The sequence below is a fragment of the Parabacteroides caeci genome (assembly GCF_023656795.1).
In the GTDB taxonomy this organism is placed as follows: domain Bacteria; phylum Bacteroidota; class Bacteroidia; order Bacteroidales; family Tannerellaceae; genus Parabacteroides; species Parabacteroides segnis.
Genome location: NZ_JAMOKT010000036.1, coordinates 1 through 57,671, shown reverse-complemented (window position 1 = coordinate 57,671; position 57,671 = coordinate 1). Strand labels below are relative to the sequence as shown.

The window sequence follows — 57,671 nt, the reverse complement described above, 5'->3', positions numbered from 1 at the left end:
GAAAACGGTTCTTACCACGTCAAAGGCCTCAAACAGGGAATCGACACCATACAGATGGATATGGACCTCCATCTGAACGGCATGTATCCGGATTCATCTTTTGTCTCGCTGGAACAACTAAGATTAAAAGGACTGACAACCTCTTTGGATATGCGTGGAAAAGTAACCAACCTGCTGACTTCACCGAATGTCGACGCCAATATAAAAGGTAAAATCGATTTCACACGACTTACACAGGAGTTCCTAAATCCGGACACCCTGTTCCTCCAGGGAGTAATGGACGCCGATCTTTCCGCTTCATTTAATGTGGATGACTTACTGGACAGTCAATACGGCAAGGTTCACGCTTCAGGCCGGTTAAAAATAGATACGCTGAAGGCTTATAGCAAACCGTTAGGTATGGATGTCTTTATAACAAATGCTGGCTTCTCGGTCGACTCCACCCAACAGGGCAGTTCTTATCTGGAGACTAAAGACCTGTTAAGCATGTCATTGTCGGTAGACAGCCTGAATATCAAATACCAGGATGACATCAACACAAATATCAGCCGGCTGGCCATACAGGCAAAAACATCGCCTGTCATAGATACAACGGCCGTTATCCCTATGACTGCACAATTGAAGTTTGACTATCTGCGTACCCGCCTGCCCGATTCCGTATGGCTGGTAGCCGGACAAACCGTCATGAAAGGCGGCATCAAATCATCAGCCTCCAATAAACGGATACCCACTGCAGGCGCCACCATCTCTGTCGATACCCTGCGTTACTTCATCCTGCCGATACGTACCGGAATGATACTTTCCGGAAACACATTCAATCTAGAAGCACTCCCCTACCGGGATGCCGTACGCCAGCGCAGGCTTGCCCGGACCGATACGACATCGCAGGCCAATACAACCAGACAGGCACGTACACGCCGCAAAAGGACACCCGGTCAAATCCAAACGGATACCACCGACGTGACAACGCAATTATTACGTCGCTGGGAAGTCCGTGGCAGCCTCTCCTTCAATAAAATGAGGGGGGTCAGCCGCCTGCTGCCCATCCCCATACGAATGGACCAGACTACCATGAAATTCAATACCAACGATATTACACTTACCAATGCCCACCTGCATCTGGGAAAAAGTGATTTTATGCTGAACGGAGAAATAAACCGTATCCGCCAGGCCATGCTACGGGGAGGGAAACTACGGGGTAACTTCTCACTGACATCCGATTATATCGACTGTAACCAGCTAATGAAAGCGATGAACTCCGGCATGCAATATTCAGAACAACATCTCGCTACAGCCGGTCAATCAGTAATGGACGAGGAAAGTTTTGTTACCATGGATACCCATACTCTGCAGGATTCTATCGCAACAGCGACACTGGATACAACAGACCAGGTATTTGTCATCCCGGCTTATCTGGACATAACGCTTCACACAAACGCCCAAAAGATCGACTTCAAGGATGCCGAACTTACCAATGTACTCGGTGAAGTAATCATCCGTGATCAAAGCATCAATCTTAGCAACCTTAAGATGGATTCAAATATCGGTCGCGGAAACATGACCATGTTCTACACGGCTAAAGACAATAGCGGGGCATCCGCCGGCTTCGATCTCGATATGGAAGATGTAATGGTCGAGAAACTGATCGGACTGTATCCGGCCATCGACACACTTGTCCCGATGTTGCGTTCTTTCGAAGGAGTGGTCGACTGCCAGGTGACGGCAACCTGTAAGATGGATTCCACCATGTCGCTGGAACTCCCTTCCCTGCACTCAGCCTGCTATCTGCATGGGGAAAACATGGTGCTGCTGGACGGTGAAACTTTTACTGAAATATCCAAGACGCTTATGTTCAAGAACAAGAAGCGGAATGTTATCGACAGTATATCGGTCGATCTGGCCATCAAAGACAATAAAATAGAAGTATTCCCCTTCCTGGTGGAAATGGACAGATATAAAGTAGCCGTCGGAGGAACTCATAACCTGGATATGACCTTCAACTATCATCTGTCTGTACTCAAATCGCCGGTTCCGTTTAAACTCGGAATCGACATCACCGGTAATCTGGATGATTTCAAATATAAAATTGTAAAGTGCCGCTACAAAGACCTTTTCAAACCGGCTAAAGAAGCGGAGTTGGACAGTACGCGTACAAATGTCCGGAAAGAAATACGGGAATCGATACGTAACCAAATAAGAGAGACTGCTCCCGAACTGGTGAGCAGCCTCTCTCCTAATCATACGGTAACTCCTTCGGAAGGAGAAACCAATGCTTTATAATTCACGGCCGGAGTACATCCGGTCGTAATATTTCATATAATCGCCCCCCGTGATGTCTTCTACCCACTGTTGGTTTTCCAGATACCAGCGGATTGTTTTTACGATGCCGACTTCAAATGTCGTTTCAGGAGTCCAGCCAAGTTCTTCAGATATTTTCGTCGGGTCAATAGCATAACGCATGTCATGTCCGAGGCGGTCCTTCACAAAAGTAATCAGGCTTTCATTAATCCAGTCGACAGCAATTTCCCCGTCCGGACCGATCTCTTTCTTTTTCAGCACCTGGCGATATTCAGGCTGTTCGGTCATTAAGCGATGGATTGTGCTGATCGTCAGTTTTACAATCTCAATGTTTTGCTTTTCGTTATGACCACCTACATTATAAACTTCTCCTACCCGTCCACGATGAATAACAGCATCGATAGCCTTGCAATGATCTTCCACATACAACCAGTCTCTTACATTCTTCCCGTCACCATATACCGGCAGGGATTTTCCTTCCAGGATATTCTTTATAATAAGAGGAATCAGTTTTTCCGGAAAATGATAAGGGCCATAATTATTGGAACAACGGGTAATGCTTACCGGCATTTTATAAGTATCGAAATACGCTTTTACAAATAAATCGGCACTTGTTTTGGAGGCACTGTACGGACTTCTCGGATCCAGCGGAGTCGTTTCATGGAAATAACCTTCCGCACCCAGGCTACCGTAAACCTCATCTGTAGAGACCTGATGGAAACGTACGCCTTCACGCCACTGAGGATAACCGGCCTCGTCTTTCCCCGTCACCCAGGCTCTGCGGGCTGCATCCAGTAAATTTTGTGTTCCCAGAATATTAGTTACAAGGAATAACTGCGGATTTTCAATACTACGGTCCACATGACTTTCTGCTGCAAAATTAACTACATAATCAAAATTATACTTAGCAAAAAGTTCATCAGCCAACGTACGGTCACAGATATCGCCTTTCACAAACTCACAACGTTCGCCATCGATATCTCCTGCTATCGTACCCAGATTTCCTGCATAAGTCAGCAAGTCGAGAACTACAATCTTTATATCCTGATGCTCTGCCAGCATATATTTGATAAAGTTAGCACCAATAAAACCGGCAGCACCGGTAACCAGATAAGTCTTCATCGTCCGTATTATTTAAATGTAAAATTATATTCCGCCTCACTGAACAGAGGCGCTTTTGTATCTTTCTCTGATAAATTTACAGCATTGATATCTGTAATTCCCCAATCCACTCCTATCGCCGGATCATCAAAACGAAGTCCTTTTTCATGGCTGGGCATATAAGGGTTATCCACTTTATAAGTAAAAATCGCTTCGTCGCTCAATACGTGGAATCCATGAGCAAATCCCTGCGGAATAAAGAACTGTCGTTTATTCTCTGCCGAAAGTTCAACCGATACATATTTTCCGAATGTCGGAGATCCGGCACGCAAATCGACGGCAACATCCAGAACACGTCCTGTGATCACCCGCACCAACTTCGACTGCGAATAGGGAGCCAATTGATAATGTAATCCTCTAAGTACTCCTTTGGAAGAACAGGACTCATTATCCTGAATAAAATTCACTTTACCGATGTGTTGTTCAAACTCAGATTGTTTAAATGCTTCCATAAAATATCCCCGTGCGTCATTAAACACCTTAGGTTCAATGATCCAGACACCGGGTATTTCCGTTTCTATATAATTCATTCCTTTATATTTATACTAACAGGGGACAAAGTAACTTCTTTTTCCTTAGTTCTGCAACAATCAACGCCTGCAAAAAGTATGAAAAAGATTTGCATATCTCAAACATAATACCTTTCTTTGCACTCGCAAAAACGATAAGACGCTATTTGAAATAGATGGTTCCTTGGATGAGTGGCTTAGTCAGCGGTCTGCAAAACCGTGTACGGCGGTTCGAATCCGCCAGGAACCTCTTTATAATTGAATTTGATATCCGGTTCCTTGGATGAGTGGCTTAGTCAGTGGTCTGCAAAACCATGTACGGCGGTTCGAATCCGCCAGGAACCTCACAGAACAGAAGGGTTAGAAAGTTTTTCTAATCCTTCTGTTTTTTTATACCCATTTTCGCTTGCCACCAACTCCTCAAAAAGAAATTATGCCGTTCAACAGCACTTTAATGTCGTCTGTGAAATATATTTTGTGGTTAAATCAGGGACTTCTACATTTGTCGCCGAAAACAAATGTACCCTAACCCCAACTCACATATAATTCTCGCTTTGTAGGTGTGCCAACGTGAATTGGCACACCTTTTTTAATAATCCAAACTCCACCAGATTTTCCTGAATTTGTAATTGCAGGAACCCCGAAATGAATTAATCACTCCAATAAAATATATATATTGTCCAGTTCATAGTAAATGATTAACTTTGCAAATATCACAGCCGCATTAATTACCACCGTAATATCAGGCTGTGCTTACAAGACAAAGGAAAAGGATATCATTTGAATATTAATTATACATATAATGGATTATATAGAAATTAAAGGATATAAGTCGATAAAAGAACAAAAAGTTGATTTTAAAGACATTAATATACTCATTGGATCAAATGGTAGCGGGAAAAGTAATTTCATTTCTTTCTTTGAATTTCTAAACCGACTATATAACAGGAATTTGCAGGAATACATTTCCTTAAGGGGGGGAGAAGACAAAATCTTGTTTGAAGGCAAAGATGTAACAGATCGGATTTATTTCAATGTTGAGTTTAACGGAGGGGTAAATGGTTATTCTGCAACATTAAAAGCTGGGGAAGAAAAATTGATATTCACTGATGAAAGATTAATATACAATAGAGACAAAGGAAGCGACATCAGTGCATATTCAACAGAAGCGAGAATTAAAACAACTGATAATTTCAGGGCAAAATATGTCATTCAATATTTAAATGGTTTCAGAAAATATCACTTTCATGATACCGGAGCAAAATCTCCTTTCACATTAATGAGCCATATAGAAAATGACATTTACTTCTTATATGAGAAAGGTGAAAACCTGGCTGCATTTCTATATAATATACAAAAAGAAAATCCCAAAGTCTATCTACGGATCATTTCAACGATTCAAAGCGTTGCTCCTTATTTCTCTGATTTCTTTTTCCAGCCTAACAAGGAAAATTATATCAGATTACAATGGAAGGATAAATTCAGTAATGTCATATATGGTGTAAATGACTTATCAGACGGAACAATCAGGTTCATCGCTTTAGCTACACTTTTTATGCAACCGGAATTACCTCAGACTATTATTATCGATGAACCCGAATTAGGTCTGCATCCTGCTGCCATATCCAAATTAGCCGGTTTAATAAAGTCTGTTGCATCCAAGCAATGCCAAGTCATATTAGCAACACAATCGACCGATTTAATAAGTCACTTTGAACCTGAAGACATTATAACGGTAGACCGGATCAACGGTGAATCTGTATTCAGGAGACTGGACTCTGAATCCCTGTCTGTATGGCTTGATGAGTATACGGTAGATGATTTGTGGAAAAGGAATATAATAACGTCAGGCCAACCTAATTATTGAATACCATGGAACGAATTATAATTATATGCGAAGGTCCTACTGAAGAAGAGTTCTGCAAAAAAACATTGACTCCATACTTTCAGAAACAACAAATATATGTTCAATCCCCATTAATCAAACATAGTAATGGCGGAATTGTAAGATGGAACATACTGAAAAAACAAATAGAGAATCATCTCAAACAGGATACAACAGCATATGTTACTTTATTGATAGATTATTATGGCTTATATCAAAAATATGAATTTCCTGGCTGGGAAGAATCATTAGCGATTACAGATAAGAATTCCAGACTTGATTTTTTAGAACATAAGATGAGCGAGTCGATAGAGGAAAATCTCAGATATCGTTTCATTCCTTATATGCAATTACACGAATTTGAAGGGATTCTTTTTTATAATCTCGAAATTTTTGATTTGCTATTCAACGATGATGAGATTCTTGACAGAGAAGAATTAGAAGCTATTTTCAGAGAATTTGATAATCCGGAGATGATTAACAACTGCCCGGACACGGCTCCGTCCAAAAGACTTAAACGAATCATTAAAGGATATAACAAAATCGTATACGGCAATATTCTGGCTGAAGCAATAGGTTTAACCGGAATAAAAGCTAAGTGTCCACGCTTTAATAATTGGATTACTATACTATCCTCCATATCAAAGCCACTCCACCCCTAATGAAGTGGCTAATAATCTCATGTTTGTGATGGGTTTCCGAACCCCAGGCATGCTCCGGCTAACAGGACGAAAGCTACTATCCAAATACTCACTGACGATGACTGTTTGTACTGATTTTCGGATTGTGTCGGTTATGCTGTGATGTTTGTTTCCTTGCAATAAAGCTATCTCTGCCGGATATTGCCGGCCGGTACTGACACCACCGGCCAGACGGTTTACAGAGTCACTACGGTAACCACTCAATACTGCAATTGGCCTGCCATTGAACTGCCTCAATGGTTCCAACAGATGAATGGCCAAATAACAGAGCGACTGACGGACAGCAGAAGACGTTTCATAATCTAAACATTGAATCTCTAATTATGAATTCTCAATTATTCGATCTCCGGTCTATCGCTGCTTCCGCCATTCTCTTCTTCCTTCTCTTCGTCTTTCTTCTCGACCAGCTTCTCAAAACTAGCCTGGCTCTTGATAGTCCCCGGAGTGCCTTTCCCGGATAAAACCGAACTTTAGGTTCGCGAATCAGGTTTGTATCAAAAGTTTTCTCATCAATTACCCCGGGAGAACCGATCGTATAACGGAACGTACCCAATTCCCCCACACTCACCCGGCGGCCATGCTGCAAATGGCGCACCAGTACTACATTCAAACGGTCGAGCACCGCTTTCACCCCGGCGCTTCCCACGCCACTACTGCAAGAAGATACACAAAAGACAGATAAATAACAAAATGACATTTTGACTGCAAAGTGATAATACTCCATCTACTTAGACTTTGCAAATTTAGAAAACAATTTTTCATCCAACTTAGTATGAATAATTTTAAGTATATCACAAAATTCTTCTTCAGTGATTATTTCTGGTTCATCCTTTATTATTATTTCACAATAATTTTCTCTTCTGTTTGTATATTCATCAGAATTTTCATATTCAAATATACCATATCTAAATCCAGCATAAAAGCCTTTAAAATCAATAACGTCATACCTATCAAGATCCAAACGGTATATTTCTCTTACATAACAAATTTGTAATTCTGAAAGCCGCAAATACTTGTTATTATAGACCTCTTGCAAAAGCTTTTTTCTCTTCTTTTCACATGATTCTACTTTCTTCTTTGCATTAGCGATAGACTTCTCCATCTTCTCTATCTCTGCGTTCAACTCATCTATTTCCATTATTATAATATTTATGTTTCAACAAAAGTAAACATTTCTACATCCAAACCGTAAAAATCAAGATGTTTAACAACATGAGCAACGTGATTGGAAGTTAAATGTGACAGGAAACACCCCCCTGAGACTCAATCAGCAAAAAGTGCTTTTAATAATTAATGATTATTCGCATTACAGATTGATTTATTTGTCTATTTTTGCGCACTCATTTTAATATTCAATATGAATAATGTGCTGATTCTTTTAGACAGTCTGAATGATTGGAAACCGTATTACAAGACAAGCAGTATCTTAACTGTTTCCGATTATTTAAAAAACAAATCTCTCCAAAAAGAAAAGGGGAGTAAATTTGTCATCAACCTCAGTAATGACTACAGTTATAATTCCGAAGGATATTACTGTTCATTACTGGCTCAAACCCGAGGACACAAGGTGATTCCCGGAGTAGATATCATCAATAAGCTGGAAGCCGGGGCGGGTGTCCGCATGGACCGGAACTTACAGAAGCTCTGTTATCAATGGATACAGAAAAACAATATTACCGATAATATCTGGTATCTGAACCTCTATTTCGGAACTTGCCAGGAAAAAGGGCTGGAGAAAATTGCCCGGTTCATCTTCGAAAACTATCCTGCTCCCCTCCTTAGGATCAGTTTTAATACCCGGGTTAAGAACCAGATCGAATCCATTCAACTCTTGTCATTGGAACAACTGAACGATGAAGAACAAAGTTTCTTCGCTGAAGCGCTCGACCGTTTCAACAAAAAGGTATGGCGTGCGCCTCAAACCGTTAAATCCGCCCGGTATAGCCTGGCTGTATTATACGATCCGGAGGAAAAGTTCCCGCCCAGCAACAAACAGGCCATAAACAAACTGTTGGAAGTAGCCAAAAAGATGGATATACATGCCGAACTGATCACGGAAGAAGATGCCACCCGCCTGATGGAGTTCGATGCATTATTTATACGTACGACGACATCACTGAACCATTACACCTTCCGGCTTTCGCAATTGGCAAGGCAGAACGGAATGGTCGTGATAGACGATCCGTTATCCATCATACGGTGCACAAATAAAGTATTCCTGAATGAATTATTTGAAAAGGAAAAGATACCGGCTCCCCTCTCGATGCTGATATTCAAGTCAAACGAAAATACATTCGAACAGATCAGCAGTCAGTTAGGATCACCGTTCATCCTGAAAATTCCGGATGGTTCTTTCTCTTTCGGGATGAAGAAGGTAACCAACGAAGCGGAACTGGAAGCAGCACTCGACCTGCTGTTTGAAAAGTCGTCCATCCTCCTCGCCCAGGAATTTACTCCGACTGAGTTCGACTGGCGGATCGGCATCCTGAACGGTGAGCCGTTGTTTGCCTGCAAATATTATATGGCCAAAGGACACTGGCAAATCTACTGTCATTATGATTCGGGAAGAAGCCGGTGCGGACTGGTCGATACCATTCCTATTTATCAGGTTCCCCGTAAAGTACTCGACACGGCGGTCAAAGCGACTTCATTTATCGGAAAAGGATTATACGGAGTCGATATGAAAATGGTCAACGACCGCGCCATGGTTATCGAGATCAACGATAATCCGAGTATCGACCACGGTATCGAAGACGCTGTACTGGGCGATGACCTGTATTACAGGATACTGAATCACTTCGGACGTATGTTAGATATGAAACACTTCTAAAAGATGGAACAGGAGATTATAACCAGGCAGGCAACCCGGGCAGACCTGGACGGGATTATGAGAATAGAGACATCTTGTTTCGGTCCGGACAGTTTCTCCAAAAAACAATTCGTCTATCTGATCACAAAAGCTAAAGGAATGTTTTATATCGTTGAATACCAAGAGAGAATAGTAGCCTATGTTTCTCTCTTGCAAAACGATCATACCCCCAATCTGCGCATCTATTCTTTAGCCGTACATCCCGGTTTCAGAAGACAGAAGCTGGGGCAGCACCTGATAGACAAAACGATCGAATTTGCCAGACAGCATAATCATCCAAAGATTACGCTCGAAGTAAACGTCTCAAATCCGGCAGCGCTCCGTCTTTACCAAAAAAACAAATTCGAACCGGTCCGCACAATAAACAATTATTATGCGGACGGTTCGAACGCTTATTCCATGCACCGGGAAGTCGGTTATTTATAGATCTTTGCAGCATATCCGCCGCCCGGAGCCATTTTGATCTTCAGTTTACGGTCGGCGGGAACCGGGATGATTTCTTTTTTATAATCACAGGCGGCACGGTCGGCATTGATACCGTCTTTGAAAAGTTCCAGTTTGTAATTGCCGTCGCCCAGGAAAGAAAGATCCAGTTCCATCTCACGCGGTTCCCAATTAGTCAGGGTACCCAGATACCAGATATCGTCGTGCTGGCGGGCTATAGCGATATATTCGGATACTTTTGCATCGAGCACCTGTGTTTCGTTCCAAACGGTCGGGATGTTTGCGATAAACTCGGTACATTCTTTTTCACGCATATAATTGGTCGGATTATCACAAAGCATATTCAGAGGCGATTCGAAAATCACATAAGTAGCCAGCTGGCGGCAACGGGTACCCTGGCTCATCGGTTCGGAGTTGACCGGACGATAGTTGGCACGGGTTGCATTCCGCATAGCCCCCTGTGTATAATCCACCGGACCGGCAACCATACGGATGAACGGGAATGTTACGTCGTAAGTAACCATATCGTAAGAGGCAGGCGACCATTTCAATTGTTCCAAACCATTCACCCCTTCATAATTGATTACGTTCGGATAAGTACGCTGCAAACCGGTCGGTTTACATACGCCATGGAAATCAACCAACATCTTATATCTGGCACAAGTTTCTGCCGAGCGATACAAAAAATTAATCACCTCCTGATCATCACGATCCATAAAGTCGACCTTGAAACCTTTGACACCCATATCCGCATAATGCTTCACCACATTCTCCATATCACGGTCGAAAGCATAAAAGCCTGCCCAAAGGATAATATCCACATTCTTCGATTTGGCATACGATACGATTTCTTCCATATTAATTTCCGGGATGACTTTCAGCAAATCTGCTTCCAGGTTAACAGCCCAGCCCTCATCCAGAATTACATATTCGATGCCATGTTCGGAAGCGAAGTCAATATAATACTTATAAGTATCGTTATTGATGCCGGCACGGAAGTCCACTCCGTAAATGTTCCAGTCGTTCCACCAGTCCCAGGCAACCTTACCCGGTTTGATCCAGGAAACATCACTTACACGGGAAGGAGAAGCCAGGCGATACACCATATCGCAATCGACCAGTTGCTTGTCATTTTCAGAAACGACAAATACGCGCCACGGGAACGAACGGTTTCCTTTAGTTTTAGCTATAAAATTTTCACGTTCCTTGACCAGCATCTGAAGGCGGTTATGTCCCCCCTGCTGTTTTACCTTCGGATAAGGGGCATGCACAGATTTCAGAGAGGGCTTATCTGTTGCATTGTTCAGGAACATACCCGGATAGTCTTCCAAATCGGCTTCGGTGATACATAGTTTCTTTCCGTTACCCAGATCCACCAGATAAGGGAGGATCATCAAACGCTTGTCGTTCAGTTTGGTGATAACTTCATTCACATAAGGTTGTTCAAACGAGTTGGAGAACTGTTCTTCGAATGTCGGCTTCGTACTGTTCACATAAGCAGAAAATGTCTTATGGTCTGTCGAGAAGTTATAGGTTGCCGCTTCGTCTGCAACGACAATTTCCCCTTTCTTACGGGTAATGAAACGATAAGCCAGTCCATCGTTATATAAGCGGAAGGCAATACTGTAATCTCCACGGAAAGAAATCGTCATTTCATTATAGATATCGCTTACTTCCGTCTTCTTATAGAAAGGAGAAGGGATCACTTTGTCTACCGACCCTTTGGTTACTTTCGATACTTTCGGTTTTACTCCCAAAACTTCTCCATTCTGTAAAGTCATGGAGATTGCAGATGGTACCAGGACCTCTGTCCCGTCATGAGTCAGGGAAAATTCTACATTATCACCTACGGTAACTACCGTTTGCAGTTTTCTGTCCGGCGATTGTAACTGATAACTCTTCTGAGCCATCAACGACATGCTTCCGGCTAGAAGGAATACGAGCAGTGCTTGTACTTTCATGGTATTTTTACTTTTTGTTTAACTCTGGCAAATATACATGAATAAATAAAAATAGAATTCCTGAAATTGTTTTATCTTTGTCAATATCGTATCAAAAAGTAACATAAACACATAATAACGACCATGAAAAGACTCTTTTGTCTACTATTTTTCTGTATGGCATGCCTTTCTGCCGGGGCACAATGGAAATGGCAGAATCCGATGGATGCAGGTTTTCCTGTAGTACAAAACCAGGGCTGGCCTGATGAAATAGGTTACAAATATGTCCGCCTGCCTGACCGGGCAGAGAAGGAAATAAGACCTGCCGTATGGAACCTCTCCCGCAACTCGGCCGGGTTAGCGATCCACTTTTATAGTAATGCCCCACAGATCACCGTCCGCTACAAAGTGAGTGGCGGATTGAATATGCCGCACATGCAAAGTACCGGTGTATCCGGCGTTGACCTGTACAGTATTGACAGCGACGGGAAATGGGGCTTTTGTTTCGGAAACTATTCTTTCGGAGATACCATAACATACAGTTACAGGAATTTAGGTCAGGACAGCTATCATAACCGTGGGTTTGAATACCGTCTTTACTTACCTTTATATAATACGGTAGAATGGATGGAGATCGGCACTCCCGAAGACAGCGAACTGACCTTTATCCCGCAATCGCCGGAAAAGCCGGTCGTACTCTATGGTACCTCCATCGCACAAGGAGCCTGTTCCTCCCGTCCGGCTATGGCCTGGGCCAATATCCTGCAACGTTCGCTGGGCTATCCGCTTATCAACCTGGGATTTTCCGGAAACGGGAAACTGGAAAAGGAAGTGCTGAACTACATCATAGAGCAGGATGCACGTATATATATCCTGGATTGCCTGCCTAACCTGACACCAAACACCGAACAGGAAGTTACAGACCTGGTCGTTGCCGCCGTAAAACAAATCAGGGCGACCCGCAACGCTCCCATCCTGCTTGTCGAACACGCCGGATATAGCAATGCACCGACCGACAAGGGACAATATGAACTATATACCCGCCTCAACAGAGGTTCGCAAAAAGGGTTCGAAATACTACAATCGGAAGGTGTGAAAGACCTCTACTACCTGACACACGACGAGCTCGATTACTCGCCGGACGCCTGGGTAGATTACGTACACCCCTCCGACCTGGGCGCACAGGCTCAGGCAACAGCCGTAGAAAAGAAAGTACGTGAAATACTCCGTATCCCGGAAGGTAACCGCCCTACCTGCCAACCGGTAACCCAACGCCGCGAACCGAACAATTACGAATGGCAAAAACGCCATCGCGAAATAATAAGCCATATCAAGCAGCACCCTCCCAAAGCCGTTATCATAGGCAATTCAATTACGCATTTCTGGGGAGGCGAACCAGCCGGTCCGATAAGCAGAGGTCCGGAAAGTTGGAAGAAATACATGGCAGCCGCCGATTTCCAGAACCTGGGATATGGTTACGACCGCATCGAAAACGCACTCTGGCGTATCTACCACGATGAACTGGACGGTTACGAAGCAGAGAAGGTCGTCCTGATGATCGGAACAAACAACATGAGTTCCAGTACGGACGAAGACATTGTAGAAGGTCTACGATTCCTTATCACAGCCGTTCGTAACCGCCAGCCGAAAGCAACGATCCAGGTAATGGGTATCCTTCCCCGTCGCGAACATGAGGACTGGGTGAAAAACATCAACCGGAATATCCGGACGATGGCCGAGGAGGAAAACTGCCTGTTCGGCGATGCAGGGCCAGCCTTGCTCCTACCCAACGGAAAGATAGACGAATCCCTCTTCTCCGACGGATTGCATCCGAATGAAAAAGGATACCGGCTAATTGCTCCGATTATTAAATAACGACCTACGTACCAGCCAGAAAGAAACGGACAAGGTACATATCTCAGCGATCGGTACATCATACCAGATGGCATCGATACCGAACACAGCAGGGAGGACAAGTATGCCGATTCCCACAAATACGAGTCCTCTCAAAGCTGAGATAATAATAGATATCTTAGCATTCCCTATCGCCGTAAAATAGCTGGAAGCCAATATATTCAGTCCACACAACAAGAAAGCGAAACAATAAATCGAAACACCCCTCGAAGCAATCTCAAAAGCCTCGCTCCCATGATCCTTGAAAAAGAGTCCGATCACCTGCTCGCCAAACAGCAACAACAGCAAAAACAAACCGATCCCGATCAGCGAATTAGTCTGCGCCGCCAATTTCAGGATCGATTTGATACGTTCCTGTTGTCCGGCCCCGTAATTATACCCGATAATAGGAATGATCCCATCCGATATACCAAGGAATACGGTCGTTCCGATAAACAATATATAATTGATTGCCGTAAATGCAGCCACCCCACTCTCTCCCAGATACCTCATCATGGTAATATTGAAAAGAAATACCGTAATCGCCACCGACAACTCCGACATACCTTCGGACGAACCGTTATAGAAGGCATTCCATACCAGCCGCTGGTCATAGCGTCCACGCTGCACGGCAACCACTTCATGACGTGAAAACAAACGGGGCACGTTAAAACAGGCTCCCATCGTAAAAGCAATACCGGTAGCCAGTCCGGCTCCCATAACGCCCCACCCCAGAACGGCAACAAACACGAGGTCCAGAACAATATTCAGAACCACAGTCATCCCCATAACAGAGGTCGCATACAACGGATGCCCCATCGCCTTGATTATGTAGTCACCGAAAAACATCGCACACAGCAGCGGGAAGAAAGGAACGAGCACCCGTATATAATGTACCGCATCGGGTAACAACACTTCGTTCGCCCCCAAAAAAGAAGCAATCTTTCCTGCTGACAGAAAAATAACCAGGCTCACCACCACGGACATCCCCAGCAAAAACACGAATACTGAGCGCAAAGCGTTATTAGCCTCCTGCTTATCCCCTCTTCCGAGGCTGATACTGACGAGGGTTTGCCCCCCGATACCCATCACGATTGCAAATGCCGAAATCAAACTGTAACACGGCAAAACCAGATTCACACTGGCAAGCGCATTGGCTCCTACGAAACGTCCCAACACAATCCCGTCGATCACAGATTGTATACCCAAGAACAACAATCCCGCAACACCGGGAAGTGCATACTTCATAAATAAGCGGGGAATCTCACCTGTCAACAATAATTTCTCCCTTTCCTGGCGGAAGAGAGCTTTGTCTTTATTCATAAATCAACTCACTTTTGGTTTCCGGCTGCAAAGGTAGGGAGGTCTTTTCAGAGAAAAATTACCATAGGATAATTTCGGTCCGCTCTTTTTATTTAGAAGAAGAACGAATACGGCTCAACGATTGAGGAGTGATCTGGAGATAAGAAGCAATATGCTTGAGAGGTACTCGCTGGAAAAGTTCGGGATTGCTGCGCAACAAGGCTTCGTATTGCTCGCGGGCATCACTCCAACTATCATTAATAAAATAATTTTCATACTCCCGAAGATAATAATCAAGCAGTTTGAGTCCCCAGACAGCTATGTCGTGCGACTGCTCGAAAAGTTCTTCCAGCCTGCGGGCAGGGATACGGAGCAAGTCCGAATCTTCCACCATCTCGATATTATAAGCGGCAATATCCCGGTAAACGAAATTTATCATTTCGCCATCCGAAGCGAACCATAATGTGATGTCTTTCGTTTCCCTTTCGACATATGAACGGATCAATCCCTTCCTGACGAACCACACAAACGGATCACGGTCGCCCTCCCTGATAAGAAGATCGCCCTTCGGGAAAGAAACCTCGTCCATCTCATCGATCAGAAGCCGGATGGCTTCGTCCGACATCGGATAGATCAATCGCTGTTGTTCTATGAATTTATCCATCGGACTTCTGTAAAAGTTCCAGTAACATTGTCAAAGCGGCATCGGCTGCCGACTGTATGTTTTCGGCCCGCACCGTACCGAAATGATAACAATGCGAAACGGCCTGTTCCTTCAAAGCGGCAGCGATCCAGACCGTTCCTACGGGTTTTTCGGGACTTCCCCCGCCTGGTCCGGCAACTCCCGACGTCGCCACCGAGCAATCGCATCCCAATGTACGGATAGCTCCCTGCGCCATCTGTTCCACCACTTCACGGCTCACAGCACCGTAAAGACGCAAACTGTCTTCCGAAACTCCAAGCACATTATGTTTCACCTCGTTGCTATAAGAAACAACGCCTCCGACAAAATAATCGGAACTACCAGCCACCAGGGTAACCATATTGGCAATACGTCCGCCCGTACAGCTTTCCGCCGTACCCATTACCAAACCTTTCGAACGCAAAAGTTCGCCAAGTTGTTTGCTGAGCGAATTATTATTATTCATATCGTTTTATTATCAGGTTTAAATGTTTTAATAATTATCAGAAACGAGTCTGTTTATAGTAGCTGGTTGTAACTGATTCCCCTCTCGAGAGGGGGAAGGGGGTGTGTCATATCCCCACCTATCAACTATCATAATCAGAGTTACTTGACTATTACAGGTCCATTTGCCGTCTGCTTCAGCTGACGGTTTAAAAGTTGTTTCTCATTTTTGGCTTCAGCCACATTTCTCTTAGATAGAAACTTGTAAGAAATGTGACTAAAGTCCGGAGAAATAGATAATTTACCAATCCGTCAGCTGAAGCAGACGGCAAATAAACCTGTAACAAGGTCTGTTTTTATTGACTGGCTTTAACACACCCCCTACCCCCTCTCAAGAGGGGAAGCAGTTACAACCAGTCATTATAAATAGACAACTCAATTCTTTCTAAAATAGAATTATCCCTCTCAACGCAAGAGGTTTTCACGGAATATACTATCATACTGTCATTACGACATATAAATAACTATATAGCAATCATTTAAACTATGACAGTACGTTTTTATACTATCATTTATCTATCATGTAACCATCATTTTAACTCTATTTTAACCAACGGACAGTCTTTTTAACCCGACAAAGGCGTTTGTTACAACCGCCTATGGCATCTTATAATTCGTCAGATTACTACCTTTTTATCCCAAAACTATGACTTAATTTCACTCGAACACAGACTTTTTGTTGCCGGGATGCCCATTTCCCCCCTTTTTACACCCCCATCTCGACGATGCCTACACCCGGGTGTCAAAGGTTTCAAGACCCGGGTGTCGAACAACTTTTGTCACTATCTGTCTGTCTTTTAGCTATATACTTAGTGAAAACAGCATACTGTCTATCCCATTTTTTAAGCAGGAAATGATAGTAGTATGATAGATAAATGATAGTTGAAAACAGCTACTATCATACTATAACAAACATGTATACAACTACTTATATCGAAATATGATAGTATGATAGTATATTTCTTCCAACCTTTGTATTCTTCTTTAAATAACAACCCTTGAGAAAGGAACTGCATCCATCGGGCAGAAATCCTTATCGAGGTATTTATAATAACCTGTAATGGCGACCATCGCCGCGTTGTCTGTTGTAAACGCAAACTTCGGGATATGTACCTTCCAACCATACCGCTTGGCATGATCCAGGAAAGCATCACGCAAACCGGAGTTTGCCGATACACCTCCGGCCACCGCCACCTCTTTTATATTCAGGTCTTTCGCTGCCTTGCGCAACTTATCCATCAGGATATCGATCACTGTAGACTGTAAGGAAGCACAGAGGTCTTGTTTGTTCTTTTCGATAAAATCGGGATCTTCCTGCAACCGATCCCTCAACGTATAAAGGAAAGAGGTTTTCAACCCGCTGAAGCTGTAATCGTATCCCGGAATATGCGGTTTACTGAAAGCGAAGGCTTTCGGATTTCCTTCGTTGGCCAGACGGTTCACCACCGGACCACCGGGATAACCCAATCCCATCACCTTGGCACATTTGTCGAAGGCTTCGCCGGCCGCGTCGTCTATTGTCTGGCCTATCACCTCCATGTCGTTATATGCGTTCACCTTGATGATTTGCGAATTGCCACCCGACACCAGCAAACAAAGGAAAGGGAAAGAAGGCGCATGATCATCTTCCGGCGTTTCCTTGATGAAATGGGCAAGCACATGGGCCTGCAAATGGTTAATCTCGATCATCGGGATATCCAGAGAGGCGGCAAATCCTTTGGCAAAAGAGGTCCCGACCAACAGGGAACCCATCAATCCCGGCCCTCGTGTAAAAGCGACAGCGCTCAGTTCCGATTTATCGATACCGGCCCGTTTGATGGCTTCGGCAACCACCGGAATAATATTCTGCTGGTGTGCCCGCGAAGCCAGTTCAGGAACGACACCGCCATAAGCCTCGTGAACGGCCTGGCTGGCTATCACGTTCGACAGCATCACGCCGTCGCGTATTACGGAAGAGGAAGTATCATCACAGGATGATTCTATCCCCAATATTGTTACACTCATACTCTTCTCTCGTTTTTTTGTGCAAATTTAATGAAATCTATCGCGATATTGTTGTAGATTTGCGTTTAAAATATAGTAAAGATATCAGAGGACTAAAATACATAATCATTACCCTACTTGTTTTGTTCTGGATATTCTATGCAATGCCTTTCATTTTATTGAAGATACCTTATATCCAATCTCAGGTTTCCGGCATTGCATCGACAGAATTATCCAGCCATCTCGGTGTGCCCGTAAAGATAGGAAATGTAAATATCGAGTGGTTCAACCGCGTGGTACTCGACAACTTATACCTGGAAGACAAGGCAGGTAAGACCTTATTCGAGGCAAATCATGTGGCTGTCGGTTTCGAAGTCCTCCCATTGCTCAAAGGTAAATTTGTATTCTCTACGGTCCGGTTATTCGGCTTTTCGGTCAATCTCAATAAAAAGACTCCCGACAGTCCGTTGAACCTCCAGTTCGTTATCGACGCTTTCGCCAGCAAAGATACGATGAAGAAGAATCCGAATATCGACCTGCGCTTCAACTCCATCCTGATACGCCGCGGGAATTTCCGGTTCGATGTGGAGAGCGAGGCGCAAACGCCCGGTAAGTTCAACGCCAAACATGTGGACATCAAGAACCTGAGTGCCAAGATTTCCATGAAAGCGTTCAATAAGGACAGTCTCAACGCGAACATCAAAAAGATGAGTTTCGATGAGGCATCCGGCTTTACGTTGAACAAACTCTCGATGAATATCATCGGCAACCGCGACAGCACGTTTATCAATAACTTCGAAATCAAGTTGCCGGAAACCGATTTGAAAATAAGCAAGGCCAGGATAGACATGCGCGAAATCAGCAATGCTTCCGAGCTGCTGAACCATGCGCCGCTGGCACTGAACATATCTCCGTCGCAAATCTGCCTGAAAGACCTTTCGTCTTTCGTTCCGGCCTTTAGTAATTTCACCGAAACCATCGAACTTTCGGCCGAAGCCTCCGGAGCCATCAACAATATCAACCTGAAACAGTTGACATTACGATACAGCGACAAGATGCTGTTTATCGGGAAAATGGACCTGAAAGGAATCAGCCACCCGGAAGATGCCTATATCTTCGGACAGGTGAACAAAATGTATATTACCACCGACGGACTGAGCGGACTGATAAACAATTTCAATAAAAAACCGGTCGTCCTGCCCGATCCGGTTATCAGACTGGGCACAATCAACTTTACCGGAGAGATATCCGGCTTCTTCGATAACCTGGTGGCTTTCGGAAAGTTCTCTTCGGCTATCGGCTCCGTACAAACCGATATGATATTCGGTAGTGATAAAGAAAATAATATCACAGCCTACCTGAAAGGACATGTTTCCACCTCCGGACTGCTTCTGAACGAACTTTTCGACGAAGGCAACCCTTACGGTAACGCCAAGCTGAACATATCGGTCGATGCCAAACGGCATAAAAACAGCAGTTTCTTTGGTAATATCAAAGCAAATATCGACGAATTCGAATACAAGAAATACAAATACGAAGATATTCAGTTATCCGGAAATTTCAAGAAAAACAGCTTTGACGGGATGGTACAGGTGAACGATCCGAACGGTAAGTTATATGCAGAGGGTATGTTCCGCCACGAAGGAAAGAACTCCATGTTCAACTTCACCGCCAATCTGGAACATTTCCGCCCGGACAGCCTCCACCTGATCGATAAATACGAATCGCCGGACATCTCGTTATCCCTGAACGCCGACTTCACCGGTAACAATATAGATAACCTGGAGGGGAACATCACGATAGACAGTCTTTCCTTCATCACAGCGCCCAGCAGCTTTTTCCTGAAAAAGTTTCAGGTAACGGCCTCCGGTCATTCGCTGGATCGCCATCTGACGATCTCGTCCGACATTCTGAACGGGGAAGTGACGGGTGCTTACTCGTTCAAAACGATCATCCCGAGTTTCATGAATACCTTCAAAGGATATATTCCGGCGCTTATCAATGCCACGCAGAAAAAGCAGCAGGTAGAAGAAAACAATTTCTCGCTGTTGCTGACTGTGGAAAATACGGAGAAGATATCCGAAACACTCAAATTGCCGGTAACAGTAGTAAACCAGGCACGTATCACGGGACATTACAACAACCTGTATAACAAATTCCGCATCGAAGCCTTCCTCCCCAAGTTCAGACTGGGAAAGTCCATGTTCGAATCCGGCTATCTGACATGCGACAACCCGCAGGAAAACATCAATCTGCTATTAAAAGCGATCAACTACAACCAGAAAGGACTTCGCAACTACCTCGATCTGAAAGTGGATGCCAAGGATAACCGGATCAATACGCTGATCGGATGGGCAAACAACAAGGAAAAAGAATTTCGTGCCGAACTTTCGGCTTCCGCCCTCTTTACGGAAGAGGAACAGGAGAAGAAGCCTGCCATGCTACGGACCGATATTGCCGTGAAAGAGAGCCAGCTGGTGCTGAACGATTCTCTATGGATCATCCATCCGTCGGATATCAGAATATCCGACGGTAAAATAGATATCCATAAATTCAGGGTAGGCAACGAAAAACAATCGTTGTTGCTGGACGGGAGTATCTCCAAAAATCCGGCAGATACCCTTTTAATGGCTCTGAAACAGGTTGAACTCAGTTATATATTCGATATACTGAACATTCCGGTATTACAGTTTGCCGGGAAAGCAACGGGTACATTCAATATCTGCGACCTTTACGGAAGTCGCATGCTGAACACCGACCTTGAAATAAATGACTTTTCATTTAACCAGACTCCCCTCGGCCGGCTAAATCTGTTCAGCGAGTGGGACGATGCCCAGAAAGGTATCCTAATGCTGGGTAGCATCTATAAAAACGATACGACATGGACCGACGTAAGCGGCTATATCTTCCCCGTCGGACAAAATGCCGGACTCTCCCTGTTCTTTGATGCCAACGATATCAACCTGGGATTCCTCCATCCTTTTGTGGAAAAGGTTGCCAAAAACATGAAAGGACGGGGATTCGGAAACGTCCACCTGCACGGCCCGTTCAAAGCGCTGACCGTAGAGGGCGACGCATACGTGCTGGACGGTGGCCTGGGTATCGAATATACCAATACGTATTATACATTCTCCGACTCCATCTACATGGATGCCGGTTCCATAAATATGCGCGACCTGACGGTTCACGACGAGTTCGGTAATCCGGGTACCGTCAACATGAGCGTCTATCATAACCACTTCAAAGATGTCAGCTTCGACGTGAATGTCAAGACAAAGAATATGCTGGTATTCAACGCTACCCGCAAACTGAATCCACTGATCTACGGTACCGTTTTCGGTAGTGGTTCGGCTTCCATCAAAGGAAATGACAAGCTAATCAACTTCGATATCAATATGCGGAGCGATCCTAAGACGTCCATTACCCTCGACTTCATCAACAACACTACTGCTGCCGACTATGACTTTATCACTTTTGTAGATAAAAAACAATTGAAAGATCTGGCCAACGGAACATTATCGCGGGATTCCCTGAAGATTGTAAACAATGAAGAAGAGGAAGGGGCCGAAATGCGCATGAACTTCCTGCTCGATATCACCCCCGATGCCAAAATCGAACTGATTATGGACCCGATTGCCGGCGACAAAATAACCGGTAATTGCAGCGGAAGCATGCAGATAGAATACGGGACAAAAACGGACTTACGCATGTATGGCAACATGGGAATCGTCAGCGGTAACTATAATTTCAGCTTACAACAGATTATCCATAAAGACTTTAAGATACGTGAAGGCAGTGCAATCGACTTCCGTGGCGATCCTTTCGATGCGACGATGCATATAAATGCTATTTATAACCTGACAGCCAACTTGCGTGATCTGGATGAAGGGCTTGCCAGGGAAAGTCCCCGAACCAACGTCCCCGTCAACTGCGTGCTTAACCTGGATGGTATGTTGCGCAGTCCGGCAATCTCATTCGACCTGGAACTGCCCGGCACCAACGAAGAGATAGAACGACAGATGAAGGCATTGGTCGATACCGAAGATATGATGACGCGTCAGATCATCTATTTGCTGGTATTGAATAAGTTCTACACACCCGACTATTCTCAGAATGCTTACCGTTCGAGCGAGTTCAGTGCAGTAGCTTCTTCTGCCATCTCATCCCAGATTTCAAGTATTCTGAACAGCCTGACCGACAAGGTACAGATCGGAACGAATATCCGTACCAGCGAAGACGGCATACAGGATACGGAAGTGGAAATGTTACTTTCCAGCCAATTGCTCGACAACCGCCTGCTGTTCAACGGCAGTTTCGGATACAGGAACAATACGTATCAGCAAAAGAATGATTTTGTCGGTGAGTTCGACCTGGAATACAAGTTAACTCCCAGCGGAGAAATCCGCCTGAAAGCATACAATCATGCAAATGATATGTACAAATACCTCAACGGAGCGTTAACAACTCAGGGCGTAGGTGTCATGTTCAAGAAAGACTTCTCCCATCTCTCCGAGTTTTTCCGCCGGAGAAGGAAGTTATTACCGATTATCCCGCTTGCCCCTGCCGATACAATCGCGCCGGCGAAGGCTGATTCAACTATTGTAACAACTCCTTCACGGCCTGGAGATAAGTAGGCAGTTGGTTGCTTTTCAGTATCTTCTTCCGCAGACGTTTCTCAGCCTCCGGCAACAGGTAATCCCAAAGGGTTTTCATTTTGGCCAGTATCTGATGGTCGCCTCCTTCAAGCGCACTGCTGTATTTTTCAAACAACAACGTGTGGAAATGAAGCAGTTTAGCTTTCTTTTCTTCATCCGTAAAACTGTTGCCTGCTGCATATTCCGCAGCCAGCCAGGGAGAGGATAACAGGCCACGCCCCGACATCACACCTGCCAGACGGGGAAACCGGCAGAGAATCCGGTCTATATCTTCCAGGCTGTTCAAATCTCCGTTATAAAAAAGCGGATGCCTGCATACCTCATAGAAACGGGCGAAACTGTCTGTATCCACATTCCCTTTGTATTGTTGCGTGCCTATCCGGGGATGCAAAGTAACATGAGCCAGAGGCAGGGAGTTCATAACCGGAAGCAAGGCAAAGACCTCATCCGGGGCATTCCAGCCCAACCGGAGTTTAACCGAAAAGCTCATCTCCGGGAACTCCCGGATCGTCTGCAACAAAGCCTCCGCCTCTTCTACAAAAGGAAGAATCCCCGCCCCCCGGTGCAAACGCGCCTGCATAGGGAAAGGACACCCCATATTGATATCCGCCTGCCGGTATCCCTTTTCCCGGAACAATGCAGCCAAACGGCGGAATTCACCGGGAGTAGCAGCAATCAGTTGGGGAATCACCGGTGTTTCCGAATTTCTTTCCGGAGCGATATCACGGATATCTTTGTTACGGAAACCGTCTTTCTCCACACGCACAAAAGGGGTGTAATAATTCTCCACCCCACCGAATATACGGTGATGGACTTCCCGGTACACGGCATCGGTATATCCTTGCAAAGGAGCGAAATGTATTTTATAATCCATCAGGGAAACAGTTCTGAGAATAATGAATGAAGTTGTGTTTTAGCTAGTTCGAAATCCTGCTTTTCGCCTAATTCCTTTTCCAGCGAAGTGACGCCTTTATCTGTGAAGCCACAAGGATTAATCAGGGAGAAATAGCTTAAATCCGTATTGATGTTCAGCGCAAAACCGTGCATAGTGACATACCGGCTGCTCTTCACCCCGATGGCACATATCTTACGGGCACGGCCTTTTACCAGCGGGTCGATCCAGACCCCGGTCGCCCCTTCCAGCCGTTCTCCTTTTATCCCGTAGAGAGACAGGAAGTGGATAATGACTTCTTCCAAAGTATGGATATACTGTTTCAGTCCCAGTTGCCAGTGTTCGAGGTCGAATACCGGATAACCGGTGATCTGTCCGGGACCATGATAGGTGATATCCCCGCCCCGATTCGTATGAAAGAAGGAAATGCCCCGCAGCTGCAGCAGTTCGGCAGGGATCAGCAAGTTTGTGTCTTTCCCGCTCTTACCGATTGTCAGCACCGGCTCATGTTCGCAGAAAAACAGTTTATTCTCTCCTTGTCCGCCCCACACTTTGGCATGCAGCAGTGTCTCAAACGCTTCCGTCTGAACCTTTAAAGCGTCGGTATAAGCGATACGTCCGAGGTCGTGAAAAGTGAAGCTCTCCATTTTTTTCTCTTTTTTATCTTTTTGTTTGTGTTTTCTATTTCACCGGCTCCGTAACCCATTTGTATCTTTAGCAGCTTACCCATCAAGGAAAGAATCTGCCCTTGCCGCTTCAACATATAAGGGGAAGGTTTGCCGGAATTAAACTTACGGGGATTCGGCAGGGACGCAGCGACCAAAGCCGCTTCTTCACGGGTCAGCTGATAGGCCTGCTTCTTAAAATGGACTTTGGCTACCGCCTCCGCTCCGTAGATGCCGTCTCCCATCTCAATCGAATTGAGATAGACTTCCATAATCCTTTCTTTACCCCATATCCATTCTATCAACAGGGTGAAATAGACTTCGATACCTTTTCGTATATAACTTTTCGTTGGAAGCAGGAAGACATTCTTGGCTGTCTGCTGGGATATGGTGCTGGCGCCACGCACACGCTTTCCTTTCTCCGCCTCATCACGTGCCTTCTGTATCTGTTCGATATCAAAGCCGTTGTGGTCGAGAAACAGATTATCCTCGGAAGCGACCACGGCCTGCACCAACGGTTGGGCTATCTTCGACAGCGGAACCCACGTATGTTCGAGTTTGAAAGGCTTCCCCGATTTATACTGGTCGTACAGCCGTGTCAGCATCAACGGCGTATAATAAACAGGAATGAATTTATAGGCCACCACCGCCAGGATGCTGGATATAAACAGGAATAGAAGGATATTCCTGCACCAGATCAGGATCCGTTTTATAATAGGCATACTAAAAGTCTTTTTTAACGCAGACAAATGTACAAAAAAGCGGTAAAACAGATGATAAGATTATGCAAGAGAAAACAAAAAGAGGCCGCCAAAAGATATGACAGCCCCTCTATTCATATGGAAAATAAATTATCTCTTCCAGTACTGTTCCATCTGTTCCAATGTCTTACCTTTCGTTTCGGGAACGAATTTCCAGATAAAGGCAGCGGCAAGGATACCCATCAGGCCGTAAATCCAGTAAGCGACACCGTGATTAAACGTTTCCGTCAGGTACTGGTTCTTGTCAAGCATCGGGAAAGTCCACGATACGAGGAAGTTGGCAATCCACTGTCCGGCAACGGCAATACTCATCACCGTCGAACGGATCGAGTTCGGGAAGATTTCCGCCAGCAATACCCAGCAAACAGGTCCCCATGACATAGCGAAACCGGCAGTATACACCAGCATACAAACCAACGAGCCTATGCCGACAGAGTGTGTATAGAATGTTGTTCCCAGGATAATCATGGAAACAGCCATCACCAACGCACCGATAATCATCAACGGACGGCGGCCAAACTTATCGACCGTAAAGATTGCCAGCACAGTGAACGACAGGTTCACGGCCCCTACCACAATCTGCTGCAACAAAGCGGCATCGGTAGCGGCTCCCATCGTCTTAAAAATCTCCGGTGCATAATAAAGCACCACGTTGATACCGACAAACTGCTGAAATCCGGACAGCAAAATACCTACCATAATAATAAGTACCCCGTAAGAACGAATCGGGAACGCCAGCGAAACGAAGAAACTACCGATCAAGGCGATCTCCAGTGCACTTGTATTTCCCGCCAGTTCCAATGCCCCGTAAGCCAACAGGAACAAAACGAGCCATGCTCCCATAAAACGGAAGTAAGGACGCATGGAGGGTGCTTTTTCCTTGAAACTCTCTTTTATGTCACCCAGTTCTTTCACGGCTTCGTCTTTTCCCATCAGGCGGTCGAGGATGGTCAATGCCTTTTCCGTCTTTCCACGCATTACCAGGTAACGGGGCGTTTCAGGAACAAACATCAGCAGGGTAAAGAAGAATACGGCAGGAATAATTTCAGAAGCGAACATCCATCTCCATCCAACCGTGTGCAACCAGGAAGCATCGCCCTGCAACGCAATCGTGTAATTCACAAAATAAACGACCAGCATACCGAAGATGATCGCAAACTGGTTCCACGAAACCAGGTTACCACGACGGTCTGCCGGAGCAACCTCGGCAATGTACATCGGCGAAACCATCGAAGCCAGACCGACCCCGATACCGCCAAGAATACGGTAAGCCACAAATAAATACATGTAAGTATGATCTCCGCTTCCAGGTAATCCCAGACCGAATTCGGGCCAGGCCGAACCGATAGCCGAAAGCAGGAAAAGAATAGACGCCACGATCAACGTCGGCTTACGTCCGTAACGCTGGCTGACCCATCCGGCAAAAGAGGCACCCAGGATACAACCGATCAGCGCACTGCTGACAACAAACCCTTCCAGCGAATTGGCCTGGTCGAGCGGTAATCCGTAAGGTTCAATAAAAAATTTCCGTAGTGATTCTACTGTTCCGGAGATAACTGCCGTGTCATATCCGAATAATAACCCTCCGAGGGTAGCAACGAGGGTGATACCAAAAATATAACTGTTGTTGTTTTTCATGTTTACCAGATTAAGAGTAACTTTTCCCCTCTCGAGAGGGGGCAGGGGGTGTGTTAATGCCAGTTATAAGACTAAATTTAACACACCCCTTAATCCCCTCTCCAGAGGGGAAAGAGTTACTCCTTGTAACTAATTATATATATAAATTGAGAATCATCTCATATAACTCCTGCTTACCGCTGATCTGTTTCGGTTCTCCGTCGCGGAGAGCGATCGTACGCAGGTCTTCCAGGGTAAGTTTACCGTCTTCAAAGGCTTTACCGTCGCCACCATCGAAGCTGGCATAACGTTCGGCACGCATCTTGGTGTAATCAGACTGTTCTATAATAGCGGCTGCACACATCAGAGCACGGGCAAACGCATCCATACCACCGATATGAGCCAGGAAGATATCATCCAGGTCTGTCGAGTTACGACGGGTCTTTGCGTCGAAGTTTGTTCCTCCGGTTGTCAGACCGCCACCCTGAAGGATGACCAGCCATGCCTGAGTCAGTTCGTAGATATCCATCGGGAACTGGTCGGTATCCCAGCCATTCTGATAGTCGCCGCGGTTTGCATCGATACTGCACAACATGCCGGCATCCACAGCAGCCTGCAATTCGTGTTCGAATGTATGTCCGGCCAGCGTAGCGTGGTTCACCTCGATATTCAAAGCGAAATCTTTATCCAGGCCATAGTGGCGCAGGAAGCCGATAACCGTTTCCGAGTCTACGTCGTACTGATGTTTTGTCGGTTCCATCGGTTTCGGTTCGATCAGGAACGTGCCTTTGAAACCATTCTTGCGGCCATAGTCACGTGCCATGGTAAGCATCATAGCCAGATGGTCTTTTTCACGTTTCATATCTGTATTCAGCAAGGTCATATAACCTTCACGACCACCCCAGAATACATAGTTCTCGCCACCTAAGGCGATACAAGCGTCGATAGCATTCTTAATCTGTGTTCCGGCACAAGCCAGTGCAGGGAAGTAAGGATTGGTTGCAGCACCGTTCATATAACGTTTGTTACTGAATACGTTGGCGGTAGACCATAACAGTTTCTTTCCGGTTGCCTGTTGCAAGCCTTTGGCATGTTCCACCATTGTCTGCAAGTCTTTCTCAAACTGAACCAGTGTAGGAGCTTCGTCCACCACATCCACATCGTGGAAACAGTAATAAGGAATGCTACATTTAGTCATGAATTCGAAAGCTGCATCCATCTTATATTTGGCACGGCTGATCGGGTCGGAAGCTGCATTCCAGGGGAATGATTTTGTTCCTCCGCCAAACTGGTCACCACCTTCGGCACATAATGTATGCCAGTAAGCCATCGCAAAACGAAGATGGTCTTTCAATGTTTTACCCATTACCACCTTGTTTTCATCATAATAATGAAATGCCATCGGATTCTTTGAATCGCGTCCTTCAAACTGAATCTTTCCTATTCCCGGGAAGAATTCTTTTTCACCTTTATAAAAGTCCATGAAATTAATTGTTTAATGATTTATATTACATTGGTATGTTATTCTCACACATCAGCTTGTCCAGCCGTTCTTTCCATATGCTGTAAGCTGCACAATATTTGTCCGCCTTCAGTCCGTCGGGTTCAATCACATCGATTTTCTTGAGGGAGGCAAATGCTTCTTCGGCCGACTGATAAATACCGGCACCGATACCGGCTCCCTTGGCAGCACCTACAGCGCCGTTTGTATCGAACAGCTCGATCACCGTTCCGGTCACACCCGACAAAGTATCACGGAAGACCGGACTCAGGAACATATTGGCACTACCGGCACGGATTACATCTATATCGATTCCCATCTCGTTCATGATATCCATTCCGTATTTGAAAGAGAACACAATTCCTTCCTGAGCGGCACGGGCAATATGGGCCTTGCTATGAATATTAAAATTCAGCCCGTGTATCGAACAATCGATCTGCTTATTCTGCAACATACGTTCGGCACCATTACCAAACGGCAGAATGGACAGTCCTTCCGATCCGACAGGGATACCGGCAGCCAGTTCGTTCAACTCCGGATAACCGATTCCTTCGGGCGCTACATTCTTCTTCACCCAGGAATTCAGAATGCCCACCCCGTTGATACAAAGTAATACGCCCAACCTTGTCTGATCCGCAGAATGATTTACATGGGCAAAGGTATTTACCCGCGACAAGGTATCGAAATTCACTTTTCCGTTTACACCGTACACCACACCGGAAGTACCACCAGTTGCAGCAATCTCACCCGGATTCAATACGTTCAGCGACAAAGCATTGTTTGGCTGGTCGCCGGCACGGTAAGTCACAGGTGTCCCTTTCTTCAACCCCAGTTCTGTTGCAACGGAACCGAGCAGTTCCCCCTGCAAACCGAATGTCGGACGTATCTCAGGTATCAGGTCGTTGCTGAATCCGAAATAGTTCATCAGGTCTTCAGAAACCTGTTCGTTCTTAAAGTCCCAGAAGATACCTTCCGACAAACCGGACACGGTCGTTACGATATCCCCTGTCATCCGCATGGCGATAAAGTCACCCGGCAGCATGAACTTATGAACGGAACGGAATAACTCCGGTTCAAACTCTTTTACCCAGGCAAGTTTGGATGCGGTAAAATTACCCGGCGAATTCAACAGGTGGGACAAGCATTGCTTCTCCCCTATATTTTTAAACGCACGGTCTCCATAAGGTACGGCACGGCTGTCGCACCAGATGATAGAAGGACGCAGCACCTCCATCTTCTTATCGACCAGCACAAGTCCGTGCATCTGGTAAGAGATACCGATCGCTTTGATATCGGTTCCCTGAATACCGGCTTTCGCAATCGCTCCTTTAATGGCTTCCTTCAGATACTTCCACCAATCATCCGGCTCCTGTTCCGCCCAACCGGGTTTTACAGCTTTAATAGGCGCTTCCTCTTTCGGATAGAAATCCGCCCCGATAGTTAATCCCGAATTGGCATCTACAATCGAGGCCTTCACAGAAGAACTACCTATGTCACAACCTAACAAATACATATATTCACTGATTAATTCTTATTAAATTTCGAATGCAACTTATTATACTTCACTTTGTCGAAACGATAATAACGGGCGGCACGGTGAGCAACTCCTGTTTCGATCTCGTCAGTCTGTACGATATATTCCAGCGACCCCATTTTCTTATGGAAGTTACGGACATCCATTTCCTTATTATATATGATCTCGTACGTACGACGCAACTGATAGGCTGTAAATTTCAAAGGCAGGTAATCGAAAATGATGGATGGCTCCTTTTCAACCCATTCACGTATTTCCTCCACAGCGGCCTCGATGATTTCTTTATGGTCGAATGGCAAAGAAGGCAGTGCGTCGACAGAGAACCAGGCCAGTGAATTATATTTATTGGTCGGGTTCGACTTCCGTCCGATCTTACTCAATGCCAGATAAGCTACGGTTACGATCCGTTCGATCTTCAGCTTCATAGCGTTTTCCAGCCACTGCATATCATCTTTATTTTTCGTACGTGAAGGAGAGCCAAAACTGCGGAACTGTTTCAAAGGTACGCGTTTCAAACCTGTAGCTTCATTAAATACACGGTAAGCAGCCGTGTCCAGATCTTCGTTCTCAAAAATCAGGCTACCGGGTAGCTTATAATGTTTTTCGTCACTCTTGTCTATTTTCCGCTCTACGAGCAGTACGCATAATTTATCTTCGTTTACGCCCAGCAGCACGCAATCAACAGACACATGCGAGTAAAGCATCTTGTTATTTTCCATATGTGTTTCCATAATATTACGTTAAACAGTTGCAAATATAAACATTTATCCAATATACAAAACACACAGAATCATTTTTTCAATATTTATAACAGCTTATTTATCTGACAATTTACTATCTTACCTCATACAATAACATTTATCGCCCATAATGTAAACAAAACAATATTGTGATAAACCGTTGATCTTTCTCTTTTTAACATGCTTTATCTAAACTTTCTGAACTATTCTGTCCTCCAACTACTTTTATTAATACTTTTGCTGCAGATTATACTTGAAAATGGATATAAAACATATACAGTTCACATGCCGGATGTACTGGGCGAACATGAAAGGCATCCTGAATATATTCGCGGAAGGCCTCATTCTTCTGGCATCTATCGCTTCCTTATTCGTACTGATCTACCAGTTCGGGTTCCAGCAGACAAGCGAAACCATACATCATTTATATCTGAGCCGTATTTATATTTTACTGGCATTTTTTATCGGTATCACGCTCCGCTACATCGTCCGGTTCGGTGAGATCATACAGGAAAAGCTCTTATATCTGGATATCGGCATTTACTTTCTGCTGTTTGCCGTTTTGTCGGCAAAAGTATTTTTCAGAGAGGTGATTCAGCAGTCACTGCCATACCTCGATTTCCTGTCGAAGCCGTTGTTTGTCTATACGCTGATGTTATTGCTCAGTATGATCCATCTGTCACGGCAGACTTTCACGCTTATGCAAACACGTATCAAGCCGTCACTGCTGTTCCTGCTGAGTTTCATATTCGTAATCCTGATCGGAGCCGGATTGCTGATGCTGCCGAACGCAACAACCCGCCCGATCCATTTTGTCGATGCGCTGTTTACGGCAACGACTTCTGTCTGTGTAACGGGACTGACTACGGTTGACGTAGCGACTACTTTTACACATATCGGGCACGTTATCATTATGCTCCTGATACAAATCGGCGGAATCGGAGTAATGACTTTTACCAGTTTCTTTGCCCTTTCTTTCATGGGGCATTCTTCTTTCACCAGCAAACTGGTTCTGAAAGATATGCTGAACGAAGACCGTATCGGTGGGTTGTTCCGCGTTATCCTGAATATTCTGTTCGTTACTTTCTTTATCGAAGGGATCGGGGCCTACTTTATATATATGGATATCAGAGGCGTGTTGCCGGGAGCCACTACGCAGGATAACATCTTCTTTGCTATCTTTCATGCGGTTTCTGCCTTCTGTAATGCCGGTATTTCCACACTGAGCGGCAATATGTGTGATCCGATAGTGGCCCATAACTACAATCTGCACGTATGGATTTCCCTGTTAATCATCTTCGGAGGCCTGGGATTCCCGATCGTTTTCAATTATCTGAAACTGCTAAGGCATTTCATCGTTAACACTTTTATGATAGCTATCGGGCAACAGAAACATTATATCCACACACCCCGTATCATCAATATCCATACATATATAGTAGTAATAAGTACGCTGGTCCTGATCGTCGGAGGTATGTTCTTTTATTTCCTCTTTGAGATGAATAATACGTTGGCCGACCTGCCTCTGAAAGGGAAGCTGGCTGATTCGCTGCTCGGTGCCGTGACACCCCGAACGGCCGGTTTCACCGTGGCAAATATGGATGCGCTTCGTCCGGTAACGCTGATGCTGACCCTTATCCTGATGGTTATCGGGGCTGCTCCGATGTCGACCGGTGGCGGCTTAAAAGTAACGACCGTTTTTGTAGCTATTGCCACGGCATTGAATGTATCCCGTGAAAAGGAAAAGGTTGAAGTTCGCAAACGTGAGATATCTCCCGCCACTATCCGCCGGGCTTTCGCAACGATTGTCTTCTATTTCATCTTTGCCTCGCTGGCTGTCTGGATATTGTCTTATACGGAAGAAGGGACACCGGTGTTTACACTTACATTCGAAGTTGTTTCGGCTTTGAGTACGGTGGGATCGAGTCTGAACTTCACCTCTATGCTTTCCATGGCCGGAAAGTTGATTATCATCTGTACGATGTTAATCGGACGTATCGGGGTACTGACATTCATAGTCAGCTTTATGAGAGAGTACAAAAAGAGGGATTACACATATCCCCAGGAAAATATATTAATGTAATATGTAATGCCTTATGAAATTTCTGGTTATAGGATTAGGAAATCTGGGACGCGCTATCGCGGAAAATCTCACCCGTATCGGCGATGAAGTGATAGGTGTCGATCTGAACCTGCATAAAGTGGAGGCCGTAAAACAAACGATCTCCGGTTCTGTCAGCCTCGATACGACTGACAGGGATGCACTAAATACACTGCCGTTGAGCGAAATGGATGCCATCTTCGTTACTTACGGCAAGAATTTCGGAACATCGGTACAGACTGTCGCCTTATTGAAGAGCCTGGATGCAAGCAGGTTGATCGTCCGTTCGATCTCTCCCATTCATGAAACGGTGATCCGCTCGATCGGTGTATCGGAAATCATTCGTCCGGAACAGGATTATGCGGCAACCTATGCCTCCCAGAGTTTGCTGGGTGACCTGTTCCAGCGTTGGTATCAGGTAACGGAAACACATCATCTGTATAAAATAAAGACACCGGGAGCTTTAGTCGGACAGACGCTAAAGACGATCGACTTCCAAACGAACTTCGGCATCCGCCTGGTCGGAGTAGAACGAGCCAAAGAAGTACGAAACCTGATCGGATTGAAACAAACAGAATACTATGTGGTCGACCCACTGACCGATGATCTGGTGCTGGAAGCCAACGACAAGCTGATCCTCTTCGGAAAAATGGAGGTACTTCATAAGATCAAAGAATTGTGAGGAGAGAAAAACTATACTGAAGGCTTTTTCAAAGCATATATGTTTCGTCATTAAAACATATATGTTTTGAATACAAAAGTCCCTTATTTTGATTACAAAAGAAGGGTGCTTTTCAAACCTGCTTCGCATAAGTAAAGATAGAGAAAGCACCACTTTCTATCCGTGCATTTACCTTCGGGTCTGTGATAACTTTATTGTCAAAAACAAAACAAATTCGTTTGCCGATAGATCTTTCCGTAGCATCTGCCCATCGACTCACTTGGGATTGGTTTATAGTCCCAACAATCATATACATCATTCTATTATCCGAGTATGAGAAAGAATCCAATCTTAGAAAGGCAAAATCTTTGACTGTTATAATTGATTCTTTTGATTTGATTTATTCCTGAATAATCTAGTTGGTCTATATAAGAATAAATCCTTCCACAATAAACCTTTATTAAAGATTTTCAATCGATCTTCTTCACCAGCACCTTGTCGATACGTGCACCGTCCATATCTACGATTTCAAATTCAAAGGTCAGCCAGGTCAGCGTCTCACCGGTCTTCGGAACGCGTTCAAGAATTTCCAGGATCAGACCACTCAACGTATTATAATCGTGTTCGGCATACAGATCTTCCATATCGAAATACTCCAGAAAATCATAGAAGTTATACTGTCCGTCAACCAACCAGGAGCCATCGGCACGCTGCACGATCTCGGCCTCCTCTCCCACTTCCGGAACCTGTCCGATCAGCCCTTCCATAATATCTTTCAGGGTAACAATTCCCTGGATTCCTCCAAATTCATCCGTAACAATACCATATTTAACACGTGCTTCCTTAAACTGCTCCAAAGCATTATACACACTCTGGTTCTCGGGAAGGTATTGGGCGGGACGTATTACCTCTTCCAACGAAAAGTCAGGTTCGTCAATCCGGCCGAACAGGTCTTTCAGATAAACAACACCTTTGATATTATCAAACTTCTCGGAAGCTACCGGATATATATTAAACAGATTTTCCTGTACCTTTTCACGGATCTTCTCGATACTGTCGGTGACATCCAGCCATACCAGATCGCTCCGGTGTGTCATGATCGAACCGACATTTCGGTCTCCCAGGTTGAATACACGTTCCACGATGTCCTGTTCCACTTCCTGCACTTCACCGCCGTCAAAGCCTTCTTTGACGATTGCCTTGATCTCCTCTTCCGTTACTTTATTTTCTTCGTTTGCTTTAATTCCGGTAATTTTTATAACAAGGGAAGTGCTTTTCGACAACAACCAGACAAAAGGCAAAGCCAGCTTCGATAAAAAGTACATCGGTTTAGCGACCAACATAGAAACCCGTTCGGCATACCCCATACCGATACGCTTCGGAACAAGTTCACCCATAATCAAAGTCAGGTAAGTCACAATTATAACGATTATTGTTTTAGATACTCCCAGTGCATAAGGCTCCAGCACAGGCACATGACGCACCACTTCTGCCAGGTTATAGGCAAACGCCTCTCCTGAATACAAACCGGTCAGGATACCGATTAGCGTAATTCCGATCTGGATAGTTGATAAAAAACGGTCGGGTTCTCCAGCCAGCTTCAAGGCTGTTTGCGCTGATTTATTACCTCTTTTTGCATCCAGTTCCAGCCGGGCCTTGCGGGCAGACACCAGAGCAATTTCAGACATAGACAAAATTCCGTTCAACAAGATAAGGCCGATAATAATAAAAATTTCCATTTGCTATATATACAGCGATTGATTAGGCAACGAAGATATGAATTATATCGAAATTAATACTACATTTAGAACCTTAATTAATACATGATTTAAAACATGAAACATCAGATCATATTACTTGGCAAAGATATAACCTCCGTTTATCACGGAATCAAAGAATTCGGACCCGACCATGTGCATTTGCTTTGCACGAATGAAACAAAAGAGGTGGCAGCTCCCCTATTTCCGCTCCTGCCCGACGGCATCCGCCGGACATTATACCGGACCGAACCATACGACGGAGAACATGTCCGTAACGTTTGCCGCAAAATACACCAAACGTATCCTTCCGCCGAATTTGCCTACAACCTGTCGGAAGGTACCAAAGTAATGGCATTCGCAGCTTTCACCATCGCAAAAGAATACAGCGTCCCAGCTTTTTATCTGTCACAATTAGGCGAACTGATCCGACTGGACAGCTTTGAGAAATACCCGATGCAAAGCCAACTGAATAACAAGGAGATACTGGGACTGAGCGGAAATATCCTGACAGAATATCAGGACGCCAAACACCTGAGTGATACCGACGTGCAGGCTTCCGGCCTGATCAAACAGTTCATCGAACAATATCCGAAAGAGCACACCATGATACAGAAGTTCTTCAACATCTTCTGTAACAGGGAGCTGTCACGCCTTCCGGCATCACGTGTTTTTAAAAACGGACTACGTTTCAAACAGAGGCAAGGTACTTTTCTTGTTGCCCAACAGAACCGTGTGTTACTCAGGCTAACGACACCGAACGCCTGCATGCTGTTTTTCAAAGGACGCTGGTGGGAAACACTGGTAGCACATACAGTCAGATCATGGAGCCAAAAACGTCCCAACAGCCCAGAGGTATGGCAAAGCGTCCTGTTTCAGACAGAGGGAAACAATCCAAGGACAAAGAATGAAGTAGATGTACTGCTGAACAACCAACAGAAACTAATCTTTATCGAATGTAAATCAGGACAGGTCACCCAAAATGATATTTATAAGATTGATGCGGTGCGCGAAACATATGGCGGAGATATTTCTTTAGCCGTTTTAGCCAGTTATTACCCGGTAGAAGACAACCTGCGGGAGAAATGCAAGGATTTACAAATAAACCTGTTCGCCCCTTCTTATATAGAAGAGCGCATCAACCATCTGAACATGCTGCCTGCATGGCTTGAAAAGTTATCCAACTCCCTGCAACTATAAAATAAAAGAAGCCGTTCTACCTTCTCAGGCGGAACGGCTTTTATCAATCGATAAGTTTTTGCTAATCTAATACATATTAGAAAACAATATCGGGAGATAGATACTTACACTTATTCTAAATTCTAAACTTCATCATCATATTCATAGAGGGAAACTTGTTTGTTTCCCTAACACCTACTTACACTGCAAATGACGTGCCAAAAACAGCGAGGAACAGAAAAACAATCACTAACAAACTAGTTATCAGATAATAAAAGATCATTCCACACCATTTCCAATTTCACTCTACCGCAGAAGTGTGGTGGGGAATCAATGGGGAAATGGGGAATTTTTCCACACCACACTCCTATTGCATATCACAACTGTGTTCCTTTTGTTTCACAGATGGATTTCTTCTGTTTCACAGCTGTGATACGAATAAGGAATATGATAAAAAGAGAAGCATCTAAAGGGTTTACGGCACTGACTGCCGGGTAATCCTTAACAAACCGACAGATGACCGAAGTTATATCCCGACAAAAAAGCCAGTCCTGCAACAGACTGGCTTTCATTCGTACCTTATATATAATTGAGACTTTACTTATTTTACAAACTTTGCTTTCAACAGATAATCTGCACAGCCTTTCACCCCAGCAAACTGGGTACGACCATCCGGCATACCTTCCAGTTCCACGTAATATTCTTTCACTCCAATCTGATACGCCTGTTTGAAAATCATTTCAAAGTTCATGAAGCCGGATTGTCCCAAAATGGCGCGATCTTTAATATGCAACAGTTTAATACGATCCGGATATTTCTTCATATATTCCACCGGATCATTCTGCCCGATCACCGTCCAGTACACATCCATTTCGAAAAATACCAGATCAGGATCCGTATCTTTCAAAAAAAGATCATAGATTTTTTCGCCTTTATTATGACGACCAAAGACAGCTCCCGTACCTCCCGGAACTACTTTGGCAAACTCAAAATCATGATTATGATAACCGAACGGAATACCAGCTGCTTTGACAATCTTTCCAGCTTCATTGAATACATCGCAAACATAAGCAACCTCTTCCACACTACGGGTGCGTGGTTGTCCGGGCTGAACCAGATATTTCACACCTAACTTGGCATGATCGTCTGCCGTCTTTTTCCAATATTCCATAATTGTATTGCGGGTATCCGGCGTGTACTCGCCTGTCGGAGGATTCACATGGGAACTGGTGATCTTCAATCCGGCATCTTCTGCCATCTTCTTGAATTCCATCATATCGACACCATTGATCTTGCCATTATTGTAACCTGCCAGTTCAAGGGTAGAATAACCCATCTGTTTAAGTTGTTTCATTCCGGCAGGAACATCTTTGGTTAACTCGCCTCCTAAAGAATAAATCTGCAAACCGATACTTTTTTTGGCTGTCGTTTCCGTACGAACGGGAGTGGCTGCCTGTAACGCTTCTGCCTTTCCGGCTACTAACCCTCCAAGAGTTAGAAAAGAAGCACTTTTCAGGAAATTTCTTCTATTTACCATGGTCTATAAAATTTAAAGTCTCCAAAGGTATTATTTTAAATCTGAAAAATAATTCTATATTTGTCCTAATTTAAGAACCTTATAAATAAATTTAAGAGTATGGACCCTATTTATTGCCAAAGTTGCGGTATGCCGCTAGTTTCTGATACGGATTATGGAACCAACCAGGACGGAAGTAAGAACAACGAATATTGTGCTTTCTGTTTCAAAGACGGTAAATTCACTCAGGATGTAACGATGGAAGAAATGATCCAGATTTGCCTCCAATATTCAGACTCCTTCAAACATGAAAACGGTGAAAGCTACACCAAGGAGGAAGCCCTGGCGGGAATGCAGTATTATTTCCCCCAACTGAAACGCTGGAAAAAGGATTGAGTATCCGGCGAAACCTATAAAACCGTGTAGACCGTTATGTATCAGGAATATCCTCCATGCCAACTGCTTGCCCCCTATATTGACAAATACTGGGAGTTCAAGGGTGAAACCGAATACGATATGCACTATAAGATACTACCCGACGGCTGCACAGACTTTATCTTTTCTATCGAGGAACCGTCGCAACCCCTGAACGGAGAGATACTGATGCAACCCTACCGTTTCTATTTTGTCGGCCCGATGCGGGTTTACTCGGAGCTGGTGACCCGCTCTACCCGCCTTCATATGATGGGTGTCCGCTTCTCCCCCTGCGGACTGGCGGCTTTTGCCCGGATGCCTTTAGGCGAGTTTACCGACACGAGGGTCAATGCATCCGAGTTGAATGTCCTGTTCGACGATCATTTTGCAGAAATGTTGTGCGAAAAGGAGTCTTTACAGGAACGCATACATATAATAGATAGACATCTTATCGCCCGTCTGCCGGGACTCCAGCCGGTAGACCCGCAGATCATCCGGGCTACCGATCTGATCGTCCGGGCAAACGGGATGCTGCCCATACAGCAATTGACGGACAAATTGTACATCGGCCAACGGCATTTCGAGCGCAAGTTCAAACACATCACCGGCTATACTCCCAAAGAGTTCAGCAGAATCACCAAGTTCCGGTATGCAACCCGCGTATTAAGACAGATGAAGGGGGAAGATATGCAGCAATTGGCTATCGACTGCGGCTATTACGATCCGTCCCATTTCATCAAGGAATTCAGGAAGTTATCGGGGAGTAACCCCTCCGCTTTCATGGCTTTGCCGATACCGGAAGACGATCCGCTTACTTACATAGAATAAAGAAAGTCGATTTTTTACAACAGGAAGCGGGAAGTTTCCTTTATGTTTGCCGAACGAAATTAATACATCAGAACATGGAAAAAATCAAACAACAAGCAATCGATTTGCTAAATAAATGCGAAGTCTTAACCCTTGCCTCCATCGACGAACGGGGTTGTCCGCGTCCGGTCGTCCTGTCGAAGATTAAAACGGAAGGGATCGATACGATCTGGTTCTCAACGGGAACAAGCTCGGAGAAGACAAAAGATTTTATCAAAAACCCGAAAGCCGGAGTCGCTTTCTACGAAGGACACGACAGCGTTACGCTGACCGGCACAATCGAAGTGGTAAGCGATGTGGAAGAAAAGAAAGCCCTCTGGGTGGATTGGTTCTATGAGCACTTTCCCAAAGGGGTGGACGATCCGGAGTATTGCATTCTGAAGTTCACGGCTGAACAGGCAACGTACTGGATCGGCAATCAGTTTATCAAAGGAAAAATTTAACCGGTAGGTATCGGTCGAAAGATTGCTGCCAACGTTTTTCCGAAAAGCATGCACCCTCTTGGTAAAAAGCATGTATCCTTTTCGGAAAAACGTCGGCAGCTATTTTTTTAATCGTCCAGTTCTCCCTGGTTACGCATGTGTTTTCCGTCGCAGAACGGTTTATTCTGCGACAAACCGCAACGGCACAAAGTGACACGATTGCGGACAGGATAAACTCGTCCGTGCTCATCTTCTATCGGGATACCGCCTTTCACCCAGATAGGGCCGTGAACGCTGAGAGCCACGTCTTCGAGGATACTGATGCCTTCGGGCAGTTCCGGTTCGATACGTTTTCCGTCTTTCGTGACAGCTGTGAGACGTCCGCTGGGACAGTTGGCACATTGCTGTTTCACGATTTCAATCGTTTCGGCCGAGTCGCCCTCTTCCACTTGTTCCCAGGACGTACCGTGGGTATCACAGAAACGGGCCACAGCGCAAAGGCTTTCGGCGTCCAGCATATCAATCACCTTCCCTTCGTAGAGGACAGACATTTCATCGTATGTGTCATGACTGGCGGTCGTATCTCCTTTAAAGCCGTTTTTCTTATGCGTCCCGTCGCAGAACGGTTTGTTATGCGAACCGCCACAACGGCACAGATGATATACGCCTTCCGGAGCATACTTCTGTATTTCCTTATAACCGATGGAAGCACCTTTACGGTCGTTTACATAACGCAATTGGTTCAGGGGAATATCCCCGATCACTTCATAAGGCCCGTTGGGAAGAACCTTGATTTTCTTTTCACTATTAGCATCCATTACCTAAGTTGTTTTAATTTTATGTACTATTTAATAAACAACCGGCAAATGGGTTTGTTTAGGCATATCTCCGGAAAAACAATCCGGAAAGATCAGAAACCCAGCCCCAACTCAAACATAAAACGGAAACTATCGGTTGAGCCGAAGCAGGAATATTTCGTCGTAATCTTATTAATCAACGTCAGCCAGATACCTCCCCCGTAGGACGTATGCCATCTTTTGGATTGCTCTCCGGGAAACCAGACACGCCCGTAATCGAAACCGGCGAAGACACCATACTTCAGCGGGGTAAACGGATTCTTCAACTTCCCCATGTCCAGCCGAATGTCCGAATACTGGTAAAAAGATTGCTTTCCGATGAAACGGTTGTCCCTGTAACCACGCAATTCGGTGGATGCTGCCTGGTAAAACTCATACTTATTATTGAAAAGCTGCTGGGTTTTCGCCATCGTAGCCCAGGTAAGGCGGTCGGTTATTTTTACATCCAGTTCCACCGATGCTTCGGCGTAAGGGAAATTACGGCTTGCATCTTTCAGGTTCATCTTCCAACCTCCGGTAAGCGTCCCTCCCAGTTTGGGGATGAAGGAACAGATCTCTTTTTCCGTATGGAAGGAAAGTCCGAGGTCGATAAACAGGTTGGTTTTGAAGATACGATGATCCTCGGGGTAAAACTGGTTAATGAAACGGTCGTTGGTCTCCTTGGCTTTAAACATTTCCCAGGAAGCTTGCACGACCAACCTCTCCTTTTCGCTGAAATCCAGGTGGAAGGAAGGCGATAATTTGAACTGGCGGATATGCACGCGGTTATAGTTCTTCTTCGCATCCTTATAGCCCTCCGTATTGTTTCCGAAGCCGAAGAAATTGTAAAAGTTCCTCCGCGAGCTGATCGTTGCATCTATATTAAACGATTTCTTTCCGTCATAAGACGGAAAAATTCCCTGATAGACAAAGCCTTGTATATAGTTGTACCCGATACGGTGCTGGTAGGTAAAGGGTGAACGCTTGAAACCATACATCGTATAGGTAAAGAAGGTTCCGAGACTGAATCCCTTGTCCGAGTCGTAAATTCCCCAGGGAGTGAAAGACATCTTATGATGCTTTATCTTATTATAATCGTACTGATGAATCTCAGGGATATCCGAAAATACCTTTTTGACATGGGGCACGGTATCGAGGGCTGCCTTCCCCGACTCATATTCATAAACACGTATGTGGTGACCCGGTTCCATCCGGTAGGTATTCTTTCCTTTCCCGGCAATCAGGAAAACAGGCACCTCCTTGTTTGCCCTGCCACTTACTTCGAAACGGTCGTCACCCTCCAGGCCGTAGAGCCAGATCTCTTTTGTCTTTTTCCGGCTGTATTTCCGGTCGAACACCCGTTGCCCGGTCTGCTGGTCGTACATCTGTATGAACAGACTGTCCGGGTTATGGCGGTCGATCACGAAACGGTCTGAACGGTTGGTTCCCGTCAGCACCGGAGTTTGTTGCAACGAAGCAAAATAATTTTTTGCTATCACCTCCAGCTTCTCCCGCCTTTCCTTTATTATCCGGGTAATCCGTTTAATTTCTTTGTCTTCTATTCCTTTGGGAAGCCTTGAAAAAGCCTCGTCGATGATAGAGTCGGTAAGCGTCTGCCGGATAAATCGCGCCTGTCCGGTCCATACGGAAACGTCGCTTTGGGAAGTCAACGCCATATCCAAAGCAAAGCCCAACGTATTCTCTTTCCGGACACTTTTCGGGGAAGCGTCGTAATTGACGATGAAACCCAATCCCAGCACACGGAGCATTTGTTTGAACAAAACACCGTCTACCTTCGTAAAAGCGTGGTTACGGTCTATGACTATCGGGGCATAGAGGATGCTGTCTCCTTCGGAGCGGCCCAGCCAGTTCCAGTTTTCAGGTATTTTATTCCAGTCGCCTATCAGCATATCCAGCAGGCGTTCACGGATATAAAGCACCTGATCTACCTGAAAATTCTTGTTGGCCTGTATAGTATCCAACAATTCTTCCGTCAGGAGAATATTCGGACGGGTATTGAAATCCGGTACATCAATAACACTAACCAACTTATTTTCGATAGACGTCCCGTTGGCAACCGTATCGCGGGTCGAATGTTCCGGCAGGTAAAATATCCGCGAATTGTTTGAACTCAACCCCGACGAGCGTGCCAGATAATCGGCGGAAATAAAGGTATAGGGATTGATTATCGTATAGGCATCCCCGATAAACTGATCCAGGTAAGTATTTTTAAATACCTTCTTGTTATAGACTTCCTGGAAGAATTTCGACTCGATAAATGTGGTATATCCGCCTAACGGTTTCAAAAGACAGAGTTGTTGCTGGTTGTTTTCAAGCAATAATCCTTGAAAATCGGCAGCCTGTTCAACCACCTTCACCCCTCCCCACAGCGATTGCAAGGTAACGGCGGGAACGGTAATAGGGAGAGAATAAAGTGTGCGGTAATGCTCGCCCCACAGCTTATTATACAAATCGCTTTTGCGCGTGGCAGAAGGAGGGTAAATGGATTTTCGGACAAGAGAATCACCTTCGCCCACCCGTGGTAAGACAGAGGCCGTCATATCCGCAGAAAAGACAAACAGCATAACAAGAAAGACTATATAAGAAGCAGGACTAAGCCGCATTTTCATCATCATCAGATAATTAAACAGTAATTACATCCTACAGATAAACACCTGTATATATAAGTAACACATCAGGCATTTAACTTGTTTTATTCATACTGCCCGGCGACCTGTCCCAGTTTCTTTGCCATCTCTTAACAGCCTTCCTGTATTTAGCAAACTGTCAATTCACCCCATTCTTAAAGGAGCTGTACGTAGACTAATCAGTACCTGTCTTTTTTCATGCAACTGTCCGCGACTTAACAAATAACACTTCATTCAGATAAAGCCCAATAAAGTGACATTATAAGACTAAAAAAGAATAGAACGAATCACTCAAGCAATAAGATCTCCCATACGAAGCAAATTTGTCAATCTATTTGCAATGCTTATTTACTATGCTACAGAAAATAAAAATGTTATTCAACATACGATTTTAGCACAAAACTACTTTCAGGAAGACTCGATTAAACACTTATTAACCATTATCCTATTTAAAACAAACCTCCATTTCGTTTTAAACAAGTTTTTTGTTCGTTTTAAACGAAGTTCAAATTCCTTTAAAACGAAATGAAAAAGCATTTATCGGGAAGCAACTGTTAATTTTTGTATCCACAAGCATTCTGTAAGATAGATTTAAACCAGCGCACTCGTCACAAATAATCGAATAATAAAATCCTTATGCTTAATAAGCAATATATTTTATTACATTTTGTCAATTACAAATAAATACACAATAATTTGCATAACATTTATGGTCTTGAGCTATTTTTTTCCGTTCTTTGTTATGCAGTTGAATATTCATCCTTAATTATAAGCTTATGAGTTTTGCCGGCCATGTTTTCGATATGATACGAAGAAATAAGGAAGATCGCGAAAAGCTCAGCCAGCTTCGCGGGAAGGGAAAAGATATGCGTACCAAATATTCTTCCCATATCCCAAACATCAGTGTCGAAGAATATGAAAAGATCAACCAACAATTGAAAGAACGTGAAAAAAACGAACAAACCTACATTTCACGAATAAAACTATTTGCTTTAGCTGCTATCATAGCCATAGTTATGCTATCATGGATTCTATTCAAACTCTTTTCTTGGTAAAAACAGCAAATTATCAATGTCACTCCCCCGGCACAACCTTCAGGGCGGTCGTATGCTTGATCTCGTTCAACACGAAGGAACTCTGCATCTTTACGATGCCATTTACTTTGGTTAGTTTGTTAAAGACAAACTGGTCGTATGCGGCCAGGTCTTTAACAACTACCTTTAGAAAAAAATCGTAGATGCCGCCGATCGAATAACATTCCATCACCTCATCAATCTCTTGTATCTCTGCTTTGAAACGCTGGATATGCTCATCGTTGTGCACCGCCAGCGAAACATTACAGAAGACCACCAGCGGAAGTCCTACCTTCTTATTATCCACCAGCGCTACATAATTCCTGATATACCCCTCTTCCTCCAGCCGCTTCACCCGTTCGTAAACAGGCGTTTTCGAGATGTTCAGTTCCGCCGACAACTCTTTCATGTTCACTTTTGCATTATTCTGCAACGCCTGTAAAATCTTAATATCAATCTGATCCAGTAAAGCCATAGTATTTTTTCCTATTTTCGTTATCAAAGTTATTCCTAAAACATACAACGTCCTGTATTCACTCCAAATATAGGAATAATTCCTTATTTTAAATAAATCACCAGAACTGATTTACTAAATACATATATTTGCAGTACGATTTTCCTGAATTATTAATAGAAATTTACCGACAACATGGCAAAAACAAATCTGACTTACTGGTATCACCTGATCGCGATCATAACGGTTATTATCTGGGGTACTACATTCGTATCGACAAAAGTACTGATCCACCACGGGCTTTCGCCGGTCGACATCCTCTTTTACCGTTTCGCGCTGGCTTATATATGTATCTGGTTTATCTCGCCGAAGGTGTTGTTTGCCCGGAGTAAGAAAGACGAGCTTATGTTCGTTGCCGCCGGACTTTGTGGGGGATCAATCTATTTTATTACTGAAAACACGGCTTTAGGCATCACGCTGGCCTCGAATGTGTCGCTGATTATCTGTACAGCTCCTATCCTGACGGCATTTCTTTCGTTGCTTTTCTATCGGCAGGAAAAGATAAAGCCAAACCTGATATATGGCTCGGTCATGGCCTTGATCGGCGTAGCGTTTGTGGTGTTCAACGGTAGTTTCCTGCTGAAAATCAATCCGCTGGGAGATATGCTTACGCTAATTGCCGCATTGATGTGGGCGTTTTACTGCCTGATACTGAAACAGATGGGGAACCGTTATCCGACATTGCTGATTACGCGGAAAGTGTTTTTCTACGGGCTTGTCACGCTAACGCCGATGTTTCTGATTCATCCGTTGAATACGGATACCACGATCCTCTTCAACCCGATCGTGGCAGCTAACCTGCTGTTTCTGGGAGTGATAGCATCGATGCTTTGCTACATCATGTGGAACACGGCGGTAAAAGAGCTAGGGCCGTTCCGTACGGCAAATTATATCTATATCGTTCCGCTGGTGACGCTGATCACTTCGGCCATCGTGATTGATGAAATTATCACGGTCGTTGCCCTGATCGGTTCAGTGTTTATCCTGAGCGGGGTGTATATTGCGGAAAGAGGGTTTCGGTTCGGAAAGAAACAGAATTGTCCCCCAAATTGAGGGACAATATAAAAACTATTCTTATTTCAGTGCCTCAACCACCTTCGGCAGCATCGTCCAGATGGCATTTTCGCACTGGGCGGTGTAGAAGTTTCCGTCTATTTCAGATTTTTCGTCGGTGGCCAGTCCGGATTGGATGGCGGTTTTTGCCAGCGGATGTACGGCTACTTTCTTGCCTTTCGCAACACCTGAAATTTCAAACATCAACGCAGCTGCACAATGGCCTATCATCATCTTTCCTTTATCACCAAAGGCTTTGATGACAGCCAGCATATCCTGGTTGTACTGCTTTCCGGCGTTTTCGCTGAACACAGGAACGGCATCCCCACAACCGAACACTAAAGCGTCAAACTCGTCCTCATGCCCTTTCAGGTTGGCTACCACATCGTCCACCGTCAGCTTAATACCCGAATTAGTCTTAATCTCTGTCGTTTCGGCAACAGCAAATACCTTATAAGAAATTCCATTTTCAAAAAATGCTTCCAGATACTGGAACAAACCTGATCCGTTTACCGGATTTACTGCTAAAACTGCTACTCTTTTTGACATAATTGTAATTATTAAGTGAAACAATAGTTACCTTTCGTAAGTTTATTACCTTTGTGCAGCAAATGTAGACGTTCCGTGCGAAACAAACAAGAACGCACTCCGGGATAAGCTACTTACACAGAGGTAACTATTATTGAATTTCAGTTTGATAGAAAAAGGAAAAAAATGAAAAATTTTCACCCCACAGGAAATTGTCCGGTAAGGGATGTGCTCAGCCGGCTGGGCGACAAATGGTCGATGCTTGTCCTGACTACTTTGAGCGTGAACGGCACGATGCGTTTCAGCGACATTCACAAGACCATCGACGATATTTCACAGCGGATGCTGACCGTCACGCTCCGGACTTTGGAGGCCGACGGCCTGGTGCACCGCAAAGTATACCCCGAAGTGCCGCCCCGCGTGGAATACTGCCTCACGGAACTGGGCACAACTCTGATGCCACATATCGAAGCCCTTGTAAATTGGGCGGTCGGAAACATGGACGAGATACTGACGAACCGGCAGACTGCCGGGCAGTAAATCGCCGGAAGGACGGCGTTACAGCTTGATTTTCGCAATCAACTCCCTGACGACCGTTTTGAGTTCGGGCGGCCCGATAATCTCGGAGCGGTCGGCAATGGAGAGATACCAGCGACCGAATGCTTCGAGCGAATAGGTCTGGTATTTCTGGAGGTAATACTCTCCGTCGGGTTGCTCGTCGTAAAGTCCGTAAGTGTACTTGGAGACTTCCGTATCGCGTGCGACATCGCGGTGGACACGAAGTTTCACCTCGATATCGACTTCGGAATAATAGACTTGTTCTATCAGTTCGTTCAGCGGAGGATGTGCTTCCTCAAAATCGTTTTCGGTCAAAGATAGATGGACAATCCTTCCCAGGTGGAAAGTACGGTAATCCCTCCTCAACTTGCACCAGGCGAGGACATACCAGATGCCTCTCGAGAAAAACATGCCCTGAGGCTCGACCGTCCGTTCGGTGACCTGGTGGTTATAGCCGGCACGGTAGGTCATCAGTAATTGCTTCTTATTCAACAAGCCTTTCAGAAGCGGCTGAAGGACATTTCCGGGGATAGCAGGCGGTGCGCTGTAACTCCCCGAAATCCGGATGTACTGGTCGAAATGGTGAAGGATATCTTTTTCGGCTGTTTTCAGTACTGCACGTATCTTATCCATGCCACTGCGGAACAGTCCGTAGGTATCGCCGTCGGTCTGATGGCTGACAAGTTTCTCCGCCACCAGGAAAGAGAGAGCCTCCTCGGTATTGAACATCAGGGGCGGCAACTTGAAACCGTCCACCAGCGAATACCCTACCCCGGCCTCGCCACCGACAGGGATGCCGGACTCTTCAAGCGCACGTATGTCGCGATAGACCGTCCGGAGACTTACTCCGAACTGCTCCGCAATCTCGCTTGCCGTGACAACAGGGCGGGATTGCAGCTTGACCAGGATAGCGGATATTCGTTCCAGACGGTTCATTGTACGTGTTTCTTCAGTTGATTTTTTTACAAAGATATCAACTTTCCGGGTATCTGTCGAACGATTAGCAAATCATCGCCCGGATTGATTGGGGGATCAGGCGGATGATGCAAATGCCGTCGCCGGTAGGGCCTTCGGGGGAGTATTCGTTCATCCAGTCTTGCCAAAGTTCGCGCTTCAATTCCACGTCGGTGACAATCTCGGCCTTACCCGCAATCTGCATCTGGCCGCCTTCCAACGTAGCGTACATCACTTCGCAGCGCGGATCCTGACGGAGGTTCGCTAATTTCTGCGTGGTGGCTTCTGTCGCGAAATGGAGTTGCTGCAATGTTTGTCCAGCCAGGTTGTTCAAGGCCGAAAGACGCGGGCCTGTCTCGGCATTGCAGGTGGCGATGATGCCGTATTCAAATCCCTTGATAAACTTTTCCGCTTCTTCCACCTGCTCTTTCGTCATCCCGGAAACCTCTCCTAAATAATACAATTTTAATTCCATCTTCGTAGCTTTTTAATGTTTATACTCGAACTATGGGGCAAAGGTATGGGGCGGGGGTGACAACAGTATGTCAGGAGGAAGAGGATAATTAACTACAATACAGATTTTATTTCCACACTTATAATAAAAGCTATACCCCCAAAACAATATTAGCGTCAATATTCAGCTTCCGGCTTATGTCTCTGGCTACTTTCAACGTAGGTTCGCATTTACCGGAAAGATACTCACTAACCCGGGAAGGACTCACGCTCAACAGTTCCGAGAGCTTAGTTTGAGTAAGATTCATTTCATACATACGAAGTTTAAGAACGTCCACCAGCAACGGAGTTTCCACAGGAAAATGTTCTTCTTCATAATCAGCGACTAAATCAGACAGCAAATCCAACTCAAGGTAATTCTTGTCATCCGTAGGAGTGTTATTACTTACAACTTTCAGCAATTCTTCAATTCTTGCACAGGCCGCATCATACTGTTTTTTATCTTTTATCTTTGCCATAATTTACTTACAGTTTATACGTGTGTCTCACGAATACAAAATCCTAAATTTTGGAACAATCTATTTCATCGTATTCTTTATGTGTGCCGATAAAGCGGATGAAAACCTTCCTGGCGGCAAACAAGATTATCGCAACCAATCTATACTCATTGCCCTTAATATTGAAAACAAACCTGTCATTACCCACATAATCAACACTATTGAACGTTTGCTTTATATCTGCCAGGCATGACCAGTCACTCTTTTCCGTCTTTTTGTACCAATCTCTCAAAGGAACATCTGCGTCAGCATGCTTCTTAGAATATTCCCTCAGAGTAGCAAATGTGATTATTCTCATGATTACTTCTTTGCGACAAAGCTACCCACTATTTTCCAAATATCAAAACATTTTTCCAATATTCAGAAATAACTCTAATAAAAAACAGAGATTATCCATCAAGTAATATTTAGTTCTATTTCTTTTATATACATTTGCGAACAGGCATAAGCCTATAATAAATCATCTTACCATGAACGACAAATTAAACATTCTCTGGACAACCGACAATAAAGACACCATATTCAATATGTTAGCCATGTACACCCTCAACTCCAAAAAGAGAGGCTGGTGGCAGGAAGTGAATGTGATTCTTTGGGGAGCTTCCGTAAAGTTAGCCGCCCAAGACACACAGGTTCAAACGGAAATTCTGGAAATGCTTCAAACAGGTGTCACCGTCGAAGCCTGCCAAGACTGCTGCGAAAGGTTCGGAGTGAAACCTGTAATCGAGAAACTGGGAGTTACCGTCAGATATATGGGAGCTCCGCTAACCGAATATCTCAAAAACGGAGAAAAGGTATTGACTCTTTGATTTGTAAGATATACCTACAAAATAAACTTTATTTTTCACACCGAAATACACAACATTATGGAACTTCCTATTTTAAAAGACAAAAACATCTTCCCCACAAATGAAGTCCTTGCTGACGTTCTGGAGGCTAGTTTCCCTGCATTCGAAGCGTTCAGCGCATCGGCTGAAGCCGCCGGCCTGACACTCGAATGGAACTATTACAACGACGGGAAAGCTTGGTTGTGCAAAGTCCTGTCGAAGAAGAAAAACCTCGCGTGGCTGGTTGTCTACCAGAACTACTTCAGGACCACCTCCTACTTCACCGAAAAGCATCTGAACCGCATCGCCGACATGGAAATTACGGAAAGCATCAAAGAGGAATTCTACCGGGCGAAACCCAGTGGTAAACTCATCCCTATGAGCGTTGTCATCACCGAAAAAGAACAGGTGAAGGATGCCTTGTCGATGATACTTTTCAAGAAAGGATTAAAATAAACGCATATGCAACCTAACGAGATCATAAAGAAAAACATCGCCCCTTGCGGACTTCACTGCGGGGGTTGCTTTGCCTTCAACGGTGGCAACATACAGAAACACAGCACCGAACTCATCAAAAGCCTGGGTAACTTCGATGTTTATGCCCAACGCTTCGTCACCATGCTCGACGAACCAGTCTTCGAAAACTACCAGAGTTTCAAAATGATGCTGCATTATTTCTCGGAAGCCAAATGCAACGGCTGCCGCGAACAGGCATGTGCCCTGTTCAAAAGTTGCCATGTCAGGGATTGTTTCCGTGAGAAGGGTGTCGATTTTTGTTTTCAATGTACCTCTTTCCCCTGCGAACAAACCGGGTTCGACGAACATTTGCAAAAACGTTTCATCTCCATCAACGAAAAAATACGGAAAATCGGCATCGAAAACTATTACGAGGAGATAAAAGATGTTCCTCGATATTAGTTTTACTGCTTGACAAACAAGAGAATGACCAGCAAAGCATGCCTACCGGACAACTACAATATGTAAATATTAATATATAACTTATCTGATTTCATGAACAAAACATTACATATAGCTTCAGAACCATCAGGAATAGGTACAATAAAGTTATTTTTTAAAAGATCAGGCATCAACGACAAAGTCTTAGTTTTTGAAAATACACTTAAACATGCTTCTCTTTCCTCCATTAAAGATTTAAGTAATGAAGGACTGAAAAGACGATCACAATCTCTTGAAAAACTGATTGGGAAACATCATTTTCCTGACAGTCATCTGATAACTTTACAGGACTTCATAAAATATGATTTCGATAAATACGATAATATCGTTGTTTGGCATGGAAATGATGTTAATGGACGACTCTTTTTTTATATGGCTTGCTCACTAATCAAAGGTCAGTTATATGAAGCCGACACCACTGAAATAAAGGTTTTATTTCCTCATCTTGAACAAAATCCATTTATATTGCCGCTAGCATGTTGCTCTATCGATAATATAGCTGTTTTATATGATAAGATTAAGCACATATCAGATAATCAAAAAAAAGAGTACGCTTTACTTTGGGAAAAATGGTCGCAATCGGATGCTCCAATAAGAATTATCAATAAAGAGAATGCAATCCAGGAAGTGGAAGAAGATTATTTTGACGAATCTATTCTCTCCAATTGTACTAACGAATTCCGAAATGTAGCACGAGTTATAGGAGAAACTTTATACGGCAGCAACTTTCTCATAGGTGACTCATTTCTCCACATAAGAGTCATCGACTTAATCACTCGCAAGAAGTTATCTGCACAAGAAAACGAAAAATTCACACAAGAAATAGCAGCATCTAATCTGTCGGATAAAAACAAAATCGTTATAAATGGAGTAAATGTAACCGAGTTAAGGTTTTTCTCTATCAAGAAACTATAACCAGGTGTCAGATATCGGATGATACTATAAAAAATGTACCTTTGCCCATCATGAAGAAATTAGTAATTGTCGGATGCGGACGGCTGGGCGGCATCGTCGCCGAAGCCGTTATTAAGGGCATTTTGCCTGAATATGATTTAGTAGGTGTCTATTCCCGTACGGTATCGAAGGCCGAAAGCATGGCCGCCCGGATGCAGGAACAGGGAAAACCTTGCCTAGTGTGTACAACCATAGCGGATTTGCTGGCGCTGAAACCCGATTACCTGGTGGAAGCCGCCTCCCCTGCCGCCATGAGGGAATTGGCTATCCCCACCCTGAAAAACGGTACTTCAATCGTAACCCTTTCTATCGGAGCGCTTGCCGACGACGACTTCTACCGCGAAGTCTCGGAAACAGCCAAGGCACACGGCACGCGCGTCTACCTGGCCTCCGGAGCAACCGGCGGTTTCGATGTGTTGCGAACGGCTTCCCTGATGGGAAATGCCACCGCGAAGTTTTTCAACGAAAAAGGCCCCAACGCCCTGAAAGGCACGTCCGTCTACGACGAATCGTTGCAAACAGAACAACGTACCGTCTTCTCCGGAAGTGCAACAGAGGCCATCAAGCTCTTCCCGACTAAGGTCAATGTCACCGTTGCCGCCTCACGGGCTTCGGTAGGCCCCGGGAACATGCAGGTCACAATGCAGTCCACCCCCGGATTTACGGGCGATACACAACGGGTAGAGATCAGGAACGACCAGGTACATGCCGTAATCGACGTCTACAGCGCGACAGCCGAGATAGCCGGTTGGTCGGTAGTGAATACGCTGCTGAACATCACCTCACCCATCGTCTTTTAAGAGGTTCATAAACAATCCTTACCGAAAAAACAGTCATTATGGAAACCAACTATCAGAAATTCCTGTCGGGAGAATATTGCAACCGCCTGGATAAAGAAGTGTTTGATATGATCGTCCGTAACAAACGGTTGCTTGCGGAATTCAATTCGACCGACATTTCAAACAGCGAAGCAAGGACAGCTTTGCTGCATGAACTATTCGGTCGCGTCGGAAAACATTCAAGAGTCGATATAAACTTCCACTGCGAATGCGGTAAACATATCTTTATCGGGGATAAAGTGATTATCAACATGAACTGTACCTTCCTCGACAACAATTATATAACGATAGGAAATAACGTCCTGATAGCTCCCAACGTGCAACTCTACACTGCAACCCACCCGGTAAGTGCGTCCGAGAGATTTGTGGAAGACTGGGATGAAAACTCGGGAGAGCTGTTCTTTCGTACAAGAGCGCTGCCTATCACGATAGGAAACGATGTCTGGATTGGTGGCGGAGTAATCGTACTGCCCGGCATTACTATCGGCGATAACTGCGTAATCGGTGCCGGAAGCGTTGTCACCCGGTCAATACCCTCCAACAGCCTGGCGGTCGGGAATCCCTGCCAGGTTGTCAAAACGATATAAAAACATAGGGCACGCGGATAAAACACTGATAATTAATATTTTTCAGCGGTTATCCGTGTGCGACCTATTCCAACTCTGTTTATTTGCAATTGGCTGAAAGGTTTGCCAGCACTTTCTCACTCAGACGGTCAAAAGCCTGGCGCGTACGTCCTGTCGAGACTTGCATGCAACGTACATGCGGATGGTTCAACAGGTGGCTGTCTCCCAATGCTCCGGCAGTATCGCAGAAGCAGAGGTTGTCGCCTTCGAGCCATTTCATGAAGGGAGCCTCGTCCCAGGCCGGAGACAAACCGGTATTAAACAGTATCTTTTTATTGCCCAACTGCCCGAATTCGGCTTCATGCAACAGGACGGTGTTCTTATTCAGGCAACAGAAAACGGCTTCGCTCTGTGACAACAGTTCACCAAGCGGCAGGAAACGGTAGCCCTTCCCGCGTGCCGCCTCTTTCTCGCTCCGGGCGAAATAGGCAACATCAGCCCCGAAGAACTTCAAGGCATCCGCTATCATGCCACCGGACTTACCCAGTCCTACGATACCGACTTTCATCCCAGTAATCTCACGGGGAATATCGTCCCACGCCTCCTGCTCAAAACCATGCAGGCAACGCACCAGTTCGCTGATCACATACTCCACTACCCCTTCATCACCATAATCGCGGATACCGGTGACAACGATACCCTGTTCGTTCGCATAACGGATATCAACATTCGCGCTTTCCGGCGAGTAAAGCGAGCAACACATCCCGATATACCGGACGTTCGGACACTTTTCCAGTGCCGCCCTCCCAATCCGCGAGGTGTAACTTAGCAAAACAGCGTCCGCATCCCCGATACGGCTTGCCACCTCCTCATCGCCGGAGGGTATATCGTCGTACATAATAACTTCTTTCGCAAAATTTTGCAATTTCTTTTCTGCTGATGGAATCAGGCTTACAGGCTCTATCGCCACAAGTTTCTTAAACATCGGAATTTCTACTTATTATATTTTTAAAAGACTAAATCACAATTCTGTTCTACGCCATTCACTTCAGCGCCTAGCTTCTTATAAAAATCAATAGCCGGATGGTTCCAACCCGACACCTGCCAACGCAATTTATGGCAACCTGTTTCTTTCGCATGGGAAATAACCTTCTGTATCAAAGCCGAGCCCAGACCTTGCCCTCTGAAATCAGTTTTCACATACAAATCATCCATATACAATGATTTACCTATCCAGGTATAATAACAAAAGAAATAAGTTGCATAACCAACGATTTGATTATCGGACGTCTCCGCCACAAAGCAATTAAAATAATCTTTTTCGGCCACCATTCTTTCTACCGTATTTGTCATCATTTCCGGTAAATTCTCAAATTCGGCAAGTTCTTTAAACAAAGCATTAATCTGATTGAAATCCGAGGTTTCGGCTTTCCGTATATTTATTTCCATGATTTTACTGTCTTATTTATATCTAATCTTCGCATTGCACGTCTGTAAAAGTATGAAATTTATTCGAAAAGTCACCTTCCCCCTTTTGTATTTCACCCGGATAAACAAGAATAGGTTATATATCGAAAACTTATCCTACCTTTGGGAACATGGAAACAAAGAAAGCTACAATCAGCAAAATCAACGTTGTTGTCGACATGAAAAAAAAGAACTTGAACGAAATGAGCAACGAGGAACTTTGGCAACTGTTCCCTATTATACTGTCGCCCCATAACCCGGAGTGGCCCGGACGTTACGAAACAGAAAAAGAGCTGCTCGTAAAAACCATCGGAGCGGAAAACATCATCCGTATCAACCATATCGGAAGCACTGCCATCCCCGGTCTGACAGCCAAACCGACGATCGACATTTTGCTGGAGATACAGCAGGAAACCGATTCCGCCCGCCTCATCCCAACTATCGAGTCAGCAGGTTATATCTATTGCCACAAACCCGACAACCCGCCTCCCCACATGATGTTTATGAAAGGATATACGCCCGAAGGATTTAAAGGTCAAGCCTTCCATCTCCACATAAGATACTCCGGTGACTGGGACGAACCTTATTTCCGCGACTATCTCCTCGCCCATCCCGATACGGCCAAGGCCTACGGCGAGTTAAAGGTCAAACTACAAAAGCTATACGAACACGATCGCGACAGCTACACCGATGCGAAAACCGATTTCATCCGGGAGATAACAAACCGGGCAAAAGAACAGATTACTTATCTCACAAACACGAAATAAATAATGAAGACCAAAGAGATTATATGGTGGATACTTCTGCTGGTCGTCATTGATCAGGCGACAAAGATTGTAATCTATCATTTTTATATGGATACCCATTTTGAAATTATCCCCTCGCTATTCGAATTCAGTCCGGTATTCAACGACAAACACAGCTACGTCAACTATCTTCTGAACCAGAAACTGAATATCAATATGGGCTTCTGGATCCACATGGTCATCTTCGCCGTGGCCGAATGTATCATACTGGCATTATACATTTTCCTCAGAAGCCTATCAAAAAAAACAAAGCTCCTCGACACCGCCATTACCTTTCAAATCGCGGGACTGATCTGTGCTTTGCTCGGCAATATCGTCTGGAAAAAGGGGGTATTGGATTTCATTTATCTCAAGCCCCTATTTATTTTCGATCTGAAGGATTTATACAATAACTGTTTTGTTGTTTTCCTTCTTATATATGTACATAAGTACAGGGAAAAAGTAAATACGACAAAAATAAAAGAGGTCATCAACCTGCTCCGCAACAGATAGAAGAGGCTGACGCACAGGAAGCAATCGAAACGAAAACGAATTTGGCCGGATTGGACAACTCCCGATCAGTATAGATTGCCTACTTTTGTCCCTAAAGAATCAGAAGTATGCGAAGCAGTACCGAAAATATCTATCAGGAAAAGGTGAACCAGGTAATCGATTACATCAGCGCTAACCTACACCAGCCGTTACAGCTGGATGTAATAGCCGAAAGGATCTGCATATCCCGGCGGCAGTTGCTCCGCATCATGCGCTCCGCCCTCAACGAATCCCTCTATGCCTACATGGCCAGGCAGCGGATGGAACGGGCTATCATGTATATGCAGACGGAGGAAATGACACTTGCCGAGCTGGCCGCACGGGTAGGTTACGACAATCCGCAGTCGTTCTCGAAAGCCTTCAGGAAGCTATTCGGTATCTCGCCGAAAGCCTATATCAACGAATTGAACGCCCGCTTGCAGGAATATGTGAAAAGCAGCGGCGGCAAATACGAAACCGCCTCTTCGGAAATCTGTGAGGAGGAAGATCTGAATCTGATTTATATCCGCATCGTGGGACAGTACGGAGAGGAAATGCCTTACAAAACGGCCTGGGACAAACTGATGAAGTTCCTGAAAGAAAAGCAGGCACTATCCGCCGCCACCCGCTTTATTGGTCTGAGTTTCGACGATCCGAACGTCACCATAGCCGGACAATGCCGCTTCTACGCCTGTGCAACGATAGATAAACCGGTCGAAGCGGTAGGCGTCTTCGGCACACTCCGACTGCGGAAAGGGAAATATGCCGTTTATACGTTGAAAGACAGTTATTCCAACCTACAGGAGTTTTACAACAACATCAGCGTCAGCTTCAACCACACTATCCGTCACGGGATGCTTTTCGAGGAATACATCCATTATACCGGAACGGACAGCGAAGCGGCTCTAACCAAGATTTACATACCCATAAAATAAGATCATCATGGAAACGAAATACATCACCCTGACGAAGGAAAATATCGCAACCGAACATATCTGCTGCGCCTTCTCCGACAAAAAATGCAAGGAAAGTTATGAACTGAAAAAGGAATGGCTCAGGAAAGAGTTTGATAACGGATATGTATTCCGCCGTCTTGACGAACGCGCCAAAGTATTTATCGAATATGTTCCCGCCGAAAAGGCATGGGTTCCCGTTGATGCCCCCGCTTATCTGATGATAAACTGTTTCTGGGTTTCAGGGCAATATAAAGGATGTGGACATGGAAAGGCCCTGCTGCAATCCGCCATCGACGATGCCAGGGCACAGGGAAAAGCGGGGCTGGTCACCGTAGCGGGTACATCCAAGTTCCATTTTATGAGCGACACCAAATGGCTTTTGCACCAGGGTTTCCAAACGGTCGAAAAACTGTCCGACGGTTTCAGCCTGCTGGCTTTGAAAATCGACTCCGAAGTCCCTGACCCGTCGTTCAAAACAAGCGTGCGAAGCGGAGAATGTGAGGAAAAGAACGGCGTGGTCGTCTATTACACCAACCGTTGCCCATTCACGGAATTTCATGTGCGCGGTACACTGGCAGAGGTGGCCGAAAGGAAAGGTATACCGCTTAAAATCATCAAACTGGAGACGATGGAACAGGCACAAGACGCTCCTACCCCAGCTACCATATTCACCCTTTTCTACAACGGGAAGTTCGTTACGACTGACGTCAGCGTATGTATGGAGAAACGGTTCGAGAAGATTGTCGGGATTTAATCGCCCGTCTGCCAACGGATGAGTTACCCGAACAAATCGGCGGGAAACTCTAATTCGAGTAACAGCAGCTTCGCTGGGAGACCTTCGGTATAACCTATCAGACGTGCAATACCGAAACTCAATAGGATGCCGATTAACACAATCACTGTATATCGCTGTAGCAAATTATAAAACATTGAACTACACATATAAATATAAACTCAACAACTTATAATTTACTTTTATAAATACAGAAACTTATATGCAATTTGAAGTCAACAAGGAACTAGTCAAAACAATAATAAGTTATGCGAATCAGGAGTTGGCGACCTGATTCAAAGATTAAAAATTAACATAAGAAAGTAGAGCAATTGCCAATTTTCCAAAGGAGTGTACCAACAGCCCTTTGGTAGCTCTTACTTTAGACGC

At 44.8% G+C, this 57,671-nt stretch carries 56 protein-coding genes, 2 tRNA genes and 1 pseudogene (1 of these 59 running past the window's edge); 28 read left to right on the top strand and 31 right to left on the bottom strand.

Annotation, left to right across the window (positions count from 1 at the left end; genetic code table 11):
• Positions 1–2,280 carry the 3' portion of an AsmA-like C-terminal region-containing protein gene (locus tag NBH15_RS17560; protein ID WP_250823178.1) on the top strand. 1,020 nt of this gene lie to the left of the window's left edge, so only the last 2,280 of its 3,300 coding nucleotides appear in the window; its start codon lies off the left edge, out of view; its stop codon occupies positions 2,278–2,280.
• Here NBH15_RS17560 and rfbB read toward each other — a convergent pair.
• On the bottom strand, positions 2,275–3,420 hold the full coding sequence (rfbB, locus tag NBH15_RS17555; RefSeq protein WP_122327918.1) for a dTDP-glucose 4,6-dehydratase: 1,146 nt from the start codon (positions 3,418–3,420) through the stop codon (positions 2,275–2,277). The genes NBH15_RS17560 and rfbB overlap by 6 nt on opposite strands.
• An 8-nt stretch (positions 3,421–3,428) precedes the next feature.
• Positions 3,429–3,989 (bottom strand): dTDP-4-dehydrorhamnose 3,5-epimerase, encoded by a 561-nt coding sequence (rfbC, locus tag NBH15_RS17550; RefSeq protein ID WP_128134357.1) that lies wholly within the window; start codon positions 3,987–3,989, stop codon positions 3,429–3,431.
• A 157-nt stretch (positions 3,990–4,146) separates the two neighbouring features.
• On the opposite strand from rfbC, the gene NBH15_RS17545 reads away from it, so the two are divergent.
• From NBH15_RS17545 to NBH15_RS17530, 4 genes are all read left to right on the top strand, one after another.
• Positions 4,147–4,218 (top strand) — tRNA-Cys (locus NBH15_RS17545).
• Between the two features lie 23 nt (positions 4,219–4,241).
• Positions 4,242–4,313 (top strand) — tRNA-Cys (locus NBH15_RS17540).
• 457 nt (positions 4,314–4,770) lie between these two features.
• Complete coding sequence (locus NBH15_RS17535) at positions 4,771–5,835, top strand: AAA family ATPase (RefSeq protein WP_128134358.1); 1,065 nt, start codon at positions 4,771–4,773, stop codon at positions 5,833–5,835.
• 5 nt (positions 5,836–5,840) lie between these two features.
• Entirely contained in the window at positions 5,841–6,515 is a 675-nt protein-coding gene (locus NBH15_RS17530; protein WP_128134359.1) for a DUF4276 family protein, read from the top strand.
• On the opposite strand, the gene NBH15_RS17525 is transcribed toward NBH15_RS17530, so the two are convergent.
• The 3 genes and pseudogenes from NBH15_RS17525 to NBH15_RS17515 form a co-directional block, all read right to left on the bottom strand.
• Positions 6,495–6,800 carry a D-Ala-D-Ala carboxypeptidase family metallohydrolase gene (locus tag NBH15_RS17525; protein ID WP_233567264.1) on the bottom strand — a complete coding sequence of 102 codons (306 nt, stop codon included), beginning with the start codon at positions 6,798–6,800 and terminating at the stop codon, positions 6,495–6,497. The two genes, NBH15_RS17530 and NBH15_RS17525, sit on opposite strands and share 21 nt — an antisense overlap.
• Before the next feature lie 89 nt (positions 6,801–6,889).
• Positions 6,890–7,209: pseudogene (locus NBH15_RS17520) on the bottom strand (HU family DNA-binding protein); the annotation flags it as partial.
• 69 nt (positions 7,210–7,278) lie between these two features.
• Positions 7,279–7,692, bottom strand: a complete 414-nt coding sequence (locus NBH15_RS17515) for a hypothetical protein (protein ID WP_128134360.1) — start codon at positions 7,690–7,692, stop codon at positions 7,279–7,281.
• 219 nt (positions 7,693–7,911) lie between these two features.
• On the opposite strand from NBH15_RS17515, the gene NBH15_RS17510 reads away from it, so the two are divergent.
• Together NBH15_RS17510 and NBH15_RS17505 are read left to right on the top strand one after the other, a co-directional pair.
• On the top strand, positions 7,912–9,384 hold the full coding sequence (locus NBH15_RS17510) for a RimK family ATP-grasp domain-containing protein (RefSeq protein WP_128134361.1): 1,473 nt from the start codon (positions 7,912–7,914) through the stop codon (positions 9,382–9,384).
• 3 nt (positions 9,385–9,387) lie between these two features.
• On the top strand, positions 9,388–9,849 hold the full coding sequence (locus NBH15_RS17505) for a GNAT family N-acetyltransferase (RefSeq protein ID WP_224264868.1): 462 nt from the start codon (positions 9,388–9,390) through the stop codon (positions 9,847–9,849).
• On the opposite strand, the gene NBH15_RS17500 is transcribed toward NBH15_RS17505, so the two are convergent.
• Positions 9,840–11,828: a retaining alpha-galactosidase gene (locus NBH15_RS17500; protein WP_244051131.1), complete on the bottom strand. Its 1,989-nt coding sequence runs from the start codon at positions 11,826–11,828 to the stop codon at positions 9,840–9,842. The genes NBH15_RS17505 and NBH15_RS17500 overlap by 10 nt on opposite strands.
• 123 nt (positions 11,829–11,951) lie before the next feature.
• On the opposite strand from NBH15_RS17500, the gene NBH15_RS17495 reads away from it, so the two are divergent.
• The gene (locus NBH15_RS17495) at positions 11,952–13,682 is read left to right on the top strand and encodes an SGNH/GDSL hydrolase family protein (protein WP_250823177.1); all 1,731 of its coding nucleotides are present in this window, start codon (positions 11,952–11,954) and stop codon (positions 13,680–13,682) included.
• On the opposite strand, the gene NBH15_RS17490 is transcribed toward NBH15_RS17495, so the two are convergent.
• From NBH15_RS17490 to tsaD, 4 genes are all read right to left on the bottom strand, one after another.
• Positions 13,659–15,023, bottom strand: coding sequence for an MATE family efflux transporter (locus NBH15_RS17490; protein ID WP_128134363.1), 1,365 nt, complete (start codon positions 15,021–15,023; stop codon positions 13,659–13,661). The two genes, NBH15_RS17495 and NBH15_RS17490, sit on opposite strands and share 24 nt — an antisense overlap.
• 88 nt (positions 15,024–15,111) lie before the next feature.
• A complete protein-coding gene (locus NBH15_RS17485; RefSeq protein WP_007653179.1) occupies positions 15,112–15,666 on the bottom strand; it encodes a Crp/Fnr family transcriptional regulator in 555 nt (184 codons plus the stop codon).
• On the bottom strand, positions 15,659–16,150 hold the full coding sequence (locus tag NBH15_RS17480) for a CinA family protein (RefSeq protein WP_128134364.1): 492 nt from the start codon (positions 16,148–16,150) through the stop codon (positions 15,659–15,661). The genes NBH15_RS17485 and NBH15_RS17480 overlap by 8 nt, the downstream gene beginning before the upstream one ends.
• A 1,022-nt stretch (positions 16,151–17,172) precedes the next feature.
• Positions 17,173–18,192 carry a tRNA (adenosine(37)-N6)-threonylcarbamoyltransferase complex transferase subunit TsaD gene (tsaD, locus tag NBH15_RS17475; RefSeq protein ID WP_128134365.1) on the bottom strand — a complete coding sequence of 340 codons (1,020 nt, stop codon included), beginning with the start codon at positions 18,190–18,192 and terminating at the stop codon, positions 17,173–17,175.
• A 143-nt stretch (positions 18,193–18,335) separates the two neighbouring features.
• Here tsaD and NBH15_RS17470 point away from each other — a divergent pair, with 143 nt between their 5' ends.
• On the top strand, positions 18,336–22,805 hold the full coding sequence (locus tag NBH15_RS17470) for a translocation/assembly module TamB domain-containing protein (RefSeq protein WP_244051132.1): 4,470 nt from the start codon (positions 18,336–18,338) through the stop codon (positions 22,803–22,805).
• On the opposite strand, the gene NBH15_RS17465 is transcribed toward NBH15_RS17470, so the two are convergent.
• The 7 genes from NBH15_RS17465 to NBH15_RS17435 all read right to left on the bottom strand — a co-directional run bounded on the left by NBH15_RS17465 (position 22,768) and on the right by NBH15_RS17435 (position 30,527).
• Positions 22,768–23,700 (bottom strand): tRNA dihydrouridine synthase, encoded by a 933-nt coding sequence (locus NBH15_RS17465; RefSeq protein WP_128134366.1) that lies wholly within the window; start codon positions 23,698–23,700, stop codon positions 22,768–22,770. The two genes, NBH15_RS17470 and NBH15_RS17465, sit on opposite strands and share 38 nt — an antisense overlap.
• Positions 23,700–24,365: a lipoyl(octanoyl) transferase LipB gene (lipB, locus tag NBH15_RS17460; RefSeq protein WP_128134367.1), complete on the bottom strand. Its 666-nt coding sequence runs from the start codon at positions 24,363–24,365 to the stop codon at positions 23,700–23,702. Before lipB ends, NBH15_RS17465 begins: the two co-directional genes overlap by 1 nt.
• Positions 24,311–25,105 (bottom strand): monofunctional biosynthetic peptidoglycan transglycosylase, encoded by a 795-nt coding sequence (gene mtgA / locus NBH15_RS17455; protein ID WP_128134368.1) that lies wholly within the window; start codon positions 25,103–25,105, stop codon positions 24,311–24,313. Before mtgA ends, lipB begins: the two co-directional genes overlap by 55 nt.
• A gap of 129 nt (positions 25,106–25,234) precedes the next feature.
• Positions 25,235–26,782: a D-xylose transporter XylE gene (xylE, locus tag NBH15_RS17450; RefSeq protein WP_128134369.1), complete on the bottom strand. Its 1,548-nt coding sequence runs from the start codon at positions 26,780–26,782 to the stop codon at positions 25,235–25,237.
• Positions 26,783–26,915: 133 nt separating this feature from the next.
• Entirely contained in the window at positions 26,916–28,244 is a 1,329-nt protein-coding gene (gene xylA, locus NBH15_RS17445; RefSeq protein WP_010803714.1) for a xylose isomerase, read from the bottom strand.
• Positions 28,245–28,269: 25 nt separating this feature from the next.
• On the bottom strand, positions 28,270–29,775 hold the full coding sequence (locus NBH15_RS17440) for a xylulokinase (RefSeq protein ID WP_128133909.1): 1,506 nt from the start codon (positions 29,773–29,775) through the stop codon (positions 28,270–28,272).
• An 11-nt stretch (positions 29,776–29,786) separates the two neighbouring features.
• Positions 29,787–30,527 (bottom strand): NUDIX hydrolase, encoded by a 741-nt coding sequence (locus tag NBH15_RS17435; RefSeq protein WP_128133910.1) that lies wholly within the window; start codon positions 30,525–30,527, stop codon positions 29,787–29,789.
• A gap of 268 nt (positions 30,528–30,795) precedes the next feature.
• Here NBH15_RS17435 and NBH15_RS17430 point away from each other — a divergent pair, with 268 nt between their 5' ends.
• Both NBH15_RS17430 and NBH15_RS17425 read left to right on the top strand, forming a co-directional pair.
• Positions 30,796–32,619 carry a TrkH family potassium uptake protein gene (locus NBH15_RS17430; protein WP_250823176.1) on the top strand — a complete coding sequence of 608 codons (1,824 nt, stop codon included), beginning with the start codon at positions 30,796–30,798 and terminating at the stop codon, positions 32,617–32,619.
• 13 nt (positions 32,620–32,632) lie between these two features.
• Positions 32,633–33,319 carry a potassium channel family protein gene (locus tag NBH15_RS17425; protein ID WP_007653146.1) on the top strand — a complete coding sequence of 229 codons (687 nt, stop codon included), beginning with the start codon at positions 32,633–32,635 and terminating at the stop codon, positions 33,317–33,319.
• A gap of 112 nt (positions 33,320–33,431) precedes the next feature.
• Here NBH15_RS17425 and NBH15_RS17420 read toward each other — a convergent pair whose 3' ends face one another.
• Both NBH15_RS17420 and NBH15_RS17415 read right to left on the bottom strand, forming a co-directional pair.
• Positions 33,432–33,617, bottom strand: a complete 186-nt coding sequence (locus NBH15_RS17420) for a SecDF P1 head subdomain-containing protein (RefSeq protein ID WP_250823175.1) — start codon at positions 33,615–33,617, stop codon at positions 33,432–33,434.
• Positions 33,618–33,768: 151 nt separating this feature from the next.
• Positions 33,769–35,037: a hemolysin family protein gene (locus NBH15_RS17415; protein ID WP_007653132.1), complete on the bottom strand. Its 1,269-nt coding sequence runs from the start codon at positions 35,035–35,037 to the stop codon at positions 33,769–33,771.
• A gap of 96 nt (positions 35,038–35,133) precedes the next feature.
• On the opposite strand from NBH15_RS17415, the gene NBH15_RS17410 reads away from it, so the two are divergent.
• Positions 35,134–36,255: a Card1-like endonuclease domain-containing protein gene (locus NBH15_RS17410; RefSeq protein WP_250823174.1), complete on the top strand. Its 1,122-nt coding sequence runs from the start codon at positions 35,134–35,136 to the stop codon at positions 36,253–36,255.
• Between the two features lie 356 nt (positions 36,256–36,611).
• On the opposite strand, the gene NBH15_RS17405 is transcribed toward NBH15_RS17410, so the two are convergent.
• Both NBH15_RS17405 and NBH15_RS17400 read right to left on the bottom strand, forming a co-directional pair.
• Positions 36,612–36,806, bottom strand: coding sequence for a hypothetical protein (locus NBH15_RS17405; RefSeq protein WP_250823173.1), 195 nt, complete (start codon positions 36,804–36,806; stop codon positions 36,612–36,614).
• 29 nt (positions 36,807–36,835) lie between these two features.
• Positions 36,836–37,771 (bottom strand): sugar phosphate isomerase/epimerase family protein, encoded by a 936-nt coding sequence (locus NBH15_RS17400; protein ID WP_007653129.1) that lies wholly within the window; start codon positions 37,769–37,771, stop codon positions 36,836–36,838.
• A gap of 99 nt (positions 37,772–37,870) precedes the next feature.
• Here NBH15_RS17400 and NBH15_RS17395 point away from each other — a divergent pair, with 99 nt between their 5' ends.
• The 3 genes from NBH15_RS17395 to NBH15_RS17385 all read left to right on the top strand — a co-directional run bounded on the left by NBH15_RS17395 (position 37,871) and on the right by NBH15_RS17385 (position 39,474).
• On the top strand, positions 37,871–38,146 hold the full coding sequence (locus tag NBH15_RS17395; RefSeq protein WP_010803721.1) for a zinc ribbon domain-containing protein: 276 nt from the start codon (positions 37,871–37,873) through the stop codon (positions 38,144–38,146).
• A 36-nt stretch (positions 38,147–38,182) separates the two neighbouring features.
• Positions 38,183–38,992 carry an AraC family transcriptional regulator gene (locus NBH15_RS17390; protein WP_250823172.1) on the top strand — a complete coding sequence of 270 codons (810 nt, stop codon included), beginning with the start codon at positions 38,183–38,185 and terminating at the stop codon, positions 38,990–38,992.
• A 74-nt stretch (positions 38,993–39,066) separates the two neighbouring features.
• Positions 39,067–39,474 carry a pyridoxamine 5'-phosphate oxidase family protein gene (locus NBH15_RS17385; protein WP_224264851.1) on the top strand — a complete coding sequence of 136 codons (408 nt, stop codon included), beginning with the start codon at positions 39,067–39,069 and terminating at the stop codon, positions 39,472–39,474.
• Positions 39,475–39,581: 107 nt separating this feature from the next.
• Here the strand turns inward: NBH15_RS17385 and NBH15_RS17380 are convergent, their stop codons facing one another.
• Together NBH15_RS17380 and NBH15_RS17375 are read right to left on the bottom strand one after the other, a co-directional pair.
• Complete coding sequence (locus NBH15_RS17380) at positions 39,582–40,271, bottom strand: CDGSH iron-sulfur domain-containing protein (RefSeq protein ID WP_250823171.1); 690 nt, start codon at positions 40,269–40,271, stop codon at positions 39,582–39,584.
• 92 nt (positions 40,272–40,363) lie between these two features.
• Complete coding sequence (locus tag NBH15_RS17375; RefSeq protein ID WP_250823170.1) at positions 40,364–42,925, bottom strand: hypothetical protein; 2,562 nt, start codon at positions 42,923–42,925, stop codon at positions 40,364–40,366.
• An 815-nt stretch (positions 42,926–43,740) separates the two neighbouring features.
• On the opposite strand from NBH15_RS17375, the gene NBH15_RS17370 reads away from it, so the two are divergent.
• Complete coding sequence (locus tag NBH15_RS17370) at positions 43,741–43,992, top strand: hypothetical protein (RefSeq protein ID WP_233584475.1); 252 nt, start codon at positions 43,741–43,743, stop codon at positions 43,990–43,992.
• Between the two features lie 19 nt (positions 43,993–44,011).
• On the opposite strand, the gene NBH15_RS17365 is transcribed toward NBH15_RS17370, so the two are convergent.
• Positions 44,012–44,485, bottom strand: a complete 474-nt coding sequence (locus NBH15_RS17365; RefSeq protein WP_007653114.1) for an Lrp/AsnC family transcriptional regulator — start codon at positions 44,483–44,485, stop codon at positions 44,012–44,014.
• Positions 44,486–44,659: 174 nt separating this feature from the next.
• Here NBH15_RS17365 and NBH15_RS17360 point away from each other — a divergent pair, with 174 nt between their 5' ends.
• Positions 44,660–45,577, top strand: coding sequence for a DMT family transporter (locus NBH15_RS17360; RefSeq protein ID WP_122327892.1), 918 nt, complete (start codon positions 44,660–44,662; stop codon positions 45,575–45,577).
• Positions 45,578–45,598: 21 nt separating this feature from the next.
• Here NBH15_RS17360 and NBH15_RS17355 read toward each other — a convergent pair whose 3' ends face one another.
• Positions 45,599–46,126 carry a DJ-1/PfpI family protein gene (locus tag NBH15_RS17355; protein ID WP_250823169.1) on the bottom strand — a complete coding sequence of 176 codons (528 nt, stop codon included), beginning with the start codon at positions 46,124–46,126 and terminating at the stop codon, positions 45,599–45,601.
• Positions 46,127–46,291: 165 nt separating this feature from the next.
• Between NBH15_RS17355 and NBH15_RS17350 the strand changes: the two genes are divergently transcribed.
• Complete coding sequence (locus tag NBH15_RS17350; RefSeq protein ID WP_007653108.1) at positions 46,292–46,645, top strand: winged helix-turn-helix transcriptional regulator; 354 nt, start codon at positions 46,292–46,294, stop codon at positions 46,643–46,645.
• An 18-nt stretch (positions 46,646–46,663) separates the two neighbouring features.
• Here NBH15_RS17350 and NBH15_RS17345 read toward each other — a convergent pair whose 3' ends face one another.
• From NBH15_RS17345 to NBH15_RS17330, 4 genes are all read right to left on the bottom strand, one after another.
• Positions 46,664–47,599 (bottom strand): helix-turn-helix transcriptional regulator, encoded by a 936-nt coding sequence (locus NBH15_RS17345; protein ID WP_007653107.1) that lies wholly within the window; start codon positions 47,597–47,599, stop codon positions 46,664–46,666.
• Positions 47,600–47,663: 64 nt separating this feature from the next.
• Complete coding sequence (locus tag NBH15_RS17340) at positions 47,664–48,092, bottom strand: pyridoxamine 5'-phosphate oxidase family protein (protein ID WP_010803728.1); 429 nt, start codon at positions 48,090–48,092, stop codon at positions 47,664–47,666.
• 130 nt (positions 48,093–48,222) lie between these two features.
• The gene (locus tag NBH15_RS17335) at positions 48,223–48,588 is read right to left on the bottom strand and encodes a helix-turn-helix domain-containing protein (protein WP_007653102.1); all 366 of its coding nucleotides are present in this window, start codon (positions 48,586–48,588) and stop codon (positions 48,223–48,225) included.
• Positions 48,589–48,631: 43 nt separating this feature from the next.
• On the bottom strand, positions 48,632–48,925 hold the full coding sequence (locus NBH15_RS17330; RefSeq protein ID WP_250823168.1) for a type II toxin-antitoxin system HigB family toxin: 294 nt from the start codon (positions 48,923–48,925) through the stop codon (positions 48,632–48,634).
• Between the two features lie 172 nt (positions 48,926–49,097).
• Between NBH15_RS17330 and NBH15_RS17325 the strand changes: the two genes are divergently transcribed.
• From NBH15_RS17325 to NBH15_RS17300, 6 genes are all read left to right on the top strand, one after another.
• Entirely contained in the window at positions 49,098–49,436 is a 339-nt protein-coding gene (locus tag NBH15_RS17325) for a DsrE family protein (protein ID WP_007653099.1), read from the top strand.
• 57 nt (positions 49,437–49,493) lie between these two features.
• A complete protein-coding gene (locus NBH15_RS17320; RefSeq protein ID WP_250823167.1) occupies positions 49,494–49,910 on the top strand; it encodes a DUF3788 family protein in 417 nt (138 codons plus the stop codon).
• A 6-nt stretch (positions 49,911–49,916) separates the two neighbouring features.
• Positions 49,917–50,372 carry a DUF3795 domain-containing protein gene (locus NBH15_RS17315; RefSeq protein WP_250823166.1) on the top strand — a complete coding sequence of 152 codons (456 nt, stop codon included), beginning with the start codon at positions 49,917–49,919 and terminating at the stop codon, positions 50,370–50,372.
• A 93-nt stretch (positions 50,373–50,465) separates the two neighbouring features.
• Positions 50,466–51,326 (top strand): DUF3658 domain-containing protein, encoded by an 861-nt coding sequence (locus tag NBH15_RS17310; protein ID WP_128134534.1) that lies wholly within the window; start codon positions 50,466–50,468, stop codon positions 51,324–51,326.
• 50 nt (positions 51,327–51,376) lie between these two features.
• The gene (locus tag NBH15_RS17305; RefSeq protein ID WP_128134535.1) at positions 51,377–52,165 is read left to right on the top strand and encodes an aspartate dehydrogenase domain-containing protein; all 789 of its coding nucleotides are present in this window, start codon (positions 51,377–51,379) and stop codon (positions 52,163–52,165) included.
• Between the two features lie 38 nt (positions 52,166–52,203).
• Positions 52,204–52,791, top strand: a complete 588-nt coding sequence (locus NBH15_RS17300; RefSeq protein ID WP_128134536.1) for a sugar O-acetyltransferase — start codon at positions 52,204–52,206, stop codon at positions 52,789–52,791.
• Between the two features lie 79 nt (positions 52,792–52,870).
• On the opposite strand, the gene NBH15_RS17295 is transcribed toward NBH15_RS17300, so the two are convergent.
• Together NBH15_RS17295 and NBH15_RS17290 are read right to left on the bottom strand one after the other, a co-directional pair.
• Complete coding sequence (locus NBH15_RS17295) at positions 52,871–53,755, bottom strand: NAD(P)-dependent oxidoreductase (RefSeq protein ID WP_244051145.1); 885 nt, start codon at positions 53,753–53,755, stop codon at positions 52,871–52,873.
• Between the two features lie 23 nt (positions 53,756–53,778).
• On the bottom strand, positions 53,779–54,219 hold the full coding sequence (locus NBH15_RS17290; RefSeq protein WP_128134537.1) for a GNAT family N-acetyltransferase: 441 nt from the start codon (positions 54,217–54,219) through the stop codon (positions 53,779–53,781).
• Between the two features lie 149 nt (positions 54,220–54,368).
• On the opposite strand from NBH15_RS17290, the gene NBH15_RS17285 reads away from it, so the two are divergent.
• From NBH15_RS17285 to NBH15_RS17270, 4 genes are all read left to right on the top strand, one after another.
• On the top strand, positions 54,369–55,004 hold the full coding sequence (locus tag NBH15_RS17285) for a GrpB family protein (protein ID WP_244051146.1): 636 nt from the start codon (positions 54,369–54,371) through the stop codon (positions 55,002–55,004).
• Between the two features lie 3 nt (positions 55,005–55,007).
• Positions 55,008–55,535, top strand: a complete 528-nt coding sequence (locus NBH15_RS17280; RefSeq protein WP_128134538.1) for a signal peptidase II — start codon at positions 55,008–55,010, stop codon at positions 55,533–55,535.
• A 107-nt stretch (positions 55,536–55,642) separates the two neighbouring features.
• Positions 55,643–56,488, top strand: a complete 846-nt coding sequence (locus NBH15_RS17275; RefSeq protein WP_128134539.1) for an AraC family transcriptional regulator — start codon at positions 55,643–55,645, stop codon at positions 56,486–56,488.
• A 7-nt stretch (positions 56,489–56,495) separates the two neighbouring features.
• Positions 56,496–57,263 carry a GNAT family N-acetyltransferase gene (locus NBH15_RS17270; protein WP_128134540.1) on the top strand — a complete coding sequence of 256 codons (768 nt, stop codon included), beginning with the start codon at positions 56,496–56,498 and terminating at the stop codon, positions 57,261–57,263.
• Positions 57,264–57,671 lie beyond the last annotated feature (408 nt).

Coding starts and splice junctions, on each gene's coding strand:
- rfbB (WP_122327918.1), bottom strand. CDS start 3,420: ATGAAGACTTATCTGGTTACCGGTGCTGCCGGTTTTATTGGTGCTAAC.
- rfbC (WP_128134357.1), bottom strand. CDS start 3,989: ATGAATTATATAGAAACGGAAATACCCGGTGTCTGGATCATTGAACCT.
- NBH15_RS17535 (WP_128134358.1), top strand. CDS start 4,771: ATGGATTATATAGAAATTAAAGGATATAAGTCGATAAAAGAACAAAAA.
- NBH15_RS17530 (WP_128134359.1), top strand. CDS start 5,841: ATGGAACGAATTATAATTATATGCGAAGGTCCTACTGAAGAAGAGTTC.
- NBH15_RS17515 (WP_128134360.1), bottom strand. CDS start 7,692: ATGGAAATAGATGAGTTGAACGCAGAGATAGAGAAGATGGAGAAGTCT.
- NBH15_RS17510 (WP_128134361.1), top strand. CDS start 7,912: ATGAATAATGTGCTGATTCTTTTAGACAGTCTGAATGATTGGAAACCG.
- NBH15_RS17505 (WP_224264868.1), top strand. CDS start 9,388: ATGGAACAGGAGATTATAACCAGGCAGGCAACCCGGGCAGACCTGGAC.
- NBH15_RS17500 (WP_244051131.1), bottom strand. CDS start 11,828: ATGAAAGTACAAGCACTGCTCGTATTCCTTCTAGCCGGAAGCATGTCG.
- NBH15_RS17495 (WP_250823177.1), top strand. CDS start 11,952: ATGAAAAGACTCTTTTGTCTACTATTTTTCTGTATGGCATGCCTTTCT.
- NBH15_RS17490 (WP_128134363.1), bottom strand. CDS start 15,023: ATGAATAAAGACAAAGCTCTCTTCCGCCAGGAAAGGGAGAAATTATTG.
- NBH15_RS17485 (WP_007653179.1), bottom strand. CDS start 15,666: ATGGATAAATTCATAGAACAACAGCGATTGATCTATCCGATGTCGGAC.
- NBH15_RS17480 (WP_128134364.1), bottom strand. CDS start 16,150: ATGAATAATAATAATTCGCTCAGCAAACAACTTGGCGAACTTTTGCGT.
- tsaD (WP_128134365.1), bottom strand. CDS start 18,192: ATGAGTGTAACAATATTGGGGATAGAATCATCCTGTGATGATACTTCC.
- NBH15_RS17470 (WP_244051132.1), top strand. CDS start 18,336: ATGCCTTTCATTTTATTGAAGATACCTTATATCCAATCTCAGGTTTCC.
- NBH15_RS17465 (WP_128134366.1), bottom strand. CDS start 23,700: ATGGATTATAAAATACATTTCGCTCCTTTGCAAGGATATACCGATGCC.
- lipB (WP_128134367.1), bottom strand. CDS start 24,365: ATGGAGAGCTTCACTTTTCACGACCTCGGACGTATCGCTTATACCGAC.
- mtgA (WP_128134368.1), bottom strand. CDS start 25,105: ATGCCTATTATAAAACGGATCCTGATCTGGTGCAGGAATATCCTTCTA.
- xylE (WP_128134369.1), bottom strand. CDS start 26,782: ATGAAAAACAACAACAGTTATATTTTTGGTATCACCCTCGTTGCTACC.
- xylA (WP_010803714.1), bottom strand. CDS start 28,244: ATGGACTTTTATAAAGGTGAAAAAGAATTCTTCCCGGGAATAGGAAAG.
- NBH15_RS17440 (WP_128133909.1), bottom strand. CDS start 29,775: ATGTATTTGTTAGGTTGTGACATAGGTAGTTCTTCTGTGAAGGCCTCG.
- NBH15_RS17435 (WP_128133910.1), bottom strand. CDS start 30,527: ATGGAAACACATATGGAAAATAACAAGATGCTTTACTCGCATGTGTCT.
- NBH15_RS17430 (WP_250823176.1), top strand. CDS start 30,796: ATGGATATAAAACATATACAGTTCACATGCCGGATGTACTGGGCGAAC.
- NBH15_RS17425 (WP_007653146.1), top strand. CDS start 32,633: ATGAAATTTCTGGTTATAGGATTAGGAAATCTGGGACGCGCTATCGCG.
- NBH15_RS17420 (WP_250823175.1), bottom strand. CDS start 33,617: ATGATGTATATGATTGTTGGGACTATAAACCAATCCCAAGTGAGTCGA.
- NBH15_RS17415 (WP_007653132.1), bottom strand. CDS start 35,037: ATGGAAATTTTTATTATTATCGGCCTTATCTTGTTGAACGGAATTTTG.
- NBH15_RS17410 (WP_250823174.1), top strand. CDS start 35,134: ATGAAACATCAGATCATATTACTTGGCAAAGATATAACCTCCGTTTAT.
- NBH15_RS17405 (WP_250823173.1), bottom strand. CDS start 36,806: ATGAAAGCCAGTCTGTTGCAGGACTGGCTTTTTTGTCGGGATATAACT.
- NBH15_RS17400 (WP_007653129.1), bottom strand. CDS start 37,771: ATGGTAAATAGAAGAAATTTCCTGAAAAGTGCTTCTTTTCTAACTCTT.
- NBH15_RS17395 (WP_010803721.1), top strand. CDS start 37,871: ATGGACCCTATTTATTGCCAAAGTTGCGGTATGCCGCTAGTTTCTGAT.
- NBH15_RS17390 (WP_250823172.1), top strand. CDS start 38,183: ATGTATCAGGAATATCCTCCATGCCAACTGCTTGCCCCCTATATTGAC.
- NBH15_RS17385 (WP_224264851.1), top strand. CDS start 39,067: ATGGAAAAAATCAAACAACAAGCAATCGATTTGCTAAATAAATGCGAA.
- NBH15_RS17380 (WP_250823171.1), bottom strand. CDS start 40,271: ATGGATGCTAATAGTGAAAAGAAAATCAAGGTTCTTCCCAACGGGCCT.
- NBH15_RS17375 (WP_250823170.1), bottom strand. CDS start 42,925: ATGATGATGAAAATGCGGCTTAGTCCTGCTTCTTATATAGTCTTTCTT.
- NBH15_RS17370 (WP_233584475.1), top strand. CDS start 43,741: ATGATACGAAGAAATAAGGAAGATCGCGAAAAGCTCAGCCAGCTTCGC.
- NBH15_RS17365 (WP_007653114.1), bottom strand. CDS start 44,485: ATGGCTTTACTGGATCAGATTGATATTAAGATTTTACAGGCGTTGCAG.
- NBH15_RS17360 (WP_122327892.1), top strand. CDS start 44,660: ATGGCAAAAACAAATCTGACTTACTGGTATCACCTGATCGCGATCATA.
- NBH15_RS17355 (WP_250823169.1), bottom strand. CDS start 46,126: ATGTCAAAAAGAGTAGCAGTTTTAGCAGTAAATCCGGTAAACGGATCA.
- NBH15_RS17350 (WP_007653108.1), top strand. CDS start 46,292: ATGAAAAATTTTCACCCCACAGGAAATTGTCCGGTAAGGGATGTGCTC.
- NBH15_RS17345 (WP_007653107.1), bottom strand. CDS start 47,599: ATGAACCGTCTGGAACGAATATCCGCTATCCTGGTCAAGCTGCAATCC.
- NBH15_RS17340 (WP_010803728.1), bottom strand. CDS start 48,092: ATGGAATTAAAATTGTATTATTTAGGAGAGGTTTCCGGGATGACGAAA.
- NBH15_RS17335 (WP_007653102.1), bottom strand. CDS start 48,588: ATGGCAAAGATAAAAGATAAAAAACAGTATGATGCGGCCTGTGCAAGA.
- NBH15_RS17330 (WP_250823168.1), bottom strand. CDS start 48,925: ATGAGAATAATCACATTTGCTACTCTGAGGGAATATTCTAAGAAGCAT.
- NBH15_RS17325 (WP_007653099.1), top strand. CDS start 49,098: ATGAACGACAAATTAAACATTCTCTGGACAACCGACAATAAAGACACC.
- NBH15_RS17320 (WP_250823167.1), top strand. CDS start 49,494: ATGGAACTTCCTATTTTAAAAGACAAAAACATCTTCCCCACAAATGAA.
- NBH15_RS17315 (WP_250823166.1), top strand. CDS start 49,917: ATGCAACCTAACGAGATCATAAAGAAAAACATCGCCCCTTGCGGACTT.
- NBH15_RS17310 (WP_128134534.1), top strand. CDS start 50,466: ATGAACAAAACATTACATATAGCTTCAGAACCATCAGGAATAGGTACA.
- NBH15_RS17305 (WP_128134535.1), top strand. CDS start 51,377: ATGAAGAAATTAGTAATTGTCGGATGCGGACGGCTGGGCGGCATCGTC.
- NBH15_RS17300 (WP_128134536.1), top strand. CDS start 52,204: ATGGAAACCAACTATCAGAAATTCCTGTCGGGAGAATATTGCAACCGC.
- NBH15_RS17295 (WP_244051145.1), bottom strand. CDS start 53,755: ATGTTTAAGAAACTTGTGGCGATAGAGCCTGTAAGCCTGATTCCATCA.
- NBH15_RS17290 (WP_128134537.1), bottom strand. CDS start 54,219: ATGGAAATAAATATACGGAAAGCCGAAACCTCGGATTTCAATCAGATT.
- NBH15_RS17285 (WP_244051146.1), top strand. CDS start 54,369: ATGGAAACAAAGAAAGCTACAATCAGCAAAATCAACGTTGTTGTCGAC.
- NBH15_RS17280 (WP_128134538.1), top strand. CDS start 55,008: ATGAAGACCAAAGAGATTATATGGTGGATACTTCTGCTGGTCGTCATT.
- NBH15_RS17275 (WP_128134539.1), top strand. CDS start 55,643: ATGCGAAGCAGTACCGAAAATATCTATCAGGAAAAGGTGAACCAGGTA.
- NBH15_RS17270 (WP_128134540.1), top strand. CDS start 56,496: ATGGAAACGAAATACATCACCCTGACGAAGGAAAATATCGCAACCGAA.